Raw genomic sequence first — 57671 nt, forward strand, 5'->3', positions numbered from 1 at the left:
AAGGCAACATACTTTTTTGAATATTCATTTTCCAAAAGACCTGGAACATGTTGACAAAGCTAATTACAGATTGAAATTTGAAGAATCATTCTTTTTCCAGCTGGGATATGCTCTGAAGAAACTTCATCATAAAACTCAATCTCACGGAAATCCTTTTCCTATTGTGGGAGATCATTTTAATAATTTCTACGAAAACCATCTACCGTTTGATCTTACCGGAGCTCAAAAAAGAGTGTTGAAAGAAATCCGCCTTGATATGAAAAAACCTATTCAGATGAACAGGCTTCTGCAAGGCGATGTAGGCTCAGGAAAAACGATGGTTGCCCTGTTAACCATGCTTATCGCGATGGATAACGGTTTCCAGAGCTGTATGATGGCGCCTACTGAAATTTTAGCACAACAACACTACAGCGGGATTAAAGATTTATTAAAAGAAACAGACATTAATGTTCGGTTATTAACCGGTTCCACAAAAAAATCCGAACGGAAAATTATTCATGAAGAACTGGAAAATGGCGAATTATCAATTTTGGTTGGCACTCACGCCGTTTTAGAAGACAAAGTGAAATTTAAGAACCTCGGTTTAGCGATTATTGACGAACAGCACAGATTTGGCGTTGCTCAGAGGGCTAAGCTTTGGGCTAAAAATAAAATTCCGCCACATATTCTGGTAATGACCGCGACTCCTATTCCCAGGACGTTGGCAATGAGTTTTTATTCTGATCTTGATGTTTCTGTGATTGATGAAATGCCTGTCGGGAGAAAGCCCATCATTACAGCTCACAGGCGGGAAAAAGACAGGTTGTATGTGTACAATTTCTGTAGAGAAGAAATCGAAAAAGGCCGGCAGATTTATTTTGTTTATCCTTTGATTGAGGAGTCTGAAACGCTGGATTATAAAAATTTAATGGAAGGATTGGATCATGTCATGAATTTCTTTTCTTCTTACAACGTAACGATGCTTCACGGGAGAATGAAACCCGATGAAAAAGACGCCGCCATGAATTATTTTGCTTCCGGGAAAGCGGAAATTATGGTTGCCACAACCGTAATTGAAGTGGGTGTAAACGTTCCCAATGCTTCTGTAATGGTCATAGAAAGTGCGGAAAGATTTGGCTTGTCACAGCTTCACCAATTGCGTGGTCGTGTCGGTCGTGGAGCAGAGCAAAGTTACTGTATCTTAATGACTTCCGACAAATTATCTGCAGAAAGCAGAACCCGCATCAAAACAATGACCGAAACGAATGACGGATTTAAGATTTCTGAAGTTGATATGCAGCTTCGAGGTCCGGGAGACATTTTAGGAACCCAACAAAGTGGTGTCGTAGACTTTAAAAAGCTTGATCTGGTGAATGATTCAGCGATTATTAAACTGACAAAGCTTACTGTAGAAAAAATTCTCGAAGCCGATCCTTTATTGGCAAGGCCCGACAATCAGATTATTAAAAATTATTACGTGAGGCACTACAAAGGCAAAAATAAGTGGAGTAAAATTTCATAAAAAAACCGCGAAAAGCTATCTTCCCGCGGCCCCCTTATAAAACTGTTATTTAGAAGAAATTACTTTTTCATATAATATTTCGTGATGTGGTGTATAAAAATATTTTAATTATTATCTGAAGTAATTTATTTTCGTATAAAAAACAAAATGAATTATGTTTCCAACTTGCTTATTATAAAAACTAACTGTGTAAGCTAAGGGAATAGAAAATGAAACGAATTTCCCTTACCTTTTAAGTTTTCATGATTGTACCGTTTTGTTTAAAGATCTTCTACGCTTAACATTGGAAATACATATAATTCATTTTGTTTTATTAACATTGTGATTTATATAATTTAGTTTATATCCTGAAACAATTAATTTCATTCATCCTTGTTTTTATATGGTGACTTTGTGTTACTCGGTTATATTTACAAAATTGCGAATATGCTCTGGTTCAAGTCTTATATTATTATATTTAATTGTTATAAAATTTTCACCTTTGTGTGAATATTATGCGCTAAATATAAAAATTTAATATTCCGTTAAAAGTAAATTTTTCTTTTATTCATCCTATTTTCATGATAAAATTATCTTTGTTGAAGCCGGACGTATGATATTGCCAGTTGATGGTGATAATTTCCGAAACCACTTTTTTTAACGCGCTGTATTCATTCGGTTTTTTCATAAAAATATTCCCCCCATTTACAAAAACATTTTCAATTTCTGCTTCCGAAACGGTGTTTGAATAAATGACCGTAACCATATTTTCAAGCTTTGCATTCGATTTTATTTCATGAAGATATCCCAGAGCATTTTTCGTTGGAATATGAAAATCCATGAATATTATTTCGGGGATAAGAGCGTCTTCGCTGTTCAGATATTTCATCAGATCGGCTCCGTTCTGGAAAGCCTGAACTTTTGTTCTTATTTTCAGTTCTTTAAGTATATTTTTTAAAAAAACAATATTCCCTTCATCATCATCTGCCAGGATTACATTCAGATATTCTTTATTCATAAAGCATCTCAGAATTGATTGCCAAACTTTTCGCTTTTCTTCTCTTTCCGATAATTTTCTGAAACTGAGAAGGCGTAATACCTGTTGTATTTTTAAACTGCGTACTTAAATGCGCCACACTGGAATAATTTAGCCTGTTAGCAATTTCCGTAAGGCTTTCTTTATTATTAATTATCAACACTTTAGCATATTCAATCTTTTGCAGAATAATAAAATTTTCTATCGAAGTAAAAGCTACTTCAGAAAATAAGTTAGACAGATACCCATAGCTATGGTTCAGTTTTTCTGCAATAAAAATTGACGCTTTTACAGAAACAGCTTGGTCGGAAAAAACAAGCTCAACAATAGCATCTTTTATTTTTTGAACTAAAGCTGTTTTTTGACTTTCAATGATCTCAATACCGTAATCTTCAAGATTTTTTTTAAAAATTTTATGCTGTTCTTTTGTAAAAGATTCATAAAATTCTACTTCTCCAAAGTTTAACAGACGATATTTCAGCCCTTGCTCTTTTAGCCTTTCATCTAATACCTTTTTACAAAGGGCATTAAAATCGAATTTAACATACATTTTCATCCTGTAATAAGTGTGCCTAATTTTACGTAAATATAGTAATTTATTTCATTTAAAAGTGAAATAGAATAACTTTTTTATTTTTTTTTATAAAACGCAAAAAACTCCTGCATTATTTAATACAGGAATCTAAACACTAAGGATGAAAAAAAATATACTGATAAAAAGCTTTACAAGCTTTAAAACCAAGCATATGAATGTATTGTTTTAGAGTGATTTGGTTCTGGTGCAAAGATGGATTAAAAAAACACATCACCTGTTATAGAATTACCATCAAATGTTACAGAATTTTAAGTCAATTAAATGTGAATTAAAAACTCCATTAAATAGTCATCCATGAAAAAACCATTGCCAATATCAAAAACGCCTTCATCATATACTTTATAACCTTGAGATTCATAGAATTTTTTCGCAGAATTATATTTGTTGACATTCAAAATAATGCGATTATCTCCGTTTTCGGAAGCCTTTTGATTCAAAAACTGCAACGCATTTTTTCCAAAACCTTTCCCTTTGCTTTCCGGAACCAGGTAAATGCGGTGAAGTTTTGTGGTTTTTTCTTCATAGTGATGCTCGTACCCGATAAATCCTTCAAAAGAATCATTATTTTCATCCAAAATCAAATAATAATGATAATCAGGTTTTTGTAAATGACCTGCAATTTCTTCGTGTGAATACATTGCGCTCAGCATAAAATCCATTTGTTCGGCAGAAAGTATCTCTGCATACGCATTTTCCCATGATCTTTTTGCTAAATCCTGAATTAAGGAAATATCGTTTTCTGTTGCTTTTATTAATTTCATTGTATAATATAATTTATTTTAATTAAAAAGGTGAAAAGCATTGCGCCTTCCACCTTTTATATATTTTGTCAAATGTCAATTTTGCTTTGCAAGTGAATTGTAATTTCAACCAATAAATTCTCAAATTTACAATTGACTTATTCACTTTTCACATTTTGACGTTTCACCCTTTAAATCTTCGCCATTTCAGCTTTAATTTTCGCATATAATCCTTCTGATGCAGGAACAAGAGGAAGTCTTAAATAGTTTTTAATGATTCCTTTCTCGGCCAAAATAACTTTAATTCCGCAAGGATTTCCTTCTGCGAAAATAAGTCTTGTGATCTCAACTAATTTATTATGTATTTCATACGCTTCATCAACTTTTCTATCAAAAGCCAGCTGTACCATGTTAGAAAACTCTTTCGGATAGCCCTGCCCGATCACGGAAATTACTCCGTCTCCGCCAGCTAAAGTTACGGGAAGTGTAAATTCATCATCTCCGGAAACTAAGGAAAATCCTTCAGGTTTTTTTCTTAAAATGTCGAAATACTGTAAAATATTTGGCGAAGCTTCTTTAATTAAGAATAAATTCGGGAATTCATTTGCCAAACGTAAAGTGGTTTCCGCGTCAACATTTTGTCCGGTTCTTGAAGGGACGTTATAAATAATAATATTTTTTCCTGTGGAAGCCAATGCTTTATAATGCTGATAAAGCCCTTCCTGATTAGGTTTATTGTAATATGGAGACACAGAAAGTACCGCTTCAAAAGCTGAAAGGTCAGCTTCTTCAATCTGTTTTTTAACTTCAAGCGTATTATTTCCACCAATTCCCAACACCAAAGGCAAGCGTTTATTATTCACCTTAATGATATGATCTACCACCTGTTTCTTCTCCTCGTCAGAAAGCGTTGCAGCCTCTGCCGTAGTTCCCAAAACAACTAAATAACTGGTTCCGTTTTCGATATTATAGTCCACAAGTTTTGTTAAACTGTCGAAATCAACGGATAAATCTTCATTAAAGGGTGTTACCAAAGCTACACCTACTCCTTTTAAAATGCTCATCTGTTAGAATTATTTTTGTCAAATTTAATAATTTACGGTAAGAATTTGTAATAAATAATAATGTTTTATTATACATATAATTATATTTGCATATAGTAAAAGATAGTATGAAATCGCTATAACTCAAATTGTGCACAAAAAGCATGTAAGTTTGACGATTACAAATGATCTTAAAAATAATTTGCTGCATATGAAAAATAAATTCTTGTTACTGGGAATTGCTCTGGCAACACTTTCCGCTTGTAAGACGGCTTCTCCGTTGCAGGTGGCAGATGTGAAGACTCAGAAAAATATTTCTATTAATAATGAGCTAAAAAATGATGAGGAGTTTGTAAAAATTATTGAGCCTTATAAGCAAAAACTGGATAAAGAGATGAATCAGAAAATCTCTCACACCAATGTAGACCTTACAAAACAGGGTGACAACAGTAATTTAGGCAATCTTTTGGCAGATTATACATTTGAAGGAGCTGATGAATGGACGAAAGCAAACCTTAAAAAAAATGTCGACGCCGCACTGATTAACATCGGAGGAATCCGTACAACAATTGGGAAAGGTGATATTTGGCTGAAAAGTGTGTTTGAGGTAATGCCTTTCGAAAATGAAGTGATTATTGTTAAAATGAAAGGATCAGATTTACAGGGACTTTTTGATTATTATGCAAAAACTCAGGTAAACAATCCGGTTTCTCATTTATATATTGAAACTAATAACGGACAATTAACCAAGACTTTAATCAACGGAAAAGAAGTAAATCCGACACAGGATTACTACATCGCAACGTCTGATTATCTGGCTTTGGGTGGTGATAATATGAAATTCTTCGCAAAAGGAGAATCTATCCCGACAGGAATTAAGTTAAGAGATCTTTTCATTAATTATTTTAAGAAAAATCCTGACGTTGTGGCCAATACAGATGTTCGTTTAAATTTTATCGGTAAAAAGTAATGGATAGAAAAAGTTTTTTAAAAGCAATAGGTGGCGGAACTTTAGCAATGGCTTTAGCTCCGAATATGATGATGGCGGAAGAATTAAATATTCTTGACTTAAAATCCGCAAATAAACTGACTATTCTTCATACCAACGACCAGCACAGCAGAATAGAGCCTTTTGACGAAAGCTATACCAAAAATCCCAATCAGGGAGGCTTTGCGAGAAGAGCAAGCTTAATTCAGCAAATCAGAAATCAGGAATCTAATGTTTTGCTTCTTGATTCGGGCGATATTTTTCAGGGAACTCCTTATTTCAATTTCTTTGGAGGTGAGCTGGAGTTTAAATTAATGTCCATGATGAAGTATGATGCTTCAACGATGGGAAATCATGATTTTGATAATAGTTTAGACGGATTTTTAAAGGTTTTGCCGAATGCGCAGTTTCCTTTTATCTGTTCGAATTATGATTTTAAAAATACAATTCTTGACGGAAAGACCTCTCAATACAAGATTTTTAACAAAAACGGAATCAAAGTCGGGATTTTCGGTGTCGGAATTCAGTTAGATGGATTGGTTGGTAAAAAGCAATATGGAGAAACAGTGTATTCAGATCCAATTGATGTGGCACAACATTATTCAAATTTCCTTAAAAACGAACAAAAATGTGATCTCGTAATCTGCCTTTCACATATCGGCTACGATTATAAAGACGAACCGGATAAAGTAAGCGATAAAATTTTAGCGGCAAAGACAGAAAATATTGATCTGATTTTGGGCGGCCATACCCATACTTTCCTACCGGAACCACAAACTTTCAAAAACAGACAAGGCAAAAATGTTTTGGTCAATCAGGTGGGTTGGGCAGGTTTGCTTTTAGGCAGAATAGATTTCTTTTTTGATTCAAATAAAAACGTACAACATATTTCCTGGAATAATCAGGCGATAGACAGCTCTATAATAGCATAATATGAAAAAACTCTCTATAATTTCTCTTGGTATTTTGGCATCCCTGCAATGTGTAGATGCTCAGGTTATTTCTTCAAAAAAATGGTCGGATATGTTCTCCTACAACAATGTTCTGGCGATGAAAGAAGATAACGGAAAAATAGTGGCAGCTACGGAAAACGGGATTTTCTATTATACAATTTCAACAGGAGAAATTACAAAGCTGTCCAAAGCAAACGGCTTACATGAGGTCGCTATTTCTGCATTTGATTATAATCCGCAGACCAAAGTCGGTTTGATCGGCTATCAAAACGGCTCGATGGATGTGATCACTCCGGACGGTGTTACTTATATTGTAGATATTCCGATTGCAACAGGCTACAGCGGGAGTAAAAAAATTAATCATATTTCAATTACAGGCGAAAAAGCTACAGTTTCCGTCGGGTATGGAGTTTCTGTTTTTGATTTAAAAAAGAAAGAATTTGGTGATTCCGCATTCTTCTTATCGGGAGGTGTTTACGAAGCAAGCAATGAAGCAACAATTCTTGGTAACAAAGTCTTTTCCGTAACCAATACAGGATTAAAAAGCCATGATATGAATACCACTTTCCCAGTATTTTCTACATGGACTACAGAGATGCCAGGAACCTTCAAACACATTGATTCAGAAGGTGTTTTAACTTTCTCATCGGCTACAACTGCTTATCTTTATAACAGTGGCACATCTATTCCGCTTTCACAGAGCTTTGGAGATGTGCAGGATGTGGTGGTTACGGCCAATAATATCATCGTTACAGATCTCAACAGGGTATATACATTCAACACAAACGGAAATTTTGCTGCTACGGCAAGCTTCGGTGAAGAATGTAATACAGCAACCACTGTCTCCGGAAAAGTATATGGCGGAACAAAATTGTCCGGAGTAAAAGATGAAACAAATAATACTTTCAGACCAGACGGGCCTTATAAAAATGCTTCCTATAAAATTTCTCTGGTAAATGACCAGCTTTGGGTATCGAGTGGCGCAAGAGATGCCTATAATAACCCGATTTACAGAGATTTAGGTTATTATCATTTTGATGGAACGAAATGGAATTATCCTGATTATTTTCTTAATAATCCGATCAATTTTAATGTGCTCGACGTTATGGCCAATCCGTCCAATCCGAGTGAAGTTTTCTTTGTAAATTATTCATTTTTGCCTAATGAAAAAGGCATTTATAAAATGGAAAATAATGTCTTTAAAAAAGTATACAAAAATAGTGATTCGGGATCTTTCAACAACAGGCCTTCAGGGTTGGCATTTGATGAAAACAACCAGCTTTTTGCTTCTGTAGGCTTAATCGAAGGAACGACCGCCAATACAGGATATTACTTTTTTGACAGGCCCGCAGATGATTTTATTCTTGTGCCTTTAATTGCCGCAGGAAATACTCAAAAGCCACTTGTGAAAGACAATATTATTTATATTCCAAGCCCGTTTTTTGATCCGGGCGGATTGATTATGAAAGAATACGGAAGTAATCCGGCCTCAATTAATGGCGCTTTAAAAGTAATCAGAAAAGAAAATAATCTCGCCGCAAACGGAACCGTTTCTGCCGCGATTGATAAAGATGATAACGTCTGGATCGGAACCAGAGGCGGATTGAGAATTCTTTCAAATCCAAAATCTGCCATCACAGAAGCGACCCCGCAAACAGAAGCTATCGTCATTGAACAAAACGGAATCGCTGAAGAGCTTTTCAGAGATAATACGATTTTACAGATCGAGCCTGACTCCGGAAATCACAAATGGGTTTCTGTAGATGGTGGTGGAGTTTATTACCTATCGGAGGATGGCGAACAAACCATCAAACATTTCACAAAAGAAAATTCACCGTTACCCAATAATAGCGTTACAGACATCAAGGTTGACAATAAAACAGGAAGGGTTTATTTTGTGACCCTTGACGGAATTATGACGTATCAAAGTGATGTCGCCGATGTAAATTCTAACTTCGGAAACGTTTTGGTTTATCCAAATCCTGTGGTTTATTCAAACTTTAAAGGAAAAGTTACAATTAAAGGGTTAGCCGAAAAAACAAACATCAGAATTACCGATGCTGCCGGAAATGTGATCCATTCTGCTGTAGCCAGAGGAGGTTATTACGAATGGGATCTTAACAATATGAGAGGGAAAAGAGTGGCTTCCGGGATTTATTTTGTTTTAATGACCAATGAAGACGGTTCCGACAAAGCGACTGCAAAAATCGCTGTAGTTAATTAATGAATTCACAAGACGGCTTTTTACTTTCTTATATAAAATATGGTGAAAATGATGCTATTCTTCACTGCTTTTCGGAGGAAGATGGTTTTCAAACCTACTTTTTAAAAGGAATTTATTCTAAAAGAAACAAGAAGAAAGCATTGCTGTTGCCTTTGAGCAAGCTTAATTTTTCCGTTAATTTGGGAAGAGGCGGCGGTATTCAGTCCATTTCAAAGTTTGAGCTGGTAAAAAGCCACGATATTTACAGTGATATTAAAAGCAATACGGTCATTTTTTTCATCTCGGATTTCCTGAATCAGGTATTAAGAAATGAAAATAAAAACTTACGCTTATTTTTTGGAATTGAAGAATTTATCACTGAATTATCGCAACAGAATTATCAGTCTCATTTGATTTTTTTAATTAAAATTCTGGAAATCCAGGGTGTAGCGCCATTGATTAATAGTGGTAATTTTCTCGATCCCGAAACAGGAACTTTTTCTGAAATTTTGGTACATCAGCTATTCAACCGGGAAATTTCCTCGATTTGGAAAAGTATCATTTCATCAGAAAACCCTTATCAGATAAAGATCCATTCTACATTTAGAAAAGATTTTTTAGACAGCCTTTTGGTGTATTATCACTATCATATCACAGATTTTAAAATCCCGGCTTCACTTGAAGTGATTCAGCAGATATTTGAATAAAATTATTGATTTTCATTACACATACAATTTTTTCATTCCGTAGAAATCCAAACTCATTTTGTTGAATTAAATGTGAAAATCATTGCTGAAATTCCTGCGCAATGATAAACTGTATGTGTATTTTTCACGAACTTTTATGATTTACTTTGCATCATCAGGCATTTCTGTTTCAGATTCTGCGATCTCTTTTTTTGAAAACCTTGGCTGAAGGATTTTTGCAATTAAGCCCGTCCAGCCCGTTTGATGGGAAGCACCTACTCCACGGCCATTATCACCATGAAAATATTCGTAAAATAAAATATAATCCTTAAAATCAGGGTCCGTTTGAAATCTCGGATACTGGCCATTCACGGGACGGTTTCCATTTTCATCTATTAAAAATATCCTGGATAATCTTTTGCTTAATTCATCTGCAATCTGATCTAAATTCAAATAATTTCCGCTTCCGGTAGGATATTCAACTATAAAATCCGGGCTGTAGTAAAAGAAAAAACGCTGCAAGCTTTCAATAATTAAAAAATTGATGGGAAACCAGATCGGCCCGCGCCAGTTGCTGTTCCCCCCAAAAAGCCCGCTGTCACTTTCCGCCGGAGTATATTTTACGGAGTAATCTGTTCCGTTTAAATTTAACTGGTATGGATTTTTTTCATATTCTTTCGACAAAGCACGAATACCGTATTCACCTAAAAATTCATTTGGATTTAACATCCTGCTCAGCAGTCTTTTCAGGCGATGGCCTCTTAAAAGTGAAAGCAAGTGTTTGGAATCCTGACCTTTAACTTCCCAATGAGAAACCAAAGAGGCTAATTCCGGTTTATTTTCCAGCACCCAATTCATTCTTTTCTTAAAATTGGGCAACTTTTCGATCATTTCATCATCAATCACCTCAACGGCAAACATCGGAATCAATCCAACAACCGTTCTCATTCTCAGATACATATGATTTCCATCATTGGAAGCAATGGCATCGTAGAAAAATTCGTCTTTTTCATCCCAAAGACTGAAATGCTCTTCTCCCATATTGTCGAGAGAATTGGCTATAGAAAGGAAATGTTCAAAGAATTTCATCGCCATTTCTTCATACACTTTGTTATAAAGCGCTAATTCTAAGGCAATTCTCATCATATTGAGCGCAAACATCGCCATCCAGCTTGTTCCGTCTGACTGTTCCAGATGTTCGCCATTCGGAAGCGGTAAATTTCTGTCGAAAACACCGATATTATCGAGTCCTAAAAATCCGCCTTCAAAGATATTATTCCCGTTGTTATCTTTTTTATTGACCCACCATGTGAAGTTCATCAGCAGCTTTTGGAAAGCACTTTCCAGAAACTCTATATCCGGCTTATCATTTAAATATTCATCAATTTTAAACACCCTGAAAACGGCCCAGGCGTGCACCGGAGGATTCACATCACTGAAATTCCATTCATAGGCCGGAAGCTGGCCGTTGGGATGCATATACCATTCAAAAAGGAAAAGCTTTAGCTGATATTTTGCAAAACCGGGATCAATTAAAGAAAAGCTGATGGTGTGAAAAGCCAGGTCCCAGGTCGCATACCACGGATATTCCCACTTATCGGGCATCGAAATGATATGCTCATTATTGAGATGCTTCCATTCGTAATTCCTGATTTTCTCACGGGATTTTGAAGGTTTAACTTCCGCAGGATCGCCTTTCAGCCATTTTTCGACGTTGTAGTGATAAAACATTTTATTCCACAACATTCCGGCGAAGGCTTGTCGCTGAACGAGCTTTTCGTCATCAGATTTTATTCCTTCCTGGATTTCAGCATAAAAATTATCGGCGTCTTTTTGTCTTGCGGTAAAAATTCCGTCAAAATCTTCAAAAGGAAGTGGTAAATTTTTATCAGAAATCCTGAATTCAAAAATTTTTGTTTCTTTAGCCTTAAAATTTTCATCAATAAAAAATGCAGCTTTTGTACCGATATCTTTCGGATTTATGGCCTGGGAATTTCCGTTAATTATAAAATCATTAATTCCGTCTTTAGCATATTTTGAGTCATTTGGGCATTGATAAAGCTTTTCATTATTGGTTTCGTTGTCACAAAATAAAGTTTTTAGAGATTGTTTGGCGTAAATGTTTTTTATTTCTAAATCTTTGTGATTCACTTTAACGGAAGTGGCTTCTTCTGAGCTCAACTGAGGCTTGTAATTGTCATAGCCCCAATTCCACGTATTTCTAAACCAAATTGTCGGAAGGATAATTAATGGTGCTTCTTTTCCGGATTTATTGGTAATGGTGAGCTTAACTAAAATATCATTCGAACTTTCTTTCGCATATTCAATAAAAATATCAAAATATTCATTTTGGTCAAAAATTCCGGTATCGATCAGCTCATATTCTGGGTCATTTTTACCTCTTTCTGCATTTGTTTTAATTAAATCTTCATAAGGAAACGCGTTTTGAGGATATTTATATAGCATTTTCATGTAAGAATGCGTCGGCGTAGAATCCAGGTAATAAAAATATTCTTTAACATCTTCCCCGTGATTTCCCTGCTCGTTTGACAGACCAAAGAAACGTTCTTTCACCATTTTATCTTTTTTATTCCAAAATCCTATGGAAAAAACCAGCTTTTGGGAATCATCACAAATCCCGCAAATCCCTTCTTCGCCCCATCTGTAGGTTTTGGCTTCGGCAGAATCGTGGTTGGTGTAATTCCATGCGTCGCCGTCTTCGCTGTAATCTTCGCGAACAAGCCCCCACTCACGGTTGCTGACGTAAGGTCCCCATTTTTTCCATAAAATATCTAAAAGTCTTTCCTTTTCCTGCATAATTGATAAATGATTAATAATAAATGATTAAAGGGTGAATGGTCAATTCTGCTTTGCAAGTCAATGGTGAATTTTTTAACTATTCGTATAATGTGAACAGCTAATTTTTGCTTGCATTGAATTGTGAGTTTATAAAAATTTACAAAGAAGGCAATTCACTATTGACAATTGCTCTTCTTATCCTCCCGTTGAAAAACTCTCAAAAGTGGTCATTCCGCCATCCACGAAAATACTGGTTCCGGTAATGTAATCCGCCAAATCACTTGCCAGAAACGCCGCTAAATTCCCGATATCCTGAGGCTGCCCGATTCTGTTGTAAGGAATTAACGTTAATAATGAGTTTAAAGCATCCGGAGTGCTCCACGCATCTTTATTGATCGGCGTTTGAATCGCGCCCGGACAAATAGAATTGACACGGATTTTATCTGCACCATATTCCTGGGCCAGCGTCTGCATCAACATTCTGATCGCCCCTTTGCTCGAAGCATAATTCGCATGACCTGCCCAGGGAATGATCTCGTGGACCGAGCTGATATGAATGATTTTTCCGCAGGCAATCGAGCGGGAAGGATCAATACCACGGCGAAGAAACTCTTTAATTGCTTCTCTTGCGCAAAGAAACTGCCCTGTAAGATTGACCCCGATTACGGCATTCCATTGATCGATCGTCATTTCCGTAAACTTTGAATCTTTCTGGATTCCTGCATTATTAATTAAAATATCTACCGTTCCGAATTCTGAAACAACATCCTGAAACATTTTTATCACCTGATCTTCTTTGGAAACATCGCATTGATAGGTAATTCCTTTTCCGCCTGCATCGGTAATTTCTTTTAAAACCGCTTTGGCTTCATCTGCAGACCTTTCTGAAGAGTGGTTGACAATAACCGTTGCACCCGCTGAAGCTAATGATTTTGCGATTCCTGAGCCAATTCCGCTTGAAGCTCCTGTAATGACAGCAACCTGATTTTGAAGTGATATTTGCATATTTTATTATTTGATGTTACTCAAAGTTAGCAGAAAGTATTGCGCCAAACGGAATATTTTGGAATTAAAATTTTCTTAAAGTTTTTTATACATGATCCGTTGAGGCCCATTTCTTCCGATCATGGTTTTTCCTTCGTGATGATAACCCACTTTTATGTAAAGATCATAAGCGCCAGGATTGTTGAAATTAACTCCCAAAACGATTTCTTCACAATCTTTAAAATGATTTTTAACAAATTGATCGACTTCCAGCATGGCAGCCTTTCCGATTCCTTTTCCCTGTAACTGAGGGTTTACGGATAGTGATCGCAGCAAAACGGAATTTACATTGTCTGTAAGGTCAAATTTATCATTCCCAAAATCCAGAACGAAAAATCCGGAAGGCTTTTCATCTTCAAAAATCGTTACGGGAAAGGCTTTACCGTCGGCTCTTTCCTTAATTCTCTGTAAAGCCATTTCTGCCGTTGATGTATATTGTATCTGAGTTTCATCCAGAGCATAATTAAGCTCAGAAAAATCTTCAGATGCATAGAATTTTAAATGTACCATATTCATTAATGATGACAAGGTTTTCAGATATTCAAATAATATTTAAATCTATGAATTTTTATTTTTACAGACCCGAATTATCATAAAAAACTCAATCCAAATAATATTTTTCGTAATTATTTTTTTTCAAATAAAATTTTAATTAAACTTAAAAAAGATATTCCCAACTATTAATTATTTAATAAAACATTATGATTTTATAGCACAATTTTTGACACATTGCAAGCAAATACAACCAATGGATAGAAAGAAATTCATTCAATCCGGTTTACTTGCTGTCGGAGGCTTTTATTTTCTAAACTCTCCTCTTATCAAGGCAATCGAACCGAAGATAAGAGAAAAATATGACCGTAAGGAAATTGAGGTTCCGATTATCATTATTGGCTCGGGATATGGCGGTGCCGTTTCTGCGTTACGACTTTGTGAAGCCGGAAAAAAGGTTATTATGCTTGAAATGGGTCTGAACTGGGGAAAATCTGAAATCCCTTATTCTAATTTATTAAAACCTGGGAAAAGTGCTGCATGGCTCAGAAAAAAAACCATCGCCCCGTTTATGAATCTCTTCAGCCTTACCCCATTCACCGGAGCATTAGACAGAATGGAGTTTGAAAATATCAACATCTGGATGGGGCGAGGGGTAGGTGGCGGCTCTCTTGTTAATGGTGGTATGGCTGTTACTCCTAAAGAAAGCTATTTCAAGGAAGTTTTTCCTCAACTCGATTCAGAAAAATTTTATACTGTTTATTTTCCTTTAGCCAGAAAAGAATTGAAAGTAAATGTTATCAATGAGGAATTTCTTAAAACCTGTCCGTTCTACAAATTTACAAGAATTGGTGAGGAAGAAGCTCACAAAGCCGGCTTCAAAACCATGAGAGTTCCCAATGTTTATGATTTTAATTATATGGAGCGTGAATATAAAAATGAGGTTCCCAGATCGGCTTTTAATACAGAAGTTATTTACGGGAACAATCACGGAAAAAACAGCATCGACAAGACGTATCTTCAAAAAGCGCTGGATACGGGAAATCTGGAAATTCTTGATCTTCATCATGCAGACCATATCAGGATGAATGATGATAAAACGTATTCATTAAACGTCAATCAAATTGATACTTCCGGAAATATGGTAACGGGAAAAATATTCCATTGCAAAAAGCTTATTCTCGCAGCAGGAACTATGGGAACCTTACAGCTTCTTTTGCGTTCTAATGCTGTAAATAATTTTCCTCTACACGAAAACGTAGGAAAAAACTGGGGTAACAACGGAAACTTTATGACGGGAAGAAATTTTGTGAATACATTACATGGAGGCACCGGATCTCAGCAGTCTACAATTCCGGTTGCGGGTGTTGACAACTGGGATGATCCCGAGCATCCTTTTTTTACGGAAATCGCACCTTTACCAATGGGAATGGATGTTGCAACAGCACTTTATCTTCAAATCAACAGGGTTGAAAAGAAAGGTTCTGTCTCTTATGCGAACAATAAGCTTGTCGTAAACTGGGATGAAAGCAATACAAAAAAAATGAAGGAAAATGCAGACTATTTTATAAAAAAAATGAATAAAGCCAATGGTGGAACAAGGGCTCATCTGCTCTTTAACAATGGGTTTGGAGCTAATATTTGCTATCATCCGCTCGGTGGCTGTGTCCTCAATGAGGCAACAAATGAATTTGGAAAACTAAAACAGCATGAAAATTTATTTGTGCTGGACGGCTCTCTTATTCCCGGGACGATCGGTGTAAATCCCTTTGTAACCATCACCGCAATTGCCGAATATTGCATTGAAAATTTAATTATTCAAAATGAATTTTCCAACATTTAAGCTAAAAAAAGCTCCATATTACAATGGAGCTTTACATTTTATATATATGATTCCGAGATTTTAACTCTGTAAATATCTGAAGAGTTTCTTTTGATAGATCCTACAAAAAAACCGCCCTCTTCGGAAATAACTTCCTTTAAATCAAAGCTTTTACAGTCTTTCGGAAGCCCTGAAAACACCAGGGTAAACCAAAAGTCCCTCATAAACGGCACGGCTGTCCAGTTTGGAGAAATGGTAATATTTTCAGCATGAATCAATTTACTTTTATGATCAGACTGATTATCAAAAAGATAGGTTGTCCGCCAGATTCTGATCAGATTTCCTAAAAATGGCGATGCAGGAAAACAACAATGCACGATCACCTGCTTTTCTTCCTCAATTTTGGTCTGAAGGGATTCCAGCAGTTCTTTTACAATGATTGGTTTTACAAGTGTATCTGACATAGTTTTGTTGTCAATGGTGAATTGTCAATTATTTTGCAAATATCAATTTTAAAATTTACAATTAACAATTCACTTTTTTAATATTCAAGTTTTAATTTTTCTTTTGTGTAATTTCTTATTTTTTCTGTAAGCTCGGGATGATCGGCAAGCTTTTGGCCGTAAGAAGGCACCATTTCCAATAATTTATCCTTCCATTCTCCGTTGAGCTTTTCAGGGAAACATCTTTCCAGAACGTTCAGCATGGCATAAACAGCCGTTGAAGCACCCGGAGAAGCGCCTAATAACGACGCAATCGTTCCGCTTTTATTGACAACAACTTCAGTTCCGAATTCTAATTTTCCGCCTTCTTTTTCATCTTTTTTAATGACCTGCACTCTCTGTCCGGCAACTTTCAATTCCCAATCCTCTTCTTTAGCATCTTTTACAAACTCTCTTAAATGCTGTATTCTTTGCGCTTTTGTCATCGCAACCTGCTGAATCAGATATTTCGTTAATGGAATATTATGCCACCAGGCTCCGAATAATGATTTTAAGTTTTTTGTATTAACGCTTTCAGGCAAATCGAGATAGCTTCCTTCTTTTAAAAATTTAGTTGAAAAACCTGCAAACGGGCCGAAAAGAAGCGCTTTTTCGCCATCAATAATTCTTAAATCCAGATGGGGGACAGACATTGGCGGTGCATCTACCGTTGCCTGGGTGTACACTTTTGCCTGATGTTTTGCCACCAATTCCTGATTGCGGGTCACCAGCCATTCTCCGGAAACCGGAAAGCCGCCATATCCTTCACTTTCTTTGATATCCGAACTGTCGAGCAACGGAAGCGCATAACCACCTGCTCCGATGAAGACAAAATCTGCCACAACCTCTTGTTTATGACTGTGGATTCTGTCTTTTACCTTCATTTCCCATTCCCCGTTTTCTCGGGGATCAATATCTTTTACTTCATGATACAGAAAAACCTCAACATTAGAATCTTCCAGTAAATGTCTTCCCATTTTTCTTGTCAGAGTTCCGAAATTTACGTCCGTTCCCATGTCCATTTTGGTGGCAGCCATTACTTCGGACTGATTTCTTTTGCTCATGACCAAGGGAATCCATTCTCTTAATTTATCGTGATCTGTAGAAAATTCCATGCCTTTGAACATGACGGATTCTGACATTTTATCATGCCTTTTTCTCAAATATTCAGCATCTTTTTCACCAAATACCAAACTCATGTGAGGACAGGAATTAATAAAATCTTTGGGTTCACTTATATATCCTTTCGTCAGTAAATAGGACCAGAACTGTTTTGAAATCTCAAATTGTTCTGCAATGCTTTCCGCTTTTGAAATATCGATAGTTCCGTCGGGTTTTTCGGGAGTGTAATTTAATTCACAAAAAGCTGAGTGGCCTGTTCCTGCATTGTTCCATGCGGCGGTACTTTCTTTAGCAAATCTTCCAAGCCTTTCAAAAATCGCGATTTCTAGATTGGGATCAAATTCATGAAGTAATGTTGCTAAAGTGGCACTCATTATCCCACCTCCTATCAGTACGACGTCATATTTAGGTTTTGGTGTTCTGCTAATAAGCGATTGTGACATAATTTTTTAATTTTATTATATCAAAGTTCGTGAAAAGTTTTAAGAATAAAAATCTGTTTAACGATTTTAACAGGTTAAATTTTAGTGAAACTTAAAGTTTTGATTATGCTAAAAAATAGGATAGAATTTATCGATTTTGATTAATTGAAAGATTGATTTAAATTTTAAACCATTAAGGATAATTAAGGTTTTAAGATGATTAAGAAGATGCTTCGACTCCGCTCAGCATGACATCGCTATAAATTAACCGCTAATAAAACGAATAGTATTAAAAATGTCATGCTGAGCGGAGTCGAAGCATTTTTATTTAATGTTAAAATATTTAAATCTATCTTAATTCAATTTGGCAGTCAGCTTTTTAAATTGTTTTTCTGCATTTTTTCCTTCATATAAAATCCCGTAAATCGTATCGATAATCGGAAGCTTTAATCCTTTCTGCTTTGATGTTTTATAAATAGAATCTGCGGCATAATATCCTTCTGCAATCATATTCATAGACTGAATTGCAGATTTTACGGTATATCCTTTTCCGATAAGGTTTCCTAAGCTTCGGTTTCTGGAGAACAATGAATAAGCGGTTACGAGTAAATCTCCCAAATAAGCACTTTCATTAACATCTCTCGGCGCTTCATAGATGGCTTCCAGGAAAGTTTCCATTTCACGGATAGCGTTTGAGACAAAAACAGCTGTAAAGTTGTCACCATATCCCAATCCGCTTGCAATCCCGGCTCCGATCGCAAAAATATTTTTTAAAATAGCGCTGTATTCGTTTCCTAAAATATCTTTACTTGAGTGGACCTTAATAAAATCGGAATTAAAAATATCAACCAACTTCTGAGAGGTTTCATCTTCCACCGTTGCCACCGTAAGATATGAAAGCCTTTCCATAGCAACTTCCTCGGCGTGACACGGCCCTGCAATTACGGCCTGGTTTCTAAAGCCGATTTTAAATTCATCTCTTAAATAATGTGCCACGACATCATTCACTTTAGGAATGATCCCTTTGATCGCAGAAACGAAAATTTTGTCTTTATATTCACAATTCATTTTATCCAACGTATCGGAAAGATAAATGGACGGTGTTGCCAAAACCACAATATCGCAAGCGGTTACCAATTCGTTGACATCGGTTGTAAGCTTTAAATTTTTAAGATTAAAATTGACTGCCGTAAGATACGTCGGGTTGTGCCCGCGAAGTTCAATAGCTCCTTTTACGAACTCATTTCTTACGCACCAGTGCACGACTTTACAGTTTTCAACAAGCATTTTCACAATTGCTGTTGCAAAACTTCCACTTCCTACTACTCCAACAGAAACGTCATTTTTGGCCTTTTTAGCATTTGAAGATTCTGAATTTGTTTTCTTTTTCGCCATAATTGAAATGTGAACTGCAAATATATTAAAACAAAGATTGAGGAAGACTTTTAATCATATGATAAAAGCCATTTTTAGAAAAAATTAACACTCTGAGACAATTAAATATCTAATCCTCCGTTAAATACAGAAATAACTAAAGTTTTGTTAAAAATAAGTCCTAAAACATATTTTTAATTAAATTTGCAAGCTTAAAACCGTTTTGAATACTAAGTAAGAAGAAAATGAAGAAATTTCTAAGCAGCAAAAGGAACGTAAACATCCTCTTGGGAGGGCTTTTATCAGTAGTTTTTGCACAAGGCGTTTTCATTGCCAAACTATTTTCGGAGAGAGATGACAAAACCTATGAAGTCAATCTGGTAAAAATTAACACTCAAAAAGACAGTGTAGATTATTTAAAGATGAAAACTGATCTCGGAATGGTAGATCAGACTGTGGCTCAGCTTAATTCATTTTTAAAATCAAAGAATATTGCAAGTTCTCAACTGCAGGTTTTAAGTAAAGACAGCATTTCCAATTCGGTATATCTTGCCAAACAATCCAACAGATACAGCCAGTATTTAATGGATCTTCAGAAAAAATTAATGGAAGTTCCGCTGGGAATGCCTACAGACGGCTATATTTCATCAAATTTCGGGATCAGAAAAAATCCTATTCCTTTTAAAACCGTTTATGCTTCCGTAAAAACCGGTGCAGCCACAGAATCAAAACCCGCCACTGTTGCCGCCGCAAAGCCTGAAGTAAAAGCAGAACCTGTGGAAAAAATTATTGAAGTGACCGACAGCTACGGAAATAAAAGGGAAGTAAAAGTAATGGTAACTCCGAAAGCAACAAGTTCTCCGGTTGCCTCTGCTTCAGCAGCAACTTCTTCTAAAACCATTGCTGCAACAGGAAATAAAGTCGTTGCAGAAAAAAATAACCCACCTGCGGAAGCTGATCAGATGCAATTCCATAAAGGGCTGGATATTGCCGTTCCTTTTGGTTCTGATGTGATCGCAACTGCAGCAGGAACCGTAATTTTCTCCGGTCAAAAAGGAGGTTACGGAAACTGTGTTATCGTTTCTCACGGAAATGGTCTTGCTACCCTTTACGGACATTTATCGCAACTGGTTGCGAAAGTGAATGATAAGGTAAAAGTAGGCCAGGTGATTGCAAAATCCGGAAATTCCGGGCGTTCTACAGGGCCTCATCTTCATTATGAGGTACACAAAAACAATACTCCGGTAAATCCGAAGCTGTTTATGAATTTATAAAGTAATTTAATTTGTATATTTAGTTAGGGCGGCACCTTCGGTGCCGCCCTAACTCTGTAAATTAATAAGAAAAAATTAGTATGCTGCTGTAAAACGCTCCCGGATGTGGTTATTCTGTTCCAGCTCGTCTACCAAAGCTACCGCAACATCTTCAACGGAAAGGATACTTCTGCCGTTTTCGTCAAAAACCGGATTTTCCAGTGCCGTTCTGTATTTTCCGGTTCTGATGCCTGCTGTTCCCTGATGCATTTCGATGGCGGGGCTGAAGAACGTCCAGTCTAATGTTTTATTTTCTTTGATTTTGTTTAAATAATCTCTTGCTGCCGTTGCTCCTGCTTTATATTCTGCCGGAAAATCCGGACTGTCAACCAATTGATTTCCGTCAATAAAAAGACTTCCTGCTCCACCAACTGTAATAAATCTTTTTACGCCTGAATTTTCAACAGCTTTTTCAATATTCTGCGAACCGTTTAGAAAATCATTATACAAATCAGGATTCGTCCAGCCTGCATTAAAAGCGCTGATCACGGCATCATTTCCCTTCAAGCTCTCAGCTAAGTCTTCAACATTATTGACATCTACACTTTTTGCCGTTACTTTTTCATTTTTCTGAACTTTAGAGGCATCCCTTACAATCGCTTCTACTTCATATCCTCTGTTTGTCAATTCTTTTACTACTTGTGTTCCCACAAAACCTGTCGCACCGATTACTGCTACTTTTTTCATATTTTTAATTTAATTTAATTGTAATAAAATTTGTTACATTTATAGATAAATTTTTTATTCAAACTGATCCGTAAATTCTTTAAGTGTTTTATTTCCTAAAAAATTTGCTACCAATTTATCTGTTTCTATGAATAGATTATTTAAATGATCATTAATATCTCTGCCAACAGTACAAATAGGATTAGGATTTTGATTTTTTTTCCCTAAAACATCTGTATTTTTGACTGCAGAATAAATTTCAGAGATCGTAATTGAATCTGCATTTCTGGAAAGCTGACTTCCGCCTTCTTTTCCCTGTCTGCTTATAATTAAACCCGCTTCTCTCAGCACACTTAATTCTTTACGAACAACCGCGGGATTTATATTGATGCTACCCGCCATCCACTCTGAAGTGAGCCATTCGTGCGGACTTTTCGCCAATAAGGTCATAATATGTACTGCCGTAGCAAATCTTGTATTATTCATCGTAATTACATTGCAAAGATAGATAAATTTTTAAATGTAACAAATTTTATTACATTTAAATTTTTCAAATCCAACATTTGTATTTCTGTAGGAATCTGAACAAGAAATTCCTAAGGAATGACAAAAATGGTGTGTTGCTATTTCATTAAAAAAAAATTTACCCGAAATCAGGTAAATTTTTAAATTATATATAAGTTAAAACTTATTTAATTATTTATAACTATTTGATATCCAACAGCTCCACAATAAAAACAAGCGTGCTGTTTGGTCCGATTTCTTTGCTCACTTCCTGTTCTCCATATGCTAAATGTGGTGGAATAATCAATCTCCATTTGCTTCCCACAGGCATTAATTGCAATGCTTCTGTCCATCCTTTAATCACTTTATTTAAAGGGAAGGAAGCCGGTGTACCTCTTTTTACAGAGCTGTCGAAAACTTTTCCTGCAATGGTAGTTCCGTGATAATGGCATTTTACCACAGATTTAGGGCCTGGTTTTTCACCGTCGCCTTCTGTGATGATCTCATATTGCAAACCGCTTGGCAGCTGCACCACACTTTCTCTTTTGCCATATTCTTCCATGTATTCCTTGCCATCCTTAAGGTTTTTCTCAGCAAGCTCTTTTTTACGTTTAAATAACAAATCTGCTACTCCCATAATTGATTTTTTTACAAAGATAAGTTTTTGGGGCGTGAAGTCAGAAATTGGGAGACGGAAGTTTTTCGTTAAAATAATTATCACTAAAATTATTTCTGAACCTTTTCAGCTCATTTAATAAATTCATTTCCAAATTGTTATATTAAAGTTTTTATTATCTCATTTTGTGCTTATAAATAATTTCAAATATCATTAATACTGAGTTAATAGCATTTCGGAAACTTGGCGTTATAATTGAATTTAAAAACTAAATGCCAAATCCATTAAAATATAATAAGAAATTCGATAAGCTGACTGACGAGGAAAAAGAACTCCTTGAAATCAATAAACAAAGCATTGCAGATTTTGTTGAGCAGTCACCTTCCGTGAGTGATGTCAATTACGCAACCCGAAATGCTCACGCAAAAACATACGCCATTGCAAAAGGCGAATTTTTAATCGATAAAAACGTTCCCGAAGAATTACAGCAATTTTTTGATAAGGAGAAATATGATTTGATGATCCGGTTTTCCAACGCACATCTGAAAATTAATAAAACAAAGAAAGACGTTCCTGCTTATGGCTTCTCGGTGAAAATTAAGGATGAAACAGGAGATCTTATCGCCAATTATCCTTTGGTGAACTTTCCTTTGTTTCCGATTAATTCCGTAAGTGTTTTTCTGAAATTATTTACATCGATCAATCGGTTTTTTATCAAAAAATGGAGCTCTTTTTCTTTAATGATGCAAATTGTAAAGGTCATTCCTTCAACATTTACAGGCTCATTTTTAAAGAATATGGTCAAGCTCTGGAGCAAGAGAAACGATTTTTTACTTTCTTTCGATTATCATTCTGTCGGAGCTTACCGGTTGGGAGAAAATATGATCAAAATAAAAATAAGTCCGAAATCTGTAAATAAAAATTTTGGGAAGAAATTAAAGGTTAAAGATGCTCTCGAAAATTATTTAAACACTAATGATTTTACTGCGGATGTTTTTATACAAATCTGTTACAATTTACAGGACCAGCCCATCAACAGGCTCAATGTAGAATGGAAAAATTCGCCATTTATAAAAATCGGAGAGATAAAAATCAATAAAAATTCCCTTCTTGACCTTCACACGTGTGAGAACGAAATGCTTTCTTTTAACCCTTTTGAAAGTAAGCCATTTTTTCATCCCGTCGGAAAAATACAGAAATTGAGAGATGAAGCGTATAAAGTTTCTCTACAAACGAGGATGAAAATCAATAAGCTTTTGAAATATAGATAGTTTAAAGTTTTATGTTTCGAGTGCCAGGCGAATTATTTGCAGCAGACTGTCATTTCGACGAAAGTAGACTCGAATCTCTTCAAATTAGTATTTAATACTATGATTAGGTCCTTTCAGCATGACTAAAAGGTTGAATTGATTATGATAAATTGAAAAAACGACAAATACCCCTAGCCCCGATTGGAATGACATCCTTTTTGGTTACGGGTTCCGCTTCGCTCCACCCGTAACCAAAAAGATATAGTGGAAAGCGGGAAAAAGCTTCAAATAAAAAAGGCTTTACGATTTGTAAAGCCTTTCTGTATTGAGGTTGATTTATTTTATTCTTCAATTTTTGCATCATCTTCCTTTTTATCCGGAAACATGATGGATAATATGACAGAAATTATCAATACTCCCCCCACAATTCCTAATGAAATGGGAGACGAAATGTGGATCCAAGGAGCAATTAACATTTTAATTCCTATAAAAGACAAAATAATTGCCAATCCGTAAGATAATTTGCTGAACATATGAATGAAATTCGCCAATAAAAAATACAATGATCTTAATCCTAAAATCGCAAAAATATTCGATGTATAAAGGATAAAAGGATCATCCGAAATCGCAAAAATAGCAGGAATAGAATCTACGGCGAAGAGAACATCGGTAAATTCAATTACTCCCACCACCACTAAAAGCGGTGTTGCCATTTTAATCCCGTTTTGAATGGTGAAGAATTTATCTCCATCATAGTTATCAGAAACTTTCCAGAAACTTTTAATTAATCTTGCGCCTGCTGTATCACTGTAATCTTCGTCATCATCACCGTCACCATCACCCCAGGATTTAATTCCGGCATATACCAGAAATAATCCGAAAAGCGCCATTACAATATTGATTTGAACTGTTTTACCGAAAATATTCATTTCAGGCAAATAGGTTAAATTAATCAATCCAACTCCTGCAAAAATAAAGATCGCACGGAAAATCAATGCTCCGATAATCCCCCAGAAAAGGACTTTATGGTGAAGATATTTTGGAACTTTGAAAAACCCGAAAACCAGGATAAATACAAATAAATTATCCACGGAAAGTGCTTTTTCGATCCAGTAAGCGGCCTGATACTGCGTGAATTTTTCCACTGCCAGCGCGTGACTTGCAGGGCTTCCATCTGTATTGAAAACCCAATACACCACCCCCGAGAATACCATAGACAGCGAGATCCAGACGATTGACCAGATGGTAGCTTCTTTGGAAGAAACCTCATGACTTTTTTTGTTGAAAACTCCCAAGTCGAGAAGCAACATGATAAGAACCGTTATTGCAAATCCCCATACCAAACCGGGATGCAGGTCTAAAATACTTTGATGTTTATCCACTTTTTTATGTGTTTTAATATGATAAAAAGCAATAACTGCATTTTATACAATTATTGCTGATTTATTTTTAATTTGAAAATCTATAATTAAATATTGTTCGGTTAATAAGTTTTAGCTGAAGCCAAATTTGAGACTTATTTATTCTGAAAAGAGCTAAAGCCCGTTTCTATTTAACGAACTGAACTTAATTTTATATTACAAATATTTTTGCTGAACTGTTTTAATCGTTTCTTCTAACTTTCTGTCAGCTGTAGGATCTCCGATCGCGTTGAATTTCCATTCTCCGTTTTTCTTATAGAAAACTCCCATCACCATAGCAACATGACCTTTAAAAGAGGCATCGTTGGCGATATCATATTTAGCAAAAACTTCCTTTACATTTTTTGGAGTTCCTTCATAAATACGGATAGATGCAAAAGGAATTGTTCCGAAATCCTGACCTCTGTAGCTATTTAAAACCATGGCAACGTGCTCTACATTAGCATCCAACTGGCTGAAATCTACGGTGATCACTTCATTGTCAAGACCGTCATCGCCGTCAACGTCGCCTGTTAAATCATCGCCGCTGTGCTTTACAGAACCGTTTTTAGATTTTAAGTTTCCGAAATAAATGACCTCAGTTGCATTTTTATTTGAATCATATAAAATACAGCTGCCGTCTAAATCTACCGCTTCTTTTTTTGCTCCTCCGAAGAAACTTTTTTTCTCAATTGCTCCCCAGTTGATTCCCACACAAGCTTGCGTAAGAGTTGTGCCGTTTTCCTTCGTCAGGTTAATTCTTTGACCTTTTTGTAAGTTAATAGCCATCTTTTTATGTTTAATTATTTGTTATATTTTGCAAATGTAAATTATGATTTTTGTTCACCGGGTTTCACCCCATGCTATTATTGTATCGCCCCTTCGGGGCTCAAGCTTTTTACATTTAATTATTTAAATTTAAATTCAACATAGCGCGAAGAATATTCGTTTCTTCATTCACGTCAAATATTTTACTCATAATATCAATACTTTCGAGATTTCGAAGATAGTCTTTTAAAACAGTTTCTACATCGTTTGGTAAGCTGCGTTTTCTTTCGTCGATGGTTTCTTCCAATGCTTCATTCTTTCTTTTCAGCTGGTTGATAATTGAAATCTGATTGGATTCGTTTTCTGAAGTATTTAAATAAGATAATTCATCATTAATTAAATACATTCTTTTTTCTTCAACATTAAATATAAAATGTTCATCAGACTGAAAAATCTTAAACAATTCATACTCATTCCTGTTGATGCGGAAACCACACACAAAACGGACTTTAAACTGATGTATATTCAGTTTTCCCAACAATTTTCTTTCGATCGAATAGTCCTGATATTGATAAGAAGGCACCGCATGAGCTTTTAATTTGGCTTCATCAGCTTCCGTTCTGTAAAATTCCGCTCCGTATCTTTTCTGAAAATACAGAACATCATTCCAATTCAGGGTAAATTTATCCTCCGTAAGATCTTTATACAGATTTCTCAAATGTTGGGAAAATATACCGCTGTAGATTTTCCTGTCCGTTTCAAAACTATCGACTTTCTTTTCTTCGAAAGCCTCAATGTATTGATTATTAATATTAATCTCGTTAATAACAGCCAACAGATCGTTTTCCTTTTTCTTTTTGATCTTGGTTAGCAGTTCTATCAGACTATCAGTGTATTGCAGATGAAAAAGCTCTAATTTATTGTAATCTAATGTCTTATTTTCTTCAAAAAGTTTATGTATAATATCAGTTTTAATGTAAATCGATATTATATCAACATTTTCAAAAAAATTCGAAAGAAGCTTAAGCTTTGTTAATCTCCTTTTGCTTTGTGACAGTATGCTTACAGCTTCATCATCCACCTTTGTACTCAGTTATTAACCTCTAATATTTGCTTTTAACTCGTGTTCCAATGTCTGTAAATCCTGATCCAGTTTTCTTCTGTTTTCCGTGCCCTGCTGTTGGATCTGTTTTACTTCATTCAACGTATTGATCAGCATATTGGTCGTTTCTCTCAATGTTTCAGCCGATACGATTGTCTGTTCGTTCGCTTTAGCAACATTGATTGAGTTTTGCCCTAAACGCTCTGCATTTTTTCTTAAAATTTCTTCTGTTGTAGAAGATACTTTTTGTTGAATTTCAATATTTTGCTGCTGTCTGTGCATCGCAACCGCCAGCGAAAGCTGATTTTTCCAAACCGGCAATGTCGTTGTCAAAATTGTCTGCGCTTTTTCGGCGATTGAAACGTTGTTGTTCTGTACCAATCTGATCTGCGGAAGAGACTGCATCATAATTAAACGAACGACCTTCAAATCCGCCATTCTTCGGTCTAATCTGTTGATGAAATCACGTTTGTCAGCAATCTGATAATCAGCATAATTCTGAACGTTGGTTTCCATCTGCGCTAATTCCTGACTTGCTTTTTCCATTCTTAAATTTCCTGCAATCACAAGATCTTCAATTTGTTTGATGGAATTTACATTGCTGTCAAAAATAGTCTGTAAAACAGCATTATCTTTAGAGGAAGTGATAATTCCTGCGTTTACTTTATGTGAAATCTGATCAATATTATTAACGATCTTGTCGTATTTAGCGAAAAGATTTTCCACCTGCGTCATTACCTTTTTCATAAAAGGTAATTTGCTCAAAAATCCTTTTACAGGGTTTCTGTTGTTGATTTCGTCAACATCTACATAGTTTAATTCGACCAATAAATTATTGATCATTTCTCCTACTTCCCCAGAATTTGACCTTCTTACATTTCCCAAGAAGCTGTCACTCTGATTGGCCAGTGTTTTTTGAAGATCAGCTCCGAAATTCACGATTGATCCCGGATTGGTTTCATCGATGGAATTGGCAAGAGCTTCATATTTCTGACGTTCTTCCACTTGCAGCTGGTTCAGGTTTACATTTCCGTCCCTGTCTACAAGAACTGCCGGAGCTGTATTTTGAACCGGCTGGCTCGGTTGAATTGGCTCGAATGTTTTAAGAGGCTCAATTTCCTGAAATGGATCGTTGGGTTGATTGGGTTGATTATCCATACTAAATTATTGATACATTGATACAAATTTCTCAAGACCGTCTCTTTGGCCGCTTCCTACAGCTTCGAACTTCCATTCTCCGTTTCTGTTGTAGATTCTTCCGAATTCTACCGCTGTTTCGATCGAGAAATCTTCGTCTAATTCATATTTTAAGATCTCTTCGTTCGTATCTGTGTTGAAAATTCTGATGAAAGAATTTCTTACCTGTCCGAAGTTTTGTTTTCTTGCTTCAGCATCGTGGATCGTTACCACCACTGTAATTTCCTTTATTGCAGCATCGATTTTAGTTAAATCAATTTTAATCTGCTCATCATCTCCGTCACCGTCACCTGTCAAATTATCACCTGAGTGAATCACTGACTTATCCGGCGACTCAAGATTGTTGTAAAAAATGAAGTGGTTATCTGAAACCAGCTTTTTGTTTTCTCCTAACAGAAACAAAGAAGCGTCTAGATCAAATCCCGTTCCTGTAGACGTGTTGTTGATGTCCCAACCTAAACCTACAGTGAATTTAGGGGCGTTTATATTTTCTCTTTGACCTTTTTGTAAGTTAATAGCCATAATATAATTCAGTTTGCGTTAATGTGTTAATATTATTTTCGTATTCTTTTATTAAATGATAATTGTTACTGATTGCAAGCTCCAGCAATTTATCCATATGCTGCTTTGTTACTTTAGACGTAAGATACTCAAAATTACTTGAATCCAGGCCTAAAATATATTTTACAATCCTTGTATTAAACTGGAAACTTGGTTTTATCATTACTTCTGCAACGTGTTCTACAGTTTTCACAGCATGATAATTAAAAAAGTTCTCAATTTTAGGATCAATGTCAAAATTCATCAATTCAGCGTAATACATGAATAAAAAGTCTGCTTTTACATTGAATTCATTCAAAATTTTATTCACTGTAAATTCATGGCTTCCGGTGATTTTAATATCGTCTATAAAAATACAAAGTTTTCCTCTTAAAAAATCTTTATCAAGATAATAAGTATCATTGGCAATCAGATTTTTACGGTCTTCAAAACTTAGATTTCCGTAATCTGTTGTGTAGGTATGATTTCTGTTAATTTTTGATAAAATACTGGATTTTTTTCCTTTTTGAAATAAATAAAAATCCAATTGCTTTTTAAAATAAAAACATAAAAAATTAGAAGCCGTCGGAATCGCCATGTACGGACTTGGCAAAACCACGATTTCTTTATTTGTATTTAAAATATCTTCGTGCTCAGAAATAAATCCTTCAAATAATTCTTTTGCGAATTTTTCGGCATACGACTTATCTCCGTACTTGAAATAGCTGTATTCTGCAGGCGAAAAAGTAAACTCCTCCGCCGAATGAATGTGATGTAGACTATACCTCTTATTCATATCAATTTAGTGTTTAAGTAAGTGTGCATTAAAACCAAAATCTTTTGCGCCTTTATAATCAGCGATCGGATTGTCACCGATATGCAAAATCTGATCCAACAGCATATCCTGATTTTTAATTCTGTTTTTTACCTCCTGAAAAATAAGAGGATTTGGTTTTGAGCAATTCAGCTCATCGGAATAAATATGAAAATCAATGTATTGATCAAGGTTTTCCCCAATCAGAAATTTTCTCATTGTTGTTCCTTTAATAAAACCTGTATTGCTTAAAATATTTATTGTCTTTCCCTGATTTTTAATTTCATCAAAAAACTGATGCAAATTTTCGAAAATCACAACGGGTTTGTATTCCAAAAATAATTCTTCGCTTTTTAAATAAAATTCATTTAGCTTTTCTTTGTTCAATTGTTTTAAATCAACATTTAAAGCACCTAAAATCAATAAATAAATCTCAAAAGTATCAACATTTCCGCCAATAACTTCATTAATGGTATTGCAAAGATCATCGTAATATTTTACAACTTTTGCAACTTCTTCAATCGGTTTTCTGACATCAAAAAATGAGGAGAACAGCTCAACTCTTTTTGCTTTAAATTCAGGGTGAGATTTTATTAAAGTAAGCCACAGATCAAAGGAAAAATGTGAGTGATTGTGGATGTCGATATCTGTTTTCAAAACGGTATAGTTAAAAGTTTTATTTAGCTTTTTTCTTGAAAAAGATTTTTAATGGTTCGTATTTATTATCATCAATTGTGCTTAAATTTTTCAATTCCTTTCAAAGATAAAATTTTTATGATAAATCCAAAGTGTTGGTACTTTGTTTTATGATATTTTATGATTTATTATTGATAAACGAATGAGAACGGAATTTCCTTTAATTGAAAAAATATAACTGACTGGGATTATAAGGTGAATAGTTAATGGTTAATAGTTAATGGTTAATCGTGAATGTTGAATGGTGAATTTTGAATTTTTAATCGTGAATTTCGTATTTTATATGATCCTTTTCTAAATCGGCCCTTCGGGACTACAAGTTCTCAGTCTCCAAATCTCTCAAACTCTGTGACTCTCCTACTTTTCAGGCACTACATTATACGTCGGGTCATCCTGAATATTCACTTCAATAACCGCTTCTGCATTTTTCAACATTTTTCGACAGTCTTCACTTAGATGTCTTAAATGTAATTTTTTATTCTCCTGAGCATACCTTTTTGATAATTTATCTAAAGCATCAATAGCGCTCATATCGACAATACGGCTTTCTTTAAAATCTATAATTACTTCACCAGGATCATTTGCAGGATCAAACTTATCTGTAAAAGCCGTCACGGAACCAAAAAATAATGGCCCAAAAATTTCGTAATATTTAATACCATTTTTATCAATATATTTTCTGGCACGAATTCTTTTCGCATTATCCCATGCAAAAACCAAGGCAGAAATGATAACGCCAACCAAAACAGCCAACGCCAGATTATGCAGAACAATGGTAATTAAAGCGACAGTCATTCCGACAAAAATATCTGATTTTGGCATTTTATTGACAATTCTAATCGAAACCCATTGAAAAGTACTGATAGCAACCATCATCATAACCCCAACCAACGCCGCCATCGGAATTTTTTCAATAAAAGGAGCTCCCACTAAAATGATGATTAAAATCATTAATGATGCAATAATTCCTGATAATCTGGCTCGTGAACCCGCATTTAAATTAACTAAAGTCTGCGCCACCATTGCACAACCTCCCATCCCGCCGAAAAAGCCGTTGGTGATATTGGCAATTCCCTGAGCAACAGATTCTTTGTTTGTATTTCCTTTTGAATTGGTAATTGCATCAACCATTGATAAAGTTAAAAGAGATTCAATCAATCCAACTCCGGCCATAATCATAGCATAAGGAAAAATAATCTGTAAAGTTTCCAAGGAAAAAGGAATTTTCGGTATATGAAAACTTGGCAGATTTCCACTGATATGCGCAATGTCTGCCACTGTTTTTGTATTAATTTTAAAACCCAAAACCACTGCAAAAACAATTAAAATAGCCACTAACGAAGCCGGAACAGCTTTTGTGATTTTAGGAAAAAAATAAACAACAGCAATCGTCAGAGCCGTCAAACCCAACATTATATATAAGGATGTACCCTGTAGCCAATTAACCATTCCATTTGCGCCAACAATTTTAAACTGCTCGACTTGAGCCATAAAAATGATGACTGCCAAGCCATTTAAAAAACCGTACATAACAGGTTGTGGAATTAGACGTACAAATTTACCAAGCTTAAAAACGCCGACCAATAATTGAAAAATACCCGCCAGAACAACCGTTGCGAAGAGATATTCTATTCCGTGAGATTTTATCAAAGCGATTAATACAACAATCGTAGCTCCCGCGCCGCCAGAAACCATTCCTGGCCGGCCACCTAAAACCGCAGTTACCAATCCCATCATAAACGCCGCATACAAGCCCGTTAACGGAGAAAGCCCGGCAAGAATCGCAAACGAAAGAGATTCCGGAATCATCGTCATCGCGACGGTAAAACCTGCAAGAAATTCGTTTTTATAATTTATTTTTTTCGAGAAATCGAATATTTTAAGAATATGCTCCATTTAGATTACTCCTACAGGAATTTAATGTTAAATGCAAAGGTATGGAGTTATGTAGTTTTATACAATTTAATTTTTTTCAACAATTATTGAAGAATATGTAATTAGAATTTTTTGTATTTAAGCAGAAAATAAATAATATTTATTTCACACAATCGCAGATTTATTGAGTTTAATTTAAACAAATATGGCTTTTTAACAAAACTTTTCAATTCTATTTTTTGTTTTAAATTTGGAATTTTCTATATTTGGAATCAATAAAAATTAATCATTTTATAATTTTTGACATTACTGCAAATAATTTTCAAATAATTATTGAAATGATCAATAAACTTATCTGATTAATAGAAATATCTATAGTATAAAATTACTCTAATTAACTCGGCATATATTTTGTCATTAAAAGAAGAATATACAGGTTAATCATTCAAATAGATTTATTTTTTTAATCAGTTTTTAATTTTGAAATAATTAACCCGTTATTTCCACTACAAATTAATTAATAAACACACTAAGGATTACATAATAAAAATGTTATACAAAGAAATACATATCGGACAATTTATTAAAGAAAGAGTTGACGAAAAGGGAATTGCGATAGAAAGAATCTGTAATTTTTTAAATCAGGACGAAGAAGCTGTTGAAAACACTTACAGCAGTAAATCAATAGACACAGAAGTACTCTTACGTTGGAGCAAGCTTTTGGAATATGACTTTTTCAGATTGTATAGCTCGCATCTTATTTTATATTCCCCACCTTCGGCTGTTAATAAAAATGCTCAGAAATCGGATAAAATTCCCTATTTCAGAAAAAATATTTATACCCAGGAAATCAAGGAATTTATTATCAAAAGAATACAGTCCGGAGAAATGACTCAAAATGATGTGGTAAGAGAATATTCCATCCCTAAAAGTACGCTTCACAGATGGTTGCAAAAAATTGATGACATTAATTAAAGCAATATCTTATGAGACCGAATTACGCCAAAATTTATCAGGATATGCTGAAAATGGAGCATCCTGAAAAGCTTAAAGATCCAAAAATAAAAGAGCTTTTAAAGAGTTTAAACACTACGGAGGACGTTTTAAATTTTAACGAAAAAATATTCAAGCAATCGAAAGAAAGCCTGAAAAACAATCAAAAACTAAAAACTTATGATAAAAAAACAATGCTTAAGCTACTACAGTACCAAAAAAAGCACGGCTTTTCTACCAGTCATATGTCGCGAAAATACAAAATAAGCAGAACTACAATTGCAAAATGGAAAAAAACATTTGAAGAAGAAATTGAAACAGAATCCGGTAAATAATTTACCGGATTTTTATTTTTAAAGTTTATTCTAATTTATCAATTATCAGAAATTGTTTTCTGACTCATATTAAACACCATATTTAAAAAATTCATTAATATTTCTCGTTATAAAACTAGGATTTATTAAAAAATTCAGCCACATTCAATGCAATTTAAATATAAATCCGGCAAACTCAGATACTAAAACAAATTTAAACAACTAATTGACAAGCACTTAAGCAAAAATAGTATATGAATGGTATGCTATTTTTTTTGTGTTTTGATGGAATATGCTTCTCTTTGCAGCAGTAAATCAAACAAATCATTTGAAGAAATAAATTAACACAAATGGTAAATAAGAAAAAAAATTAGCATTCAAATGAGATTTCAGATTGGTTTGACAAGTTGATTTGATAGATTTACTAAAAACACAAATGATGAAAAATTTACCGGGTAGTATTTTCCCTGATTTATCCGGTATTTTTTTAAACATGCAAGCAACAGCATTCCCCGAGCTTTTGCAATTTAATACACAATGATGAAATTAATAGTAGAAAGATTAAGTATCGGTCTACTATTTTTTATTTAAACATTAATTATTAAAATCTAACATTAATTATCTATTTTTAAAGTAAATTATTTTATATTTAATTATAAAATGATTAAATCACTAATAATATTGTGTATTTAAAAATAAGTATTCTATTTTTGTACTCATAAAATTTCAGACACAAGTCATAAAATAGCTTTAACGGGGCGAAAGTTACGCATGATTAAAAAAATTATTTTCAAAAATAGCTTACTGCTATTTACTTTCTTGATATCAAACTTTGCTGTTTGTCAAAAAAATCAGTTTTCAGATATTGATGACTTATTAAATGAATCATCAAAAAAATTCAAGCAACATAATGATATTGATGCTTTAAAATATGCACAAAAAGCTAATATTTTATCAAAAAAAACAGGAAATTCAGAAAGAATTGCAAAAAGTAATTATAGAATAGCAAGTTCTCTGGCATCATTATTATTACAAAAACAAAGTCTTTATTATATAGAAAAGGCTGAGAAAGAGCCTTATACAAAAAAAGACATCATTCTTCAAGCTTTGCTAAAAGAGATTAAGTCTTACAACTATTACACCTTAGAATTAAAATCACAGGGAAAAAAAGAGATGTCAGACATTTTGAGGCTTCTTTCTCAAAAAAAAGATACCGCTTCTTTAAGAGTTTTATTTCGAACTTACGGAAATATAGGCAACGTTTATTTTGATAACAATAAGCTTGATTCTGCTGATTTTTATTACAAATTAAGTATTAATTTAATAAAAGGTTTTCCTGAAAATGAAGTTACAAGAGAAATGTCTAACACATACATTGCTTTAGGTAACTTTCAATTAAAGAAAAAAAACAGTGATTCTGCATTATACTATTTTCAAAAAGCCTATGAAATAAATAAAAAGTATAATAAACCGGAAGAATTTTTATCTTTTTTAGTCTACGGAAATTATTATAAAGAGCAAAAGGAATATCTAAAAGCATTAAATTATTACTTTAAAGCATTGGAAAAAATGCAGAAAAATACTGTTTCAATACTGCCTCACAGAGATATCTACAGTTCTATAGCAGAATGTTACGGCTATCTGAACCAAAAAGATCTTCAAAAAAAGTATCAAGATTTATTTACTGAAAAAGAAAATAAAGCGCTCGCCGAAAAAAGTAAAAATATAGATTATGCTCTGAATAATATTTTGAACGATAAACAGGAAGAATATACAGAATTTCAACAAAGAAAATATGTTTGGATTTCTATAAGTATCTTATTATTATTAATAATATTCTTTTATTTTTATAAGCTTTTAAGAGAAAAACTGCAACATAAAGAATATATTCTTACCGAAATAAACAGTAATTTGGATGAAAAAGAAAAAATTATTACTGAAAAGCATATAGAAACAGAAGAATTACAATCAAAAGTAAACGATAACTATAATGAAATTATTGAATTAGCAAAAAATAATGATCCATTATTTTATCCTCGTTTTCAGGAAATTTATCCGGATTTTCAAAAAAAATTAATGGAGATAAGTCCAACTTTAAGGACTTCAGAACTTATTTTATGTGCCTATACATTTTTAGGATTTACCATTAAGGATGTTGCAGATTATACATTTAAATCAATAAATACGATTCGAAACAGAAAACAAAATTTAAGAAAAAAATTCAACTTGCCGACTGAGCTAGATTTGGGAATTTGGTTAAGAAATTTAATTGAAAAGACGCGAGACAAATAAATATATAACTAAATATCAACAACTTAAACAAAGTAGTATATCAATGGTATGCTACTTTTTTTGTGTTTTCATGAAATTTGCTTCTCTTTGCATCAGTAAGTCAAACAAATCATTTGATGAAATTAATTAACACAAATGACGTAAAATGTAAAAATGAAAAACAAAGTAAAAACACAAATGATGACTATTCAAATGGTTTGTACGATTTACGCAAAACACAAATGATGAGAAAATATACTTAATAACATTGCCCCAAAAATGTATTCAGTATTTTTCTAAAAACACAAATGATGAAATTAATAGCGGTGAAATAATATCCATATTCGATATTACTTTTACTGCTATTATTTTTTTGTTTTTAAGTTTAAAAATTAAATACATAATTTATTTTCATAAAAATAAATCCATCAAAACAAAAAAATAAATTAAAATAGAAAATATTTGAATTATTTTTAAAATTAACGCCTTATTTTTGTTGTGTTAATATTTTTCAAATTAATATATTACAATAACTTTAAGGGGCAAAGTTAATATGAGTAAAACAACATTTTTTATTAGAAATAGCATTATTGGGTTATTTCTTTTATATTCAAATTTGGCAATCTGTCAAACTTCTTCAATAAAAGAAATTGATAATTTATTGCAAAAAGCTGAAAACAGCCGGAAGAAATTTAAAAATCTTGATCAATTAGATTATGCAAAAAAAGCCAGCGTTTTAGCAGAAAAATCAAATAATTCTCAAAAAATAGCTGAAAGTTACTGTAAAATTGCAGAAGCTCTGTTTTTCTTAGAGCTTCAAAAACAAAGTTTATCCTATATTAATAAGGCTTCTCAACAGCCTTATACCAAAACCAGCAAGCTTTTGCAGGCCCAACTTAAAGAAGTAAAGGCTTTCAATTATTACACGCTCGGTATGGTCTCACAATTCGACAGAGAATTACCTGCAATTACGCATCTTTTAAAGGGCCGAAATGATGAAACTTCACTTAAGTTACTTCAAAAAACTTATTTAAATATTGGTGCAAGCAAGCCGGATTCTGCATTATATTATTCAAAGCTTTGTTATGAGACATTAAAAAAAATACCTGAAAAAGATGTTCATTTAGAATTATCTGATCTTTATAAATATTTAGGAACGTATTTTCTCGAAAAAAAATCTGATTCTGCTTTATTCTACTTTAAAAAAAGTCTTTCTGTAAATCAGAAATATAAGGATCCTGTTCTTTTTCTCGATTATACAAAATTTGGAGATTATTACGCGGCAAAAAAGCAGTATCCTGAAGCAATTGACTATTACAAGAAGGCTATACAAAATATAAAGGAACAGTCGATCGCCCCGTATCATTTTGTGAATAATGAGCTTTACCAAAAAATTTCAGACCTATATGGAAAATCAGGTGATACGAAGCAACAAAAAGAGTATAAAAATAAATTTTCTGAGCTTCAAAAAAAATTAATTACCAAACAAGCCAAAAATGTAGACTATGCTCTTAATGTTATTTTAAAAGACAAAAATGATGAATTTATTACTACACAAAATAAAAATTACTTATTTATTTTAATTGGTATTATTATTCTTATAATCATCCTTTTTATAACGTATAGACTGTTGAGAAAAAATATACATCAGAAAGAAGCTGTTCTTAATGAAGCAAATACTGTTTTACAACAAAAAGATGAGCTTATTTCACAAAAAAATATGGAAACCACTGAGCTTCAACAAAAAGTAAATAATGCTTATGAGGAAGTTATAAAACTTGCAAAAGATAATGATCCTTCATTTTATTTCAGGTTTCAGGAGGTTTACCCTGAATTTCAGAAAAAATTAAGGGAAATCAATCCCAGTCTCAGAACATCCGAATTAATTCTTTGTGCATATACATTTTTGGGATTTACAATAAAAGACATTGCAGATTATACCTACAAATCTGTAAATACTATTCGTAACAGAAAACAAAACCTTAGGAAAAAGTTTAGCATTCCTACAGAGCAGAATATGGAATTTTGGTTAAATAATTTAATTAAGCCAAAATAACAATAAAATTTAAACAACTAGTTTTCAACAATTTAAACAAAAGTAGTATACAGATGGTATACTACTTTTTTTGTGTTTTCACGAAATTTGTTTCTCTTTGCTACAGTAATTCAAACAAATCATTTGATGAAATTAATTAACACAAATGATAAAAAAAGTAAAAATGAAACATACGTAAATGATGATTCAAATTGATTTGAAAGTTTTACTAAAACACAATGATAAAATAGGGTCTCCAGGTAGATTTGCCCCAATTTACCAGAGATCTCAAAGGAGGGAAAGTATCTGCAGAGTGCCCCAAATGTAGATACAGCCTAAACACACAATGATGAAGAATTAATAATTACAAGGTAATATTACATCCTTATTGCTTTGTTTATGTTATTAAAACTGAAGACTCTAAATTTTAGAGTCTTTTTTATTTTTATCAATCTTACTTTTTATTTCCTATTTTTAAAACAAACTACTAAAAATTAAACGATTAATCTTCAGTAAGTTACTTAAAACTAGTATATCAATGGTATGCCCGTTTTTTGGTTTATGCGGAGATTTTCGTTCTCTTTGCATCAGAAAATTTAAGTCAGGGGTTTTAGAGATTCAAACACAATGATGAAAAGTTTATTAAGAAATAACGCCCCTTATTTCTGATAAACAAAACACTAATAAGGAATATTGCAAAATTAATATAGAACCTGATTTAAATTTTACTAAAATGATAAATTTTTGATTTTGATAAGCTGAACGTTTTTCAATTTCAATGAAAGCACACGATGAAAAAAATTATTAAAGAAATGGCAATATTTTATTGTATTGCCTTTTCTTTTACTTTTTCAGTTCAAAATAGAACATTCAATTTTAATATTTTATAATAGGGTAAGGCGGTAAAGAGCAATTTATCGCCTTATTATTTTTTATTGCAGCTATTGGTAAAAGCTTTATATGCCTCGCCGGAGCTGGCAATAAGTCAAATTAATTTTATTCTGTTAATTAATATAAAAAATCAGTTTTTAAGCACCAATGCAGAATTTTCGCAATATTTTTCACGTCATCAACACCTCTGTGATGCGTTCCTTCAAGCTTAAGATTTAATTCGCTTAAAGCTCTCGCCATACCAACACTTTTTCTGACGCCCGGATGCAGTTCTCCGAACAAAGTTTTCACATTTATATGATCATCACTCAACGGATAATCGATGTTGAATTTTCTTGCCTGATTTTGAAGCATATTTACATCATAATTTCCGTAACTCGCCCAGGTCAGCTCTTCAGAATCGTATTCTGCTCTTAGGATATCCAATGCATCTTCCAGCAAAATGCCATCATCATCCAACATTTTTTGGGTAATTGAGGTTAATTCCGTGCAAAACGGACTTACTTTTGAGGATTGAGGTTTTACTAAAATCCCTTCATTTTGTGAAATTTTTCCGGTTTTAGCATCCATGATACAAACACCGATTTCGATGATTTCACTCTCCTGACCTTTTGGTGGGCGGTCATTCCAACATGTGGCCTCAAGATCTATAATTAATATTTTATCTGTTGTTTTCATTTTTTAATGTTTATTGTTTAGAATTTACTCCAGAATTTCTCTTAAAATCCTGGCAGCATTGTAAGCATCGTCTGCCCCGCTGTGGTGATTTCCTTCAAAATCCATATTGAAAAACTTCAGGGCTCTTTTCAAACCCATCATTTTATGAAGTCCGTTATAATTTTTGAACTGATTCATCACATTGATATAATTTTCTGAAAAAGGATTTTCAATTCCCAACCAATCACACTGCTCCATGATCTGCTCTTTATCAAAATTTCCGAATCCTGCCCAGGTAAGTGAAGTTGAATCGTACTCATCCCTGATTTTCTCACAGGCTTCTTCGAAATGAATTCCTTTTTCCTTTATAAGTTGCGGCGTAATTCCTGTAAGATCAGTACAAAATTTGCTGATTTTAGACCTTTCAGGAATAACGTAAATGCTCTGCTTTTTGGAGATTGCTTTTGTTGTTCTATTTAATTCGCAAATTCCGATTTCTATAATATCTACTTTTTGACCAGGTGGGATTCTGTCATTTTCCCAGCAAGTGGCTTCAAGGTCGACAATTAATATTTCGTTTGTTGTTTTCATTTTTTGTTATTCTTTTTAATACATTTATTCTTTTTCATTCATTTGCATTTTTGATTTAAGAAGAAAAGGAGAGAAATCCTGAAGAAATGCTGTAAAGCTTTTACAAAAATAAAAACATGGTCCGCAATCTATTTACGCAGTAAAAAACTCCTTTTACTTCTTCGTAAAAAATCGTAAAATTTAAGCCATTAATTTTCAAACATTTACACCATCATATCCGCACAATTGGAGCTTGCGAACGCATATGGCTTGACTCTAAATACATATCCCATCCCTAAAATATACCCCATTGCGTCTTTTAATGCAACATTAGATTTACAATCAGGATCGGTATTAATATCTGCGTGCACTTCCATTTCTACACCGTAAGTATCCAAAACAGAGCAGATTGCGTATGCGATTTCTACGGATTTATTCACTTCATTCAACATACGTTCTTTGATGCTGATGGTTTGTATTTCTTTTTGTTTTCTGATAAAGGCAAACGCTCCTTTTCCCTCACGAATACATACTACTGCCGTAGCATAGCTGATGGTATCACCATAAACATGGGAATCTGAGCCCACACATACTTTCAGCCGGTGCCCGTTGGCTTGTTCGCGAATGATGGCTTCTTCTACCAGCTCGGTGATAGAGCTTTGGAAAATTCTTCCTGTCATATTCTGCCATATTTGTTGTTGCGTTTCCATTTTTTTACATGTTTAAGTTTTATATTTTTTATAATTCATAAATATTCATTGATAAATGATTTCTATTTTTATCTACTTATTTAAAAATTTTTAAACTAAATTATAATTTTTAACATCTAATTTCCATAAAAATAAAGTCTGCCTGATTTTTATTTGATACAAGAACTTCTGCGCTTTGACAAACTTTATTTTACCTAAAAATTTATATTATGTTTAAATTACTTTTTATTTTTCCAATTTCATTTTTTGAGTTAAGAAAAAGGCTTGTCTATATTGTGTTTTTGGGTGTAAGATCTTCTGCTCTCGACAAACCTTTTCTTTCTCTTTGAAACAATTAATTTAGTGTAAATAGTCAATTCCATTTGCTCATCAATTTTAAAATTCACTTGTGGAACAAAATCATAATTGACCATTTACAATACATTTGAGATGGTTATGGGATTCAAACCCACTCAGCTTCCGCAACGGTTTTGCAGACCGCCCCGACTCTTCCACTTCGGCGAACCATCAATTTTATGAGTAATCAGTAATTTTTAAACTAACTTTAGTTTATAATCTCTAAATTTTATTGAAAAAAACAAAGTCTGTCTTAATTTTTGTTTGATATAAGAACTTCTGCGCTCGACAAACTTTTATTTTCTCTTTGAAACAATTAACCTTTAGTTAGTTGCGATTCTGGAAAGATTCGAACTTTCAACTTCCGGTTTAACAGACCGGTGCTCTACCATTGAGCTACAGAATCATTTTGAATTTGTGAATGGTCAATTGTCAATTAGCTTTGTTATCAATTTTTCAAATCACTTACGAAGTAAAATTGACAATTCACTTTTTCACTTTCTTCGTCTGGAAAGCAAGATTCGAACTTGCGACCTCCCGCGTCCAAGGCGGGTAAACAACCACCGTTATCTTTCCAGTTTTGCAGATTCACTTCAAAAATCTTTTCCGAGAGACAGTCGGGTCAGAAATTTTCCGTGAATCTTTTGCGGAGAGCAAAGGAATTGAACCTTCACTACTGTCATAGAACTCATTAGCAGTAAGCCGCAACAAACCAATATTTGCCTACTCTCCTTTTGTAATCCCAGAAAGAATCGAACTTTCAACCCCCGGTTTAAAAGACCGGTGCTCTGACCAATTGAGCTATGAGATTGTTTTTTGTGAATAATGAATTGCCAATTTGCTTCGCTTGTCAATTTTAAGTTCGCTGTTTATGTGGGTTTTTAAAAATTCACTTGCGAAGCAAAATTCACAATTGACTATTCACATTCCTGGGTTTCTTCGGGGATCGAACCCTGTTCTCCGGTGCCACAAACCGACGCTTTTACCAAATAAGCTAAAGAAACCATAAAAAAAGCGCCTCTTTTTGGGAGGCGCTCTATATTTTGACGTGTCAGTTGATTAGCTGACCGTAATATTTAAGCACCTTTTATTCACAAATTCACTATCAAGTATACATGCATACCCCTTCGGCTCTTGTCCGTGTAGTCCTGAAAACTGATTAGATATGTTATGTAATTGTTTCATTTTATTTTTGTTTTAAAAAGTTTTTTTGAAAGATTGAATAGTGTTGCTTTCAATTTTCGATTGCAAAGTAAATATGATTTTTCTTAACCTGCAAATTTATTTTTCATCCAAACACTTGAAAACCAATCGATTATATTTAATTTTTTAGAGTAAAGGATTTCTGTCCGTAATATTTTACAGATATCTTAATTACCTAAATGACTGTCTCTCATCGGGTTATTTATCACGCTTTATTTTCTTATTAATTGTTCATTGTTGATTAAATAATTTTCACTTTTATGGTTATTTTTTTTCATTCTAAATAATTTCTGTCCTAAAAACACAAAAAACGCCCCGATGGTCGAAGCGTTTTTGTGGTATTTTGATTAAATTTTTACGAGTTTATAGTAAATAATTTCCAAAGTCAGCACATTTCGCCTCATTCCATATCATGCATTCATATCCAAACGATCCCTTTACTATAGGTCGATCGCATAGATTCAAACTGATATGTGCTCTTTGTATTGTCATAATTTATTGTTGCAAAGATAAATGTTTTTCTTAATTAATATAAGATAATTGATCGTTGACGGTTCAAACGATGTCATAATTAATATTAATTTGTGAGCATTTCATAGATGCTTCGACTCCGCTCAGCATGACAACTCTAATACTAACCGTTTAATTTTACAGTAATTTTGTAACGATGTCATGCTGAGCGAAGTCGAAGCATCTATTAATAGAAATTTATTATTTAATACCTAAACATTTTATTCCGCCCCGTTTTATACCTCGAAATATCCTTTAAAATCACCTCATCCTGGGGATTGAAATGTTTCAATTCATTGACAATTTCCGAACGGGTTTCTATTTTTTCAGCGATAATTTCGTAGGCGATATTTCTTGTTGTCGCCTGTAATCTCTGATCTTTGCTAAACTCATGCTTCATCGCTTGCAAATAAGTGATCTTTTTATGAGAAGGCACTTTTTCATATAAATTCTGAATTTCACCTTCGAGCTTTTTAATATCAAAAATATTGGCGAAATAATTATTTAAACAATTAAATGCATCTTTATCTTCTTCCCAGCCTTTCAGTAAAATTTTCTGTGCTTCATCGGGAGTTTCCATTTTTTTGCGATAAATCAAAGACGCTTTTACCATCTGACTATTATTGACGTAATCATCGGCAACCATTTGATAATAAAGGTGGGCATTTTTTATATCGTTGATCTCTTTATATAAATCCCCGACTTTTTCTTTCTGCTCCATTTCTTTATACAGTTCAATCGCTTTTCTGTACTGTTTTGCTTTTTCAAAACAATTGGCTGCTTCCGATTTATTCTTTAATTTTTTAAGATAAATAACAGCTGCTTCGTTGTATAAGCCTCCTTCTTCAAGGGTTTTGGCTCCGCGATAATTATCCTGAAGAAGGTTCATATATACTTTTGCGGCTTTTCTGTAATCCTTTTCGTCGATGTACTTTTTAGCAAGCTCTTCATATTTATTAAGAAGTTTGTTGAATAAAGAATTTTCAATATAAAAACTTCCGCCACCTGTACCGCCACGGCCTCCTGACCATTGATTCTGATTTTCTTTATTACTTAAAGCCGTAATCACAAAGAAAATAACCACCGCTACAATGATGAAAATCACCAGTTTACCAATGACACTCCAAAATGTTTCATGGAAAAGCTCGGTCAGCATTGCGATGACTTTTAAGATCACCAGAATGAAAAATGCCGCCATAAATTTATCTATAAACTTCTGCCTATTCATCTTTATTCGATTTTAAAATGGTTTTATCATCACTGAACAGACGGTAAAGAAGCAATACGACGCAAATAATCAACAGCCAGACAAACCAATTGTATCCAAACATCTCAATCAGCGGATAAAAAAGGTAAGCCAACATACCGACAAGTACAATTACAAGGAATATTTTAACACCACCTGGAACATTATCTCCTCCAATATTCAGTGACTTTTTCCTGAAAAAGAATAAATAAAGACCCACGGAACCTGCCATAAAAACGATCAGCCAGATAATTTCAGACAGAGAAACATTCTTCTTCGAGTATGAATTCCGCGAAAAATCGCCTGTACTTATTTTTTTTTCTGAAATAACTGCAGGTTCGGCCGGTGTTTCAAGAGTTCCGTATATTTTTCCTAATGAATCCCGCATCAAAACTCGTTTTTTATTCCAGATACTCAGTACAATGGCTCCATCAACGGGCTGCCCGGGTTTAAGCTTACTGAGCGAATCAATTAATTTTTTACGGTAAATTTTCGATTTTTCTTCAATATGCTTTGAAATTTTACCATTATAAATCGTTTTAAGAGAATCTCTGGAATTATTTTCTTTAAATCTAAATTTCTGAATATCCTGTTCCACCTCATACATTGATTTACCTGTAGAAAGTTTCGAGTTGGCGGCCTCATATTCACGCATTAATTTTCCTCTTTCTTTACGGTAAAGAGAATCTATTTTCATGTCTATTTCTGTAATTCCGGACGCAAAAGCTAATGTTTCCGGCTGATTTTTTAAAATATCGTCAGAAACAACATTTCCCGAAGAAGATCGGGAATCTGCAGATTTAGATTCATTTTTATTTAAATTGAAACTCATTCTTGCAATTGAAAAAACAATCCAGAATGCAAATAAAACCCATCGGTAATCCCGTTTTCCGGAACCGCCAAAACCTCTGCCAGAATTTCCGCTGAAGATTCTTTCAAACCAATTTCCTCCAAATTTAAACTTCCCAAAGCCATCCCCTCTGGAAGTTCCCATTACATCCAACGGAACTCCAAGATCAACTGCCCTTTCGGGATATTTTTCTATATATGCTAAATATTTCTCAATTTCTTTCTTATTTCCTGCCATCACTTTTTTCATGTCAAAAGGCAGGTTTTTCATCCATTCTTCTTCAGTTTGTGGCTTTTGCAAAGCTTCCAGAATCTTTTCATTATCTATTTCTACGGTATAGCTTTCTATCTTTTGAGGAATTTTTACACCATTTAATGGCTTTTTAATGGATAAATTACTTTTTTCCGGATCTTGTAGTAAAGAAATCCAATCGATTTGTTCGGATAATTTCACCAAGCCAAATTCAGGATGCATTATAAGACATTCAGAATCAATACTTTGCCAATCTTCCGAATTTACTTTAGGATAAAAAACAGTATTTTCGGGAATAAACAATTTATCATCAACACATTGAAAATAAGAATTCTTGCCAATTTCGTTTGGTGCAGAATTTCCAAAAATCAAAAAGCAACCATACAGCACATTCGGTTGGTTGGATGGGATTGCGAATGATTTCACTAAACTTAAATCAATTCCCAATATTTCCATCTCATGAAGCCACGTCAAAGGTGAGGAACCTTTTATTAAAAGTCCTTTTTTGGGAAAATTATTTTTTGGAAAAGGTTTAATTCTCAACTGCATAATTCAAAATTTGATCAATAAACGCTTTTAAATATTCGGAATACATATCTTCCATTTTTTTCACCTTTAGCAAAGAATTTTCCGGCAGATAATATTCTGAGCCGCCAAATTCGGTATTCGTTGCCAGAGACAAATAACCGTAGTCCGTTGAAGGCATATAAAACGTGGGAATACTGTTGCTGCTGCTATTAAAAGTCAGCATTCCGCGGGAATCTGTAATAATTTCGCTTCCGTCTGAAAAAGTAACTTTATTTTTATTCTGTTCTGCTAAAAGCTTAAAGTTATATTTATTTTTTTCTAATCTTAATGAATTTACATATAATTTTGTCAATGCATTTCCTGAAATAACCAAATTATTTTCTGTATTAATTCCGATCTTATTAAAATTACTTAAAATCTTAATTCCGCTTCGATTCAGCTTAGCAATTTCTATATTAACTTTTGCCTGATTTTTATCAATATCCTGATTATCAACAAACTCAGATTCGACTGAAATATTTCCTTCAATATTTACTTTAAAAACAGAAGAATTTGTTTCCTGATGTAAATAGAAACTTTTATTGAAATAAATTAAGCGGTAAGAATCCGGAATATTTAATCCCGTTACATTCAGTTCAGAATATTCTTTCGTATTGATATTAAGCTTAGAAATCAGCTTTTTATCCTTTTGATACTGACAAAGAATATAATGTTGCTGCTTATTTCTCGCCAATGCAAACTCTCCTCTCGGTTTTACGGAAATATCTTCAAACAAAACTTCACAACCACGATGGATTTTGAAATATTCATAATTATGCTTATCGTAATAATTCCCTGATAAATAAGTTCTTAACAATTGTTTTTTATTGCTTAAAATAAAAAATTCTCCTTCAAATAAAAACGTTGCAATTTTGTGCGAAGGTGCCGGAAACAACAGCGGATAATTTAAAGGTAAATCGGTCTTTTTGCCGTTTGCCGAAACATTTCGACCACCTTTTTGTTTATTTTTTGGTGGATTTGCCCATAATTCCTGTAAAGGAAGCATGATTTTTTGGAGATGTTTTCTTGTTCCTTTATGATGCTTGTAAAAATTAAGTTCGCCATCGGAAGACGTTGTGACTAGGAATTTCAGTCGATCCCTGTTTTCATGAATGACTTTCTGCAAATTCTGATCCGTTAAATTTTCCTGATTTGTAATAAAGAAAACCTCAAGATCCTTTTCTGTATGTTCTTCCTGCAAAAATTTATTTAATGATGTAGAAACTTCAAGAACCGGACTCACCTGGTTTAAATTTTCAATTACTTCCTTTATTTTATTCAAAGAAATCGGAATACTTGTTTGTCCTAAAGCGAAAACTTCACACTCCGAATGCGCTTTCGGATGCTTGATCACCGCAATTGCTGATGCAAACGCCAAAACTTTCGGAGTTCCCCAGTTTTTAAGCGAAGTATCAATTAAAATGATTCTTTCAAAAATATTTTCTTCAGGCGGAATTTCTCTTTGAATAAAAAGCGCTTCATTATTTGCAACACGGTTCATAAAAACCTCATCTTCATTGGCAAATTCAGACAAAAGCATTCTGTGAAGCTCGCCTTTGTTGGTCATATCAGAAATTCCTCCGATCGGCTGCTCACCGGGAGAAAGATGTCGCATCGGGATTTTCAGGCCGCTCCAGATTCTTTTAATTAGACTTCCAACCTGGAACGTTTTCGGATCATCGATCAATTCCTGGATAAAATCTTTATCGGTTTCTACGGTTGTTTCTTCTTCAACGACTTCGTTTTCCAAAACGGGTTCATCAATAATTCCCCGCATTGCATTAATAAGAGATTCTGTCGTAGGAAATTTTTCATGAAGCAACGATAAATTACGAATATCTCTTGAAACAACAGAATCCGTCAACTCTTCTTTTATTGCAGATTCTTCTATTTTATAAGGTCTTTTTTCAAGTACTTTTAAAATCAATTCTGCATTATTTCCTGAAACAAGATTGTGAGAATTTTTAAAAATAGTTTGAAGAAGATTGATTTTATTTTGACCTTTTTTATAGGAAGTTCCTAAATGACATAAATTTTCTAAAAACTTAATAGCAAGCTCAATATCATTATTTTTTATGTCTCTGCCGAAAGGTTTTTCTGTTTGTCTTTTTAAATGATAGAAAACTCCATCCAAATTGACATAATTGTTTTGCGTGGCGTATAAAACCAACAGCAAAGAGCCTAAAGGCGGTAAACCCTGTGGCTGCAATTCTTTCAAAACCCCGATCAGATAAGGTCTGTACGTAATCGCCCCTACATTCGGAATTGAAATAAGGTTGTTTTCATTATATCCGGAATCGTCGCTGATATCTTCATCGGTTACCCATTCCCAGAAATAATTTTTATATGATTGGAAATATTCTTTTAATTCCATTCTTTTGCTTTTTCCGTGAGGCGAAATGAACTTACAGACAACTTTCGGAGATCATTTTTATCAATTGAAGTGTAGCTTCCGTCTTCGTTCCAAATAAGCCACTTATCCAACTCTTCATTGTACTTTTTTTGAAGCAAAATGCTTACATTTTTAAACTCAAAATCAAAACCTGTCGGCAAAAGATGCCCGTTTTTAGTCCAATATGTTTTTCCAGGAAAGCTCAATAAAGGCGTTCCCAAAAATAATGCTTTATCATTGATCACAATCCAGTCGATTTGTTCAAGCTTAAATTTTGGAAGTTCGATAATCTGAGCTTTAATTTCAGAAAATGAACTTAACAAAGCCGTTGCGGGCTGTTCGTCTTCGCTTGGTTTTAATTTAATCTCAACTTTTTCATCAATTCCAAAGAAATTCTGATTCGATGGCGGAAAAGTCAGTTTTAAAGCCTTGTCAATCGGTGACCAAAGCAATGCCGTTCTCATTTTTTTACTTGGAACCAATGCCCCTTTCCGGAACAACAGGCCGTCTCTCAATTCATATAATAAAAAATTGGGCAACTGTTGAATTTCCGCAGAAACAGCCTGTTCTTCGGTAAAATTTTTCAGCCAGATCACTTCACCATCCAATGAAATCTGCACATTTTTCCAGTCCCGGATCGCGCCCAGAAAATCTTCATCCATTCGGGGAAGCTCTGCCCAAAATTCTTTTATACGGTTTGAAGAATCTTCTGCCATAGACTTTCAATTTCTTGTTGAATATATTGTTTTTGCTCCGGATTTCTGATCCAGTCGCAACGGGTCTGGAGGTATCTCAATTTATCTTTGATCACATTTTGCTCCTCAAAGCTTAAAGTCCCGCTTTCCCATTTATCGATCAGGATTTTTACATCTTTCATCACTTCTTCCGGGTTCGGCGTTTTGTTTTGTAAGGCCTGCGGATGCGATTGCGGACTGTCATCTTTTTCGATCGTTCTGTTGATGATTCCTTCCAGAATTTCAATCTGTTCTTCTGTATCCCAAATGTGTTTTAGCACCCATAAATCGGAAAGAATTGCTTGATTTCGTCCACAAATTAAGGCACTTGCAGCGATAAGATTCTGCAGCTTCACGGCTCTACGGTCTGAAATTGCAATTCCGGTATTTCTAAGGCTGATAATCGTGTTTAAATAGACTTCATATATAGGTTTCAGATCAATGCTTCTGCATAAATTCTGAAGTTCCCGGATCTCGTTTGAAAAGATTTCAGGAGTTTCCGATTCAACATTATTTTCAAGCTTTCTTCCGGCTAAAAGCACCTGTTGAAGAAGCTCAGGATGTACATAATCTACATTAATCCTGATCAGAAAACGGTCGAACAAAGCGTTTAAAGCTTCATCTTCGGGCAGCACATTACTCGCGCCGACAAACATTAGCGCAGGAAGATTTTTCGTTTCTTTTCCTCTTTTGAAAATCTTTTCATTTAAAGCCATCAAAAGTGAATTCAGGATCGCAGAATTGGCATTAAAAATCTCATCCAGAAAAACCATAGACGCTTCCGGCATCATGCCTTCTGTGTTGGTCAACAGCTCGCCTTCCTTTAATTTTCTGATATCAAATGGTCCGAAAATCTCGTTCGGCTCGGTGAAACGGGTTAAGAGATATTCGAAATTTTTTCCGTCTTTTACGGTTTTTGCCAACGTTCTTACAATGGCAGATTTTGCCGTTCCCGGAGGACCGTATAAAAAGGCGTTTTCCCTTGCCAAAAGGCAGATTCCCAATAAATCGACCACATCATTTTTACCAACGAATGTGTCTTTTACATAATTAAGGACGGTGTTTAATTTATTGATATTTTGAGTCATTAATTTTTGTTTTTTATAATTTTTTACAATATAAAGAGCATTTTTTTAACGTAAAGAACGCAAAGCTTTTTTGAATATTGACTGTTTTTAAGATTCGCGAAGGCGTTTGACTACGTTGAATCTTCGATTTCACTTAACAAAGGATACAAAGACTTTTTTTGTCAAATTTTTTAACTGTTTACATTTTTTAATTCCCTCCAGAATATGTCTTTGTACATTCCGAATTCAGCCATCAGCAATTGATTGATGTATGGAATTTCAGCCAGCTTGTAGGCTTTCTTTTCCACGATTCTTTCAAGGTATAATTTTCTGTATGTTCTCTCTTTTAATTCTTCTTCCCAATCAATTTTCTCCAAATCAAGATCAAAACCAACACCCGAATAGTGAAACTGATGTAAAATATTTTCCAATAGCTTGATCAAAGGATCTTCCGGATCAGTAGCCTGTAACGTAACAATAATCTGCGGTAAAAATCTTAACGATAAATCTGCCGATAATACGGAAGAAATATCTCTCGTTCCTTTATATTGTGGGATTAATATACTTAAATCTTTCGCTGTATTTTCCCTGATCAATAGCAATTGTGCACTGTGATACACTACTTTTGCCGCCCAAACCGCGGTTTCTTTATTACAGCTGATCTGATCCGATAAAAATTCGAGCCGTTCTTTTTCAAATTCGGATTCAAAATAATCTGCGACATCCTGCTCTTCCTTTTTTGAAATTTCTTTTAAATCTGAAAAAATTGTGATGCATTCATCCTTCCGAAGCATAAAAAGGGTATCTAAAAATGGGGATTTGGTTTCCATCATGGAACAAAAATAGAAATATTATTTGTGAATTATGAATTTTGCATCGCAAGTTAATTGTTAATTAACCTCAGTTTTGAATTAAACCCTATTAGGTTCTGAAAACCTGTTAGGTTTGACTTACGCAACCTTTTTTGCCTTCCTCTTAGTTTACAAAATAGGACCCGGATACTCTCAGTATGACAAAGTGTATGTATTATTGTTGTGAATCTTCAAGGTTTTACTGCTAGTAATTAGCCCTGATTGAAGCGACATCCTTTTTTGTTGCGGCCGGAGCGAAGCGGAGGCCGTAACAAAAAAGATACAGCGGAAAGCAGGAAATTGCTCCTTAAAATAAATAAAAATAACAATTCGATGAAGTCAAAAAGCTTCAAATAAAAAATAAAACAGCTTGTCGATCTAATCAAACAGCCCATGAAAAGTAAAGAATATCCTGGAGACAGATTGCTGCTTGGTACCGGCAATAATTCCCCATTCGCTTTTTACATATTTGTTATCTTTGCTCATTCAAAATAAAATTATGAGTATTCACATCAGTGCAAAAAAAGGAGAAATTGCTAAAGTAGTATTGCAGCCGGGGGATCCGCTTCGTGCACAGTATATTGCAGAAAATTATTTGGAAAACGCAAAACTGGTAAGCAAGACGAGAGGTATTTTTTATTACACGGGGATTTACAAAGGAAAAGAGATCACTGTAGGCGCCAGCGGGATGGGTTTTCCGAGCATCGGGATCTATTCTTTTGAGCTGTTTACGGAATATGAGGTGGAGACGATCATAAGAATCGGAACCTGTGGCGCTTATACAACAGACCTGAAGCTTTTTGATATCTTAAATGTTGAAAACGCAGCGAGCGAAAGTACCTATGCAAAATACGCCTGGGAAATTCAAAATGAAGTGCTGACTCCGCAGGGGAATATTTTTAATGTCATCAACGATACGGCTGAGGAACTATCATTGAAGACAAAATCAGCCAACGTGCACAGTAGTGATATTTTCTACAGGAAAGATCAGAATATTCCTGCTATAGCCGCACAATACAAGTGTCTTGCCGTGGAAATGGAGGCGTTCGGATTGTTTGCGAATGCTCAGTATTTGGGTAAAAATGCGGCGACTATTCTTACGGTTTCCGATATTATCCCGACGCATGAGAATATTTCGTCTGACGAGAGGGAAAAAGCATTACAACCGATGATCGAACTTGCCTTGGAGTCTGCCTGGAAGAGTCTGTAGGCACAGAAAATACAATTGGATCAATTGATACGAAGGAGCTTTACGGTAATCTGTAAAGCTCTTTTAATTCTGAAAAGTTTCCGGAAAGCCGATCAACTGACCCCCAGTAATATTCCAACGGATTCCGTTGACAAGACGGTGCTGGTACCCGTAACAAACATATTTGCATCACCGGTCACAGAGGTCATTTTCATCATCCCCACAGTTTGAGAATTATTCAGACCAATGCTGCTTGATTTATTCATACCAACAGTAGTCGTCATATTTTGTCCAACATTGATATTCATATTTTTTCCGGCAGTAAAGCTGATGTCGTTTGGCGCATTCACATTAATATTCCCAGCGCCATCCATCAAATAGGTATTACCGCTCGGATCCTCTATAAAAACAGAACCCTCAGCATCATTCAAAATAATCTTCGTTCCCGATCTTGTATGAATCACTTTTTTATCATTTCCGGAAGTATGATACGAACTTGTCTCGCTGCCATTATAATGCGTTCCCATCACAAAAGGTTTTTCGGCATTGCCGCTTTCAAAACCTACCAAAACTTCCTCTCCGATTTCGGGGATAAAATGAAAACCTTTTCCAAATAGAAAAGGTTTGGCTTATTACTTATAACCCTCTTTATAATCTCCCGACCACTGATAAATACGAATACTATCAGTTTCTAAAGGCTTTCCGTTCAGTAAAATCTCAACGGAATTATTATCTTCCCCAATCTTCACCTGCATATCTATTTTAGTTCCAGCTTTTTTAAAAGCTTCATTGGTTTTTTCCCAATTGAAAAAAGCCCGGGCATTTTTCTGCTCCTGCTTTTCTTTCCCTGTTTCCCAGGTGAAAACCATTTCTTTGGGTACAGCTCTTTCTTTATAAGGCATATTTAAAACCCAAGGACGTAATGCCCCTTCTTTTTCGCCGTTGTAAGTATAATTAAGAATTTCAAACAATCTGAACTTAGGATTTGCAGAACTTACCACAGGACGCCAATTGTAACGAATTCTGTAATCATCCCATTCTTTAGGGCTGGCATAGGGATTAAAATCTCTTGCGCTTACTTCTTTACGATTCATTGACCATGAGGCAAATAGCTTTTCTTCTAATTTTTTATCGTCTTTTACAACTTCTGCCTGATATCTTCCTAACTCTATCCTTGTATTCCCGAAATTTAACCACACCACCACCATACCTTTAGGAGCAAAGCCAAATACCAATGTCGTAAAACTGTCATAAGAATTAACTTCATTAGCTGCCTTGTGACCCCTGCCTAGTCTTTTAAATTCTTTGGTCTCCCCATCCAAATCGTCCCAAATAGAATATGCCCGTTCCATATAATCTTTGACAGTATCTATTGGAAAACTGACATTTAAACGGTAAAATTTATCCTCATAAGATGCATAATATGTAATATCAGCACCGATAGGGGTTCCATACTGTTCTGTCCAAGTAGCTCCAGAAGCCCCCCATCTTCCTGAACTTCCTCCATAGGGCAGCCCCGCATGAAACCCTTCTAATGTTTTAATTTCATCATATACCGGATCTATATCATATTCATTGCCGGGTGAACAAATTTCCACCTGAAATGCTAATTTTTTATCTTTCATTTTTTGACATTCTATAAATTGAACACATAAAATAAAACATATAATATATTTTAGTGTGCTGGTTGTTTTATGATATATATTACCCATTTTGTATATTTCTTTTGCGTCCTTTCCCATTGGTTACTTTACCTATTTTAGGACCTAACCCTAATTTGGTAACACTGGCAGACCAATGTAAATATTTGTTCCTTAGAATTTTTAAATCATTCGGATTTATAATAAAGTCTTCATAATTTATTTTCTTTAGCTTTTCCAAGTAGTCTCCAGAATTACCGCTTTCATTATATTCTGAAACATATGAATTTCTCAAGTCACCGCATGCCGTCATATACTGTAACAGCTGCTGATATATTCTACTCAGGAATATTTCGTTTATTGCATGCTCTTTTTCAATTTTTTCCTTTTTGTATGTTACACCAAATTCGCCTGAATAATGTAACATTGCAATGAGAGAAACTTTATCATACGTGTTGTATAAATTTCTTTCACCTCTCAAAAGATATATAGCATCTACACCCCCTCTATGAGGAGAAAGCCGCTGGATATATATTTGTTCGGGATTGTACCAGCCTTCTTCTATTAATATCTTACGGTATTTTTCACATTGTGCTGTACTTCCCTCTTCCTGATATAAATCTACTATTTCTTTACTGCCATTCACATAACAGCCTCCGATATCGGAATGTACTCCGGGTAAGGTAAATTCTAATCCTTTTACTCCGGTACTTTTAATATTTGTTAAATCAAAATTATCCCGAAACTCATTATCTGCAGCAATCTGTAAAGTAAAAAACGCCTTGTTTACAGCATTTAAACCCAGATCTTCAGTATCGTCTCCTAAAATATTAACTCCAAACACAGTGCCCCTATGATTGAGTCCGTATGATGCTACCGTATCATATAATCCCACGAAATTAATTGTCATTTTTTTGGGAGTAATTCTACTTAAGCGTAAACAAGCTCCAAAATATCCATATTTTAATACAAGCTCATCATTCTGTTTCACTTTAATGCGTTGCCCTTCTGCTTCATCCGGGGGGAGCGCCATTCCTTCCTCATTATTTATTTTTAATACTCTGGCATTATTAGTGGCAACATGCACAAAATGCCTTGCAGCCGTTGCTCCACGACTAAAACCAAATACATTAACTTTAAGATGAATATCTTTTCCGGCATAATTTTTCAAAGCTTCCGCACCTTTTACACAACCTTTCGTGACTTTCGCTTTCACACCCGTTGCGCCCATTCCCAAAGCAACACCAGGAAAAACGGTATCGCCTTCTGAATCTGTAGTTCCAATTCCTTCAATATAAACTTTTAATTGATTTTCGGCATTGGGATCTAAAGCATCATAAGCTCTTGCTACGTTAGAATAATCATTGGTATAGCTATCATCCTCTTGATTAGATTTTTCGTAGCCCTTACCTAATTCCGTGTTGGTTTTATTATTCTGAGTTCCATCAAAAAACAGGTTTAAATTGACTTCCAGTAAATTACTCGGAGTATCATTAGGATTTATCTTTTTAGCATCATTATATTTTACACCATCCTGATTTCCATATTGCTCTACAGAGATTGTCGTGTTATGAACAATATTTTCTTTCGAAAAAGCAAGATAATCACCTTTTACCTGAGTTTTTATTTTACCTTCTACAAAATATTCAATACTCATAATTAATAGTTTTTAGATTTTTCACCGCTGTTATTCTGTACTTCTTTTTCGGCATGATGCTCTATTTTGCTTTCGCTGCTTATTTCCATACCTTTTACAGCTATTGTTTTATGCTCCTTGTCTGTAAAAGTTTCCATATCACCCTTTACATGATGGGTAAGCTTACCAATAACATGGGTTGTAAAATCTGAACCAACAGTCAGCATATTCATCATTCCAATACTGCCGTTTTTATTCATGCCAACAGTTTCGGTTGAATTCATTCCTACATTGGTATTCATATTCTTTCCTGCTGTAATATTGATATCTTCTCCTGCCGTAAACGTCATATTTTTCGGCGCATTCACATTAATATTCCCAGCGCCATCCATCAAATAGGTATTACCGCTCGGATCCTCTATAAAAACAGAACCCTCAGCATCATTCAAAATAATCTTCGTTCCCGAACGTGTATGGATCACTTTTTTATCATTTCCACTCGTATGATACGAACTTGTCTCACTTCCATTATAATGCGTTCCCATCACAAAAGGTTTTTCGGCATTGCCGCTTTCAAAACCTACCAAAACTTCTTCACCGATTTCGGGGATAAAATGAAAACCTTTTCCACTTCCCGAATGTGGCTGTATTAGCCTTAACCAAGGTGTCTGAAGGCCTTTTTTCTCCTGCCACGGAAACTGTACTTTTACTCTTCCCATTCCCATCGGGTCGTTGTTATCAACCACTTTTGCGGGCTGTTCTTCACCGAAAGGCAAAGCTTCGTCATTCTGATAAGGAGCCGTAAAGAGGTCCGGAATGGCTACAAACTCATTATAATAGGTATTTCCGTCATGATAATGTTTGATTTCCATGATGCGGTAGGTTTCCATTGCCTTGTTGTTGATATCTATGAGCTTGGCTCTTCCGCCAATTTTCAGTTCGGGATCCTTGCTTTTTCCACGAACTAAAATCAGGTTTTCGCGTTTTTCCCTGCCTTTTATGACCGCTTCTTTTAGTTCGCTATTTGAGCTTGAAGATATTCCGGTGGAATTAAAAAGCATTTCCGGCTTCTTTTTATAAATATCTTTTGAAGCATTGACAGCAAATGCCTGAAAGGGGTTTTCCTTATATTGTACCTGCGCAGCCGAGGAGTCTTTTTCTATTTTAGAACCACTCTCGGCATCATAAGAAATGTAGCTGAATTCCTGAGGCCCTATTGTTAATTCAAGCTCAATATTCATTAAATCTATATTCTCCTCCAAAGTCACGATTGGCTGTACTTTACTGCCAAATATCAGATTTTGGCCATTATAGTAGAAATATTCGCCATATCTTGCCGCCAGTCTTTTAATGAACTGATAATCTGATTCTTTATACTGCACGGTATAGGGAATTTCATACTTTGTATTGGGATTATCTACTATAATCTTGCAGTCTTCAGGATATTCAGAAGTTATTTCTTTGATGATTTGCGGTAATGTTTTGGTTTCAAAACTCTGACAGTCCTGTCCGTTTTCCAGAAGGATGCTTGTAGAATATCCGCTGATAAAAAGTTTTCCGTAGCCGTTTTTTTTCTTATTCCTGATATTGGCAACAATACCTTTAAACATCTGTTTTATTTCTCCGAAACGATGTAAATTAATTGTCAGTCTTTTTCCAAGAATATTTTTGGAATTTTCCATAATATACCCCTCAAAACTATCCAATGAATCATCAGGAACAATGATGGTAAAAGAATCGTGCTCATTTGTATTCTGATGCAGCTCAACAGAATAGCTTGATTTTTCAAGAAAATCCTTCCCGTCAATCGAAAGTGTGCAATATACCAACGGGTTTGCCTTATCGGAGAGAAAGTCTTTAAAAGTTTTTGTGGAAAAATATTTTTTAAGATCGTCGGGATGGTTTAATCTACCCCCGAAATCAGATGTATATTTATCATTATTTTCTTCCATACATTAATATTTGTGTTTTAATTATACGTATTGCCTGGTGAAAAATATTTTACTGTAAATGATTATTCTCTCCAGCTTTTTTCGTGAATAGCTCCGTTGAGGTCAAACTTTTTTGCAATAAGCTGAAGCTCGATCTGCAGCGGCTCGCTATTTTTAGATTCAAAATGCTCGGTAAATTTGATACAATAGGCTTTTTCAAAATTCAGCTCCTGAAGCTTGCTCATTGCGTCTCTTCTGTAATAAATTATTTTGCCGTTTTTGGTCTGATGGTGATCCAGCATCCAGCCCAGCAGCTCAGGATTTCCGGTGCTTTCTATTCTGAGTAAAATCTCTCCGCCCTGCGGCATTCCCTGGGGTTTTCCGGTTCCGTCTGTTTGCTGTAAAAAGCTGTATTTACATTCCAGAATATTGTAGGTTTTTCCGTCTAATTCTAATTTCGCTAAAAATGACATGTGTTTTTTAGTTTATGAGTTAAAAATGATAAGTGACCATTGCCGGATTCTTCGAAAAGCTCGGCATTAATTAATAACTAATGATATCCATCTTAAAAATGTTTTCAGTAATTAAATATGATCAGCTTTATGAAAAAAAAGAACGGGCAACAAGATTACTCATTACCCATTTATTAATCATCTATGAAATATTATACCCATTCGTTTTCATAGGCTCCTGAGCCTAATTCAATCTTTCTTGAAGAAATCGTAAAAGTTTCAGTAAGCGGGTTATCTCCTGTAGAATCAAAGTTTTCTCTGTGTTTTACAAGATAACCTTCTGTGAATTTTA

The 57671-nt window shown here is 34.4% G+C and carries 48 protein-coding genes, 5 tRNA genes and 1 pseudogene (2 of these 54 cut by a window edge); 13 read left to right on the plus strand and 41 right to left on the minus strand.

From position 1 onward, the window contains the following. A protein-coding gene (gene recG, locus BLT04_RS03775) for an ATP-dependent DNA helicase RecG (RefSeq protein ID WP_089754236.1) crosses the window boundary here: on the plus strand, positions 1–1501 show its 3' portion. It extends 584 nt beyond the left edge of the window; 1501 of the gene's 2085 nt are visible here — the last part of the coding sequence; the start codon falls outside the window, past its left edge; its stop codon occupies positions 1499–1501. 547 nt (positions 1502–2048) lie between these two features. Here the strand turns inward: recG and BLT04_RS03780 are convergent. The 4 genes from BLT04_RS03780 to dapA form a co-directional block, all read right to left on the minus strand. Further along, positions 2049–2498 carry a response regulator gene (locus tag BLT04_RS03780; RefSeq protein WP_089753800.1) on the minus strand — a complete coding sequence of 150 codons (450 nt, stop codon included), beginning with the start codon at positions 2496–2498 and terminating at the stop codon, positions 2049–2051. Then, positions 2491–3072 (minus strand): helix-turn-helix domain-containing protein, encoded by a 582-nt coding sequence (locus BLT04_RS03785; protein ID WP_089753803.1) that lies wholly within the window; start codon positions 3070–3072, stop codon positions 2491–2493. The genes BLT04_RS03780 and BLT04_RS03785 overlap by 8 nt, the downstream gene beginning before the upstream one ends. A 296-nt stretch (positions 3073–3368) precedes the next feature. Further along, entirely contained in the window at positions 3369–3872 is a 504-nt protein-coding gene (locus tag BLT04_RS03790) for a GNAT family N-acetyltransferase (RefSeq protein ID WP_089753805.1), read from the minus strand. Between the two features lie 170 nt (positions 3873–4042). Next, the gene (gene dapA / locus BLT04_RS03795; RefSeq protein ID WP_089753807.1) at positions 4043–4915 is read right to left on the minus strand and encodes a 4-hydroxy-tetrahydrodipicolinate synthase; all 873 of its coding nucleotides are present in this window, start codon (positions 4913–4915) and stop codon (positions 4043–4045) included. 190 nt (positions 4916–5105) lie between these two features. Here dapA and BLT04_RS03800 point away from each other — a divergent pair, with 190 nt between their 5' ends. Genes BLT04_RS03800 through recO form a run of 4 tightly spaced genes read left to right on the plus strand, consistent with a single transcriptional unit; the run spans position 5106 to position 9745 of the window. After that, positions 5106–5864: a 5'-nucleotidase C-terminal domain-containing protein gene (locus tag BLT04_RS03800; RefSeq protein WP_089753809.1), complete on the plus strand. Its 759-nt coding sequence runs from the start codon at positions 5106–5108 to the stop codon at positions 5862–5864. Next, entirely contained in the window at positions 5864–6814 is a 951-nt protein-coding gene (locus BLT04_RS03805) for a bifunctional metallophosphatase/5'-nucleotidase (RefSeq protein ID WP_089753810.1), read from the plus strand. The genes BLT04_RS03800 and BLT04_RS03805 overlap by 1 nt, the downstream gene beginning before the upstream one ends. 1 nt (position 6815) lies before the next feature. Beyond that, a complete protein-coding gene (gene porZ, locus BLT04_RS03810) occupies positions 6816–9059 on the plus strand; it encodes a type IX secretion system anionic LPS delivery protein PorZ (RefSeq protein WP_089753813.1) in 2244 nt (747 codons plus the stop codon). Beyond that, the gene (gene recO / locus BLT04_RS03815; RefSeq protein WP_089753815.1) at positions 9059–9745 is read left to right on the plus strand and encodes a DNA repair protein RecO; all 687 of its coding nucleotides are present in this window, start codon (positions 9059–9061) and stop codon (positions 9743–9745) included. The genes porZ and recO overlap by 1 nt, the downstream gene beginning before the upstream one ends. A gap of 141 nt (positions 9746–9886) precedes the next feature. Here the strand turns inward: recO and BLT04_RS03820 are convergent, their stop codons facing one another. The 3 genes from BLT04_RS03820 to BLT04_RS03830 form a co-directional block, all read right to left on the minus strand. Beyond that, the gene (locus BLT04_RS03820) at positions 9887–12541 is read right to left on the minus strand and encodes an MGH1-like glycoside hydrolase domain-containing protein (RefSeq protein WP_170828420.1); all 2655 of its coding nucleotides are present in this window, start codon (positions 12539–12541) and stop codon (positions 9887–9889) included. 177 nt (positions 12542–12718) lie between these two features. Beyond that, complete coding sequence (locus tag BLT04_RS03825; RefSeq protein ID WP_089753819.1) at positions 12719–13528, minus strand: glucose 1-dehydrogenase; 810 nt, start codon at positions 13526–13528, stop codon at positions 12719–12721. A gap of 75 nt (positions 13529–13603) precedes the next feature. Continuing rightward, on the minus strand, positions 13604–14083 hold the full coding sequence (locus BLT04_RS03830; RefSeq protein ID WP_228421898.1) for a GNAT family N-acetyltransferase: 480 nt from the start codon (positions 14081–14083) through the stop codon (positions 13604–13606). 232 nt (positions 14084–14315) lie between these two features. Between BLT04_RS03830 and BLT04_RS03835 the strand changes: the two genes are divergently transcribed. After that, complete coding sequence (locus tag BLT04_RS03835; RefSeq protein ID WP_089753821.1) at positions 14316–15902, plus strand: GMC family oxidoreductase N-terminal domain-containing protein; 1587 nt, start codon at positions 14316–14318, stop codon at positions 15900–15902. Positions 15903–15940: 38 nt separating this feature from the next. On the opposite strand, the gene BLT04_RS03840 is transcribed toward BLT04_RS03835, so the two are convergent. The 3 genes from BLT04_RS03840 to BLT04_RS03850 all read right to left on the minus strand — a co-directional run bounded on the left by BLT04_RS03840 (position 15941) and on the right by BLT04_RS03850 (position 19302). Further along, complete coding sequence (locus BLT04_RS03840; protein ID WP_089753822.1) at positions 15941–16345, minus strand: hypothetical protein; 405 nt, start codon at positions 16343–16345, stop codon at positions 15941–15943. A 77-nt stretch (positions 16346–16422) separates the two neighbouring features. Then, on the minus strand, positions 16423–17928 hold the full coding sequence (gene mqo / locus BLT04_RS03845; protein ID WP_089753824.1) for a malate dehydrogenase (quinone): 1506 nt from the start codon (positions 17926–17928) through the stop codon (positions 16423–16425). A 333-nt stretch (positions 17929–18261) separates the two neighbouring features. Further along, on the minus strand, positions 18262–19302 hold the full coding sequence (locus BLT04_RS03850; protein ID WP_089753826.1) for an NAD(P)H-dependent glycerol-3-phosphate dehydrogenase: 1041 nt from the start codon (positions 19300–19302) through the stop codon (positions 18262–18264). Between the two features lie 224 nt (positions 19303–19526). Between BLT04_RS03850 and BLT04_RS03855 the strand changes: the two genes are divergently transcribed. Beyond that, on the plus strand, positions 19527–20555 hold the full coding sequence (locus BLT04_RS03855) for a M23 family metallopeptidase (protein ID WP_089753828.1): 1029 nt from the start codon (positions 19527–19529) through the stop codon (positions 20553–20555). 75 nt (positions 20556–20630) lie between these two features. Here BLT04_RS03855 and BLT04_RS03860 read toward each other — a convergent pair whose 3' ends face one another. From BLT04_RS03860 to BLT04_RS03870, 3 genes are all read right to left on the minus strand, one after another. Further along, positions 20631–21281 carry an NAD(P)-dependent oxidoreductase gene (locus tag BLT04_RS03860; protein ID WP_089753830.1) on the minus strand — a complete coding sequence of 217 codons (651 nt, stop codon included), beginning with the start codon at positions 21279–21281 and terminating at the stop codon, positions 20631–20633. A gap of 54 nt (positions 21282–21335) precedes the next feature. Further along, complete coding sequence (locus BLT04_RS03865) at positions 21336–21746, minus strand: Rrf2 family transcriptional regulator (protein WP_089753832.1); 411 nt, start codon at positions 21744–21746, stop codon at positions 21336–21338. Positions 21747–21966: 220 nt separating this feature from the next. Then, positions 21967–22401: an FKBP-type peptidyl-prolyl cis-trans isomerase gene (locus BLT04_RS03870; RefSeq protein ID WP_089753835.1), complete on the minus strand. Its 435-nt coding sequence runs from the start codon at positions 22399–22401 to the stop codon at positions 21967–21969. A gap of 251 nt (positions 22402–22652) precedes the next feature. Between BLT04_RS03870 and BLT04_RS03875 the strand changes: the two genes are divergently transcribed. Beyond that, complete coding sequence (locus BLT04_RS03875; RefSeq protein ID WP_089753838.1) at positions 22653–23651, plus strand: catalase family protein; 999 nt, start codon at positions 22653–22655, stop codon at positions 23649–23651. Between the two features lie 320 nt (positions 23652–23971). Here BLT04_RS03875 and BLT04_RS03885 read toward each other — a convergent pair whose 3' ends face one another. The 8 genes from BLT04_RS03885 to BLT04_RS03920 form a co-directional block, all read right to left on the minus strand. Continuing rightward, a complete protein-coding gene (locus tag BLT04_RS03885; RefSeq protein ID WP_089753842.1) occupies positions 23972–25012 on the minus strand; it encodes a TerC/Alx family metal homeostasis membrane protein in 1041 nt (346 codons plus the stop codon). Positions 25013–25207: 195 nt separating this feature from the next. After that, complete coding sequence (locus BLT04_RS03890) at positions 25208–25819, minus strand: TerD family protein (protein ID WP_089753844.1); 612 nt, start codon at positions 25817–25819, stop codon at positions 25208–25210. 115 nt (positions 25820–25934) lie between these two features. Continuing rightward, the gene (locus BLT04_RS03895; RefSeq protein ID WP_089753846.1) at positions 25935–26879 is read right to left on the minus strand and encodes a hypothetical protein; all 945 of its coding nucleotides are present in this window, start codon (positions 26877–26879) and stop codon (positions 25935–25937) included. A 15-nt stretch (positions 26880–26894) separates the two neighbouring features. Then, a complete protein-coding gene (locus tag BLT04_RS03900) occupies positions 26895–28058 on the minus strand; it encodes a toxic anion resistance protein (protein WP_170828421.1) in 1164 nt (387 codons plus the stop codon). A gap of 6 nt (positions 28059–28064) precedes the next feature. Next, complete coding sequence (locus BLT04_RS03905; RefSeq protein ID WP_089753848.1) at positions 28065–28619, minus strand: TerD family protein; 555 nt, start codon at positions 28617–28619, stop codon at positions 28065–28067. Then, on the minus strand, positions 28609–29433 hold the full coding sequence (locus BLT04_RS03910) for a phosphoribosyltransferase family protein (protein ID WP_089753850.1): 825 nt from the start codon (positions 29431–29433) through the stop codon (positions 28609–28611). Before BLT04_RS03910 ends, BLT04_RS03905 begins: the two co-directional genes overlap by 11 nt. Positions 29434–29439: 6 nt before the next feature. Next, positions 29440–30108 (minus strand): HAD family hydrolase, encoded by a 669-nt coding sequence (locus BLT04_RS03915; protein ID WP_089753852.1) that lies wholly within the window; start codon positions 30106–30108, stop codon positions 29440–29442. A 396-nt stretch (positions 30109–30504) separates the two neighbouring features. Then, the gene (locus tag BLT04_RS03920) at positions 30505–32043 is read right to left on the minus strand and encodes a SulP family inorganic anion transporter (protein WP_089753854.1); all 1539 of its coding nucleotides are present in this window, start codon (positions 32041–32043) and stop codon (positions 30505–30507) included. Between the two features lie 528 nt (positions 32044–32571). Between BLT04_RS03920 and BLT04_RS03925 the strand changes: the two genes are divergently transcribed. The 4 genes from BLT04_RS03925 (at position 32572) to BLT04_RS03940 (ending at position 37656) form a co-directional block, all read left to right on the plus strand. Beyond that, positions 32572–32997 (plus strand): helix-turn-helix domain-containing protein, encoded by a 426-nt coding sequence (locus BLT04_RS03925; RefSeq protein WP_089753856.1) that lies wholly within the window; start codon positions 32572–32574, stop codon positions 32995–32997. A gap of 11 nt (positions 32998–33008) precedes the next feature. Continuing rightward, complete coding sequence (locus tag BLT04_RS03930; protein ID WP_089753858.1) at positions 33009–33350, plus strand: helix-turn-helix domain-containing protein; 342 nt, start codon at positions 33009–33011, stop codon at positions 33348–33350. Positions 33351–34100: 750 nt separating this feature from the next. Next, complete coding sequence (locus BLT04_RS03935; RefSeq protein WP_089753861.1) at positions 34101–35621, plus strand: tetratricopeptide repeat protein; 1521 nt, start codon at positions 34101–34103, stop codon at positions 35619–35621. Between the two features lie 595 nt (positions 35622–36216). After that, on the plus strand, positions 36217–37656 hold the full coding sequence (locus BLT04_RS03940) for a tetratricopeptide repeat protein (RefSeq protein WP_139166208.1): 1440 nt from the start codon (positions 36217–36219) through the stop codon (positions 37654–37656). Between the two features lie 987 nt (positions 37657–38643). Here BLT04_RS03940 and BLT04_RS03945 read toward each other — a convergent pair. From BLT04_RS03945 to BLT04_RS04005, 14 genes are all read right to left on the minus strand, one after another. Further along, on the minus strand, positions 38644–39204 hold the full coding sequence (locus tag BLT04_RS03945; protein WP_089753865.1) for a 3'-5' exonuclease: 561 nt from the start codon (positions 39202–39204) through the stop codon (positions 38644–38646). Between the two features lie 24 nt (positions 39205–39228). Further along, positions 39229–39774, minus strand: coding sequence for a 3'-5' exonuclease (locus tag BLT04_RS03950; protein ID WP_089753866.1), 546 nt, complete (start codon positions 39772–39774; stop codon positions 39229–39231). A gap of 203 nt (positions 39775–39977) precedes the next feature. Beyond that, positions 39978–40463, minus strand: a complete 486-nt coding sequence (locus BLT04_RS03955; protein WP_089753868.1) for a ribonuclease H-like YkuK family protein — start codon at positions 40461–40463, stop codon at positions 39978–39980. A 427-nt stretch (positions 40464–40890) separates the two neighbouring features. Next, positions 40891–40972: transfer RNA gene (locus tag BLT04_RS18840), tRNA-Cys, on the minus strand. 161 nt (positions 40973–41133) lie between these two features. Continuing rightward, a tRNA-Asn gene (locus tag BLT04_RS03960) sits at positions 41134–41205 on the minus strand. A 100-nt stretch (positions 41206–41305) separates the two neighbouring features. Next, positions 41306–41377 (minus strand) — tRNA-Pro (locus BLT04_RS18845). A gap of 159 nt (positions 41378–41536) precedes the next feature. After that, positions 41537–41610, minus strand: a tRNA-Lys gene (locus BLT04_RS03965). Between the two features lie 121 nt (positions 41611–41731). After that, a tRNA-His gene (locus BLT04_RS03970) sits at positions 41732–41803 on the minus strand. Positions 41804–42717: 914 nt separating this feature from the next. Next, positions 42718–43740, minus strand: a complete 1023-nt coding sequence (locus tag BLT04_RS03980; RefSeq protein ID WP_089753872.1) for a soluble NSF attachment family protein — start codon at positions 43738–43740, stop codon at positions 42718–42720. Further along, positions 43733–45409 carry a hypothetical protein gene (locus BLT04_RS03985; RefSeq protein ID WP_089753874.1) on the minus strand — a complete coding sequence of 559 codons (1677 nt, stop codon included), beginning with the start codon at positions 45407–45409 and terminating at the stop codon, positions 43733–43735. The genes BLT04_RS03980 and BLT04_RS03985 overlap by 8 nt, the downstream gene beginning before the upstream one ends. Beyond that, positions 45393–47801, minus strand: coding sequence for a hypothetical protein (locus BLT04_RS03990; protein ID WP_089753876.1), 2409 nt, complete (start codon positions 47799–47801; stop codon positions 45393–45395). Before BLT04_RS03990 ends, BLT04_RS03985 begins: the two co-directional genes overlap by 17 nt. Continuing rightward, complete coding sequence (locus BLT04_RS03995) at positions 47792–48535, minus strand: hypothetical protein (protein ID WP_089753878.1); 744 nt, start codon at positions 48533–48535, stop codon at positions 47792–47794. The genes BLT04_RS03990 and BLT04_RS03995 overlap by 10 nt, the downstream gene beginning before the upstream one ends. Next, positions 48508–49641, minus strand: coding sequence for an AAA family ATPase (locus BLT04_RS04000; RefSeq protein WP_089753880.1), 1134 nt, complete (start codon positions 49639–49641; stop codon positions 48508–48510). The genes BLT04_RS03995 and BLT04_RS04000 overlap by 28 nt, the downstream gene beginning before the upstream one ends. 170 nt (positions 49642–49811) lie before the next feature. Then, a complete protein-coding gene (locus BLT04_RS04005; RefSeq protein ID WP_228421899.1) occupies positions 49812–50453 on the minus strand; it encodes a hypothetical protein in 642 nt (213 codons plus the stop codon). Between the two features lie 517 nt (positions 50454–50970). Here BLT04_RS04005 and deoD point away from each other — a divergent pair. Then, positions 50971–51681, plus strand: a complete 711-nt coding sequence (deoD, locus tag BLT04_RS04010) for a purine-nucleoside phosphorylase (protein ID WP_089753883.1) — start codon at positions 50971–50973, stop codon at positions 51679–51681. 92 nt (positions 51682–51773) lie between these two features. Here the strand turns inward: deoD and BLT04_RS19165 are convergent. The 6 genes and pseudogenes from BLT04_RS19165 to tssD (BLT04_RS04040) form a co-directional block, all read right to left on the minus strand. Next, a pseudogene (locus BLT04_RS19165) lies at positions 51774–52259 on the minus strand (phage baseplate assembly protein V); the annotation flags it as partial. 33 nt (positions 52260–52292) lie between these two features. After that, positions 52293–53285 (minus strand): DUF2931 family protein, encoded by a 993-nt coding sequence (locus BLT04_RS04020; protein WP_228421900.1) that lies wholly within the window; start codon positions 53283–53285, stop codon positions 52293–52295. A gap of 79 nt (positions 53286–53364) precedes the next feature. Further along, entirely contained in the window at positions 53365–54957 is a 1593-nt protein-coding gene (locus BLT04_RS04025) for a phospholipase effector Tle1 domain-containing protein (RefSeq protein ID WP_089753885.1), read from the minus strand. A 2-nt stretch (positions 54958–54959) separates the two neighbouring features. Further along, a complete protein-coding gene (locus BLT04_RS04030) occupies positions 54960–56888 on the minus strand; it encodes a type VI secretion system Vgr family protein (protein WP_089753887.1) in 1929 nt (642 codons plus the stop codon). A gap of 62 nt (positions 56889–56950) precedes the next feature. Next, positions 56951–57340: a type VI secretion system tube protein TssD gene (gene tssD / locus BLT04_RS04035; RefSeq protein ID WP_089753889.1), complete on the minus strand. Its 390-nt coding sequence runs from the start codon at positions 57338–57340 to the stop codon at positions 56951–56953. A gap of 191 nt (positions 57341–57531) precedes the next feature. Further along, on the minus strand, positions 57532–57671 hold the 3' end of the coding sequence (tssD, locus tag BLT04_RS04040; protein ID WP_089753891.1) for a type VI secretion system tube protein TssD. It continues 247 nt past the right edge of the window; the window shows 140 of its 387 coding nt (coding positions 248–387); its start codon lies beyond the right edge, outside the window — the gene reads right to left on this strand; its stop codon occupies positions 57532–57534.

The organism is Chryseobacterium soldanellicola, assembly GCF_900100115.1.
GTDB lineage: Bacteria > Bacteroidota > Bacteroidia > Flavobacteriales > Weeksellaceae > Chryseobacterium > Chryseobacterium soldanellicola.

Bases quoted from the DNA above. Each gene is read 5' to 3' on its own strand.
- deoD (WP_089753883.1), top strand. From the start codon at position 50,971: ATGAGTATTCACATCAGTGCAAAAAAAGGAGAAATTGCTAAAGTAGTA.
- BLT04_RS03990 (WP_089753876.1), bottom strand. From the start codon at position 47,801: ATGGAATTAAAAGAATATTTCCAATCATATAAAAATTATTTCTGGGAA.
- BLT04_RS04025 (WP_089753885.1), bottom strand. From the start codon at position 54,957: ATGAGTATTGAATATTTTGTAGAAGGTAAAATAAAAACTCAGGTAAAA.
- BLT04_RS03910 (WP_089753850.1), bottom strand. From the start codon at position 29,433: ATGAATAAGAGGTATAGTCTACATCACATTCATTCGGCGGAGGAGTTT.
- dapA (WP_089753807.1), bottom strand. From the start codon at position 4,915: ATGAGCATTTTAAAAGGAGTAGGTGTAGCTTTGGTAACACCCTTTAAT.
- BLT04_RS03825 (WP_089753819.1), bottom strand. From the start codon at position 13,528: ATGCAAATATCACTTCAAAATCAGGTTGCTGTCATTACAGGAGCTTCA.
- BLT04_RS04005 (WP_228421899.1), bottom strand. From the start codon at position 50,453: ATGATGGAAACCAAATCCCCATTTTTAGATACCCTTTTTATGCTTCGG.
- BLT04_RS03985 (WP_089753874.1), bottom strand. From the start codon at position 45,409: ATGCAGTTGAGAATTAAACCTTTTCCAAAAAATAATTTTCCCAAAAAA.
- BLT04_RS03945 (WP_089753865.1), bottom strand. From the start codon at position 39,204: ATGAAAACAACAGATAAAATATTAATTATAGATCTTGAGGCCACATGT.
- mqo (WP_089753824.1), bottom strand. From the start codon at position 17,928: ATGTCACAATCGCTTATTAGCAGAACACCAAAACCTAAATATGACGTC.
- BLT04_RS03830 (WP_228421898.1), bottom strand. From the start codon at position 14,083: ATGAATATGGTACATTTAAAATTCTATGCATCTGAAGATTTTTCTGAG.
- BLT04_RS03995 (WP_089753878.1), bottom strand. From the start codon at position 48,535: ATGGCAGAAGATTCTTCAAACCGTATAAAAGAATTTTGGGCAGAGCTT.
- BLT04_RS03955 (WP_089753868.1), bottom strand. From the start codon at position 40,463: ATGGAAACGCAACAACAAATATGGCAGAATATGACAGGAAGAATTTTC.
- BLT04_RS03920 (WP_089753854.1), bottom strand. From the start codon at position 32,043: ATGGAGCATATTCTTAAAATATTCGATTTCTCGAAAAAAATAAATTAT.
- BLT04_RS03800 (WP_089753809.1), top strand. From the start codon at position 5,106: ATGAAAAATAAATTCTTGTTACTGGGAATTGCTCTGGCAACACTTTCC.
- BLT04_RS03980 (WP_089753872.1), bottom strand. From the start codon at position 43,740: ATGAATAGGCAGAAGTTTATAGATAAATTTATGGCGGCATTTTTCATT.
- BLT04_RS04030 (WP_089753887.1), bottom strand. From the start codon at position 56,888: ATGGAAGAAAATAATGATAAATATACATCTGATTTCGGGGGTAGATTA.
- BLT04_RS03855 (WP_089753828.1), top strand. From the start codon at position 19,527: ATGAAGAAATTTCTAAGCAGCAAAAGGAACGTAAACATCCTCTTGGGA.
- BLT04_RS03860 (WP_089753830.1), bottom strand. From the start codon at position 21,281: ATGAAAAAAGTAGCAGTAATCGGTGCGACAGGTTTTGTGGGAACACAA.
- BLT04_RS03870 (WP_089753835.1), bottom strand. From the start codon at position 22,401: ATGGGAGTAGCAGATTTGTTATTTAAACGTAAAAAAGAGCTTGCTGAG.
- BLT04_RS03865 (WP_089753832.1), bottom strand. From the start codon at position 21,746: ATGAATAATACAAGATTTGCTACGGCAGTACATATTATGACCTTATTG.
- BLT04_RS03790 (WP_089753805.1), bottom strand. From the start codon at position 3,872: ATGAAATTAATAAAAGCAACAGAAAACGATATTTCCTTAATTCAGGAT.
- BLT04_RS03850 (WP_089753826.1), bottom strand. From the start codon at position 19,302: ATGGCGAAAAAGAAAACAAATTCAGAATCTTCAAATGCTAAAAAGGCC.
- recO (WP_089753815.1), top strand. From the start codon at position 9,059: ATGAATTCACAAGACGGCTTTTTACTTTCTTATATAAAATATGGTGAA.
- BLT04_RS03785 (WP_089753803.1), bottom strand. From the start codon at position 3,072: ATGAAAATGTATGTTAAATTCGATTTTAATGCCCTTTGTAAAAAGGTA.
- BLT04_RS03840 (WP_089753822.1), bottom strand. From the start codon at position 16,345: ATGTCAGATACACTTGTAAAACCAATCATTGTAAAAGAACTGCTGGAA.
- BLT04_RS03905 (WP_089753848.1), bottom strand. From the start codon at position 28,619: ATGGCTATTAACTTACAAAAAGGTCAAAGAGAAAATATAAACGCCCCT.
- BLT04_RS03900 (WP_170828421.1), bottom strand. From the start codon at position 28,058: ATGGATAATCAACCCAATCAACCCAACGATCCATTTCAGGAAATTGAG.
- BLT04_RS03820 (WP_170828420.1), bottom strand. From the start codon at position 12,541: ATGCAGGAAAAGGAAAGACTTTTAGATATTTTATGGAAAAAATGGGGA.
- BLT04_RS03950 (WP_089753866.1), bottom strand. From the start codon at position 39,774: ATGAAAACAACAAACGAAATATTAATTGTCGACCTTGAAGCCACTTGC.
- BLT04_RS04020 (WP_228421900.1), bottom strand. From the start codon at position 53,285: ATGAAAGATAAAAAATTAGCATTTCAGGTGGAAATTTGTTCACCCGGC.
- porZ (WP_089753813.1), top strand. From the start codon at position 6,816: ATGAAAAAACTCTCTATAATTTCTCTTGGTATTTTGGCATCCCTGCAA.
- BLT04_RS03930 (WP_089753858.1), top strand. From the start codon at position 33,009: ATGAGACCGAATTACGCCAAAATTTATCAGGATATGCTGAAAATGGAG.
- BLT04_RS03890 (WP_089753844.1), bottom strand. From the start codon at position 25,819: ATGGCTATTAACTTACAAAAAGGTCAAAGAATTAACCTGACGAAGGAA.
- tssD (WP_089753889.1), bottom strand. From the start codon at position 57,340: ATGTCATTTTTAGCGAAATTAGAATTAGACGGAAAAACCTACAATATT.
- BLT04_RS03780 (WP_089753800.1), bottom strand. From the start codon at position 2,498: ATGAATAAAGAATATCTGAATGTAATCCTGGCAGATGATGATGAAGGG.
- BLT04_RS03805 (WP_089753810.1), top strand. From the start codon at position 5,864: ATGGATAGAAAAAGTTTTTTAAAAGCAATAGGTGGCGGAACTTTAGCA.
- BLT04_RS03875 (WP_089753838.1), top strand. From the start codon at position 22,653: ATGCCAAATCCATTAAAATATAATAAGAAATTCGATAAGCTGACTGAC.
- BLT04_RS03835 (WP_089753821.1), top strand. From the start codon at position 14,316: ATGGATAGAAAGAAATTCATTCAATCCGGTTTACTTGCTGTCGGAGGC.
- BLT04_RS04000 (WP_089753880.1), bottom strand. From the start codon at position 49,641: ATGACTCAAAATATCAATAAATTAAACACCGTCCTTAATTATGTAAAA.
- BLT04_RS03925 (WP_089753856.1), top strand. From the start codon at position 32,572: ATGTTATACAAAGAAATACATATCGGACAATTTATTAAAGAAAGAGTT.
- BLT04_RS03935 (WP_089753861.1), top strand. From the start codon at position 34,101: ATGATTAAAAAAATTATTTTCAAAAATAGCTTACTGCTATTTACTTTC.